The organism is Kribbella sp. WER1, assembly GCF_054189145.1.
On the sequence record NZ_CM135186.1, the window covers coordinates 2243238 to 2297913 of the forward strand.

Here is a 54676-nt window from a genome sequence, read left to right on the forward strand (position 1 = left end):
GGGGTAACTCATGCACCGCAGCCTAGTTGGGGTCGCGATTCATCGGCAGGACCACCCACTCAGCGTTACCGGGATGGAACGACATCCCTGTACTTCCCCACCGCGCCGCAACCGCCGCGATCGGGAACCCAGAGGCGGGATCGCCCAGGTATCTGAGAGACTCTTCCCTGCCGTACGCCCCCGTAGCTCAGCTGGATAGAGCGACAGACTTCTAATCTGTGGGTCGCAGGTTCGAATCCTGCCGGGGGCGCTGCCGGTCTCGCCGCGGTTGTGACTGCAATCACATGCTAGGGTCGAGGCGTGGAGATCGAGGTCGACAGAATCTAGCCGCCGGACTGCCGGTGGCCTGACCTCTCTCATTGGTCCGCCCTTTCGGGGGCGTCTGCCCGGGCATGTCCGGATCGTGCCGATCCGTCTCCCGGGTCGCCGTGCGCGACCCGATTCCCCGAAAGCAGACACACGTATGTCTTCCAAGACCGCAATCACCCTTCGCGACCTCACCTTCGAGTGGCCGGACGGCGCCGTCGCGCTGGCCGGTGTGAACGGCACCATCAACGCCGGGCGTACCGGTCTGATCGGCCGCAACGGTGCCGGCAAGTCGACGCTGCTGCGGCTGATCGCGGGCGTACTGCGGCCGACGGCCGGGCAGATCGACGCCGCCGGCGAGGTCGGGTACCTGCCGCAGACGCTGACGTTGCGCCGGGACGCCACGGTCGCCGAACTGCTCGGGATCGACGCGATCGTGGCGGCGATCCGCGCGATCGAGGCGGGCGACGCCGACGAGCGGCACTTCGACACGATCGGCGACGACTGGGACATCGAGGCCCGGGCCGGCGAGGCGCTGGACCAGCTCGGGTTCTCCGCCGCCGACCTGGACCGCCGGGTCGCGGAGGTGTCCGGCGGTGAGGCGATGCTGATCGCGATCACCGGGCTGCGTGTCCGCCGTACGCCGATCACGTTGCTCGACGAGCCAACCAACAACCTGGACCGGCCGACGCGCGCCAAGCTGGCCGAATTCGTGGACCAGTGGCCCGGGACGCTCGTTGTCGTCAGCCACGACCTGGAACTGCTGGAGCACATGGAGAACACCACCGAGCTGTACGGCGGGACTCTCGACACGTACGGCGGTCCGTACAGCGCCTGGCAGGAACACCGGGAGCAGCAGCAGGCCGCAGCGGTCCAGGCCGCCCGTACGGCGCAGCAGACGCTCAAGGTCGAGAAACGGCAGCGGGTCGAGGCAGAAACGAAGCTGGCCCGTCGCGAGCGCACCGCGAAGAAGACCCAGCAGCAGGGCGGTATCCCGAAGATCCTGGCAGGCAACCGTGCCAGCAAAGCGCAAGCATCAGCAGGTGCGATGCGCTCCACGCTCGACGACAAGGTGCAGGCCGCACAGGCAGCCGTCGACGCAGCAGACGCCCGCGTACGGCAGGAGGAGCACATCCACCTCGTGCTGCCGGATCCTGATGTACCGCGAGGCCGCCGGATCGCGGAGTTGCACGACGAGGACCGCACGATCGTGGTGCAAGGCCCCGAGCGGGTAGCACTCGTGGGAGCGAACGGCAGCGGCAAGTCGACGCTCATCGACCATCTGATGCGATCAACAACCGCGACGCCCAACCGACCGCACGGGCGGCTGTTGACCGACCTGGTCGGCTATCTCCCGCAACGGCTCGACGGGCTCGACGAGGACGCCAGTGCGATGGCCAACGTGCAAACGGTCGCTCCTGGCCTGCCAACAGGCACCATTCGCAACCAGCTGGCCCGGCTGCTCCTCCGAGGTGACAGCCCGGACCGGCCGGTGCACACGCTGTCCGGTGGCGAGCGCTTCCGCGTCTCACTGGCTCGGCTGCTGCTGGCTGAGCCTCCTGCGCAGCTACTGGTACTGGACGAGCCCACCAACAACCTGGACATCGCCAGCGTCGATCAGCTCGCGGAAGCCCTCGACGCGTACCGCGGTGCGCTACTGGTCGTCAGCCACGACTTCGCCTTCCTGCAACGCATTCGCGTGGACACGGTCCTGGAGCTCGACAGCGACGGGCGGATGCACCAGCGCCGAGACCTGCTCTCAGGGAGTTTCTAGCGACTTCTCAGCCCGTTCTCGGGTCAGAGCCGAGCCGTCGTTCGTCTTACCTGTACTCGCGGGAAGGACGGACACGTGCATTCAGGAATCATCGAAGGAGTACTCCGGGGCCGGGAGCTGCGCTACGCACTGGACGCGGTCGTCGTACTGGCGGGCATCCCGGGCGCCGGGAAGAGCACGTTCCTGCGCCGGGTGTTCGCCGACAGCCCCGTACGTGTGTACGACTCCGCGCACGTCCGTGAGCGCTGGATGCCCGTCCTCGGAGCACTCCCGTACGCGCTCTGGCGTCCCCTGGTGCACCTCATGTACTACGTGACGCTGATGGGCTCCCTGCGCCGCGGACAAGGGCCGATGGTGATCCACGACTGCGCGACCCGGCCGTGGGCGCGCCGCCTGATCGGGTGGCGCGCGCGGAGAGCGGGCGTGCCGTTGCACCTGATCCTGCTCGACGTACCGGGCGATGTGGCCCGCTCGGGGCAGTGGGCTCGCGGCCGCGTCGTACGGAGAACAAGTATGGACAAGCATTGCCGGCGCTGGCCGGGGCTGGTGGCGAAGGCGGTCGAGGACCCTGGGTACGTCGTCCCGGGGGCCGCGTCGGCCGTCGTGCTGAGCCGTGGTCAGGCGAACCGGATCGAGCGGATCTGCTTCGGCTGAAGAATTGTCGGTGCGGCCTGATTGGCTGGTTCCTCTCGATGGGGAGGAGCTGGGAATGAAGGTTCGGGTCGGGCGGGACGTGCTCGCCGAGGCGGTCGGCTGGGTGGCCCGTGGGCTGCCGAGCCGGCCGAGTGTGCCGATTCTGGCCGGGATGGTGGTGGACGCGGCCGACGGTCAGGTGACGTTGTCCGGGTTCGACTACGAGAGCTCGGCGCAGGTCAGCGTGCCGGCGGAGGTGGCCGACGAGGGGCGGGTGCTGGTGTCCGGGCGGTTGCTGTCGGACATCTGCCGGAGCATGCCGCGGGACATGGTGGAGCTGAGCGCGGAGAGCGCACGGGTCCACGTGAGCAGCGGCGCCGCCCGATTCGTCCTGCACACCCTGCCGCTGGACGAGTATCCGCCGTTGCCGGAGATCCCGGCGCCGAGCGGGGCGGTCGACGGTGACGTGTTCCAGCGCGCGGTGGCGCAGGTGATCAGTGCGGCCGGGCGTGACGACACGCTGCCGGTGTTCACCGGGATCCGGGTGGAGATCCGCGGTTCGACGATCTCACTGCTGGCGACGGACCGGTACCGGCTGGCCGTGCGTTCGTTCGAGTGGCAACCGGTCGACGCCGGTGTGGAGACGAACGCGCTGGTCCCGGCGAAGCTGCTGCTCGACGTCGCGAAGGCGATGGCGGGCCACGAGGTGACGCTCGCGCTCGGTTCGACCCGCACAGGGGACGGGTTGATCGGGTTCGAGGGCGGCGGCCGGCATGCGACCAGCCGGCTGATCGACGGCGAGTTCCCGAAGGTGCGCGGGCTGATTCCGGCTGCGAACGCGATCACGTCGACGGTCACCGTGCAGACGGCGGCGCTGGTCGAGGCGGTGAAACGGGTCGCGCTGGTGGCGGAGCGATCGGCGCCGGTCCGGCTCACGTTCGCGGACGGTCTCGCGACGCTCGACGCGGGCAACGGTGAGGAGGCGCAGGCGTCGGAGGCGGTCGAGGTCGCGCTCCGGGGCGAGCCGGTGGTGACCGGGTTCAACGCCGGCTACCTGCTCGACGGCCTGGCTTCCCTCGGGACGCCGGTCGCGCATTTCGCGTTCACCCAGCCGATCAAGCCGGCCAACCTGACCGGACTACAGTCAGCGGAGGACGCACCGACCGCGGACTCTGCCTACATCCTGATGCCGATGCGCCTGCCGACCTGATGTCAAACTGCCAGTGCCGGCTCCGACCAACGGTCATCGAGCCGAGGAGGAGCAGATGGAGTTCGAGCGGCACTGCGCACTGATCGTCGAGCAAGCCGAGTTGCTGGGCGCACAGCTGTCCACGGGCAAGGACCTCGGTCAGCCTGTCCCGTCGTGCCCCGGGTGGAACGTCGGTCAGCTGGTCCGTCACGTCGGCGGGGCGCACCGCGAGGCGACGGTGGTCGCGCGGACCGGCGTAGCGCCGCCGGACGACGAGTTCCGCGACCCGACGCACTGGTACGCCGACGCGGCCGACTGCACCGACGACGCGCTCGGCGAGCTGGCCGGCTGGATCGTCGACGGCGCACGCGAGCTGGCCGAGGCGCTCCGTACGGCCGGTCCCGACGTACCGATCGAGATGCCGGTCGACGATCCGACCACCCGGTTCACCGCGCGGCGGATGACGCACGAGACCGCGATGCACCGGGCCGACGCGACGCTCGCGCTCGGAAACCCGTACGAGCTGGAGCCCGACGTCGCGGTGGACGGGGTCGACGAATGGATGGAGCTCGGCGCGCTGCCGTTCCACTTCGAGGTGCATCCGTGGATGCGTGAACTGCTCGGCCCGGGGCGGACGCTGAAGTTCGCCGCGCCGGAGCAGGCGTGGGTAGTCGACCTGACCGGCGACGCGATCCGCTGGCGGCACAGTGACGAGCCGACCGCGGTCACAGTTCGCGGGACGGTCACGGACCTCCTGCTACACCTGTACAAGCGCAGTACCGACAAGACCGTGGCGGAGGGTGACCTCGCGCTGCTCGACTACTACCTGGAGCGCGTCAGCTTTGGATGAGGAAGTCATCGCGCGGTACCTCGCGCGCCGGGACCCGGTCGACACGCCGGATCTCGTGGTGCTGATGGGCTCTGCCATCCTGGAGTCGGTCGAGGTCGCGGCCGAGGCGGCCCGGCGGTACGACGTGCCGGTCCTGGTCAGCGGTGGGATCGGGCACTCGACGCGGTATCTCGACGAAGCGGTCCGCCGACGGGGGCTCGACGTCGCGACGGGACGGCCCGAGGCGCACGTGTTCCGTGATCTGCTGATCGAATCCGGCATCGAGCGGATCACCATCGAGGACCGCTCCACCAACTGCGGCGAGAACGCGGACTTCACCCGCCGCCTGCTCGGCACACCGCGGACCCTGCTCCTGATCCAGGACCCGACCATGCAACGCCGTACGCACGCCTGCTTCGAGCGCGCGTTCGCCGACCTCCCCGGTACGACGCTGGCGAGCCACGCCCCGCTCGTCCCGTGGATCGGCCCCGATCACGTCAGCGCGGGGCCGGGCGCCGCCGAGATCTGGTCGCGAGACCGTTTCCTGTCCCTGCTGCTCGGCGAGATCCACCGCCTCTCCCCCGACGGGTACGGACCGAACGGCCGGAACTTCATCGGCCACGTCGACATCCCGCCCGAAGTACTTGCCGCGTACAACCGTCTCCTCGACGGGAACGTCATCCGGAGGTAGCACGACCGGATCGTCCTCAGGGCTGACGATCGGCCGGCAGCGCGTCGGCAGACTACGGGCTGTGGATTCGAGAGCGGGCAGGTTGCACGAGGTCGATCTGTTGCGGATCTGCGCGGCGGTGGCGGTGATGGCGTACCACTACCTGTTCTCGGCGTACGCCGGTGGTCTCGGTGGGCTGCACTTCCCGCACGTCGATCTGGTCGCGCGGTACGGGTACCTCGGCGTGGACCTGTTCTTCACGATCAGCGGATTCGTCGTGCTGCTGAGCGCGTGGAACCGGAGCCCGCGGTCGTTCGTGGTGTCGCGCGCGGTCCGGCTGTACCCGGCGTACTGGGTCGCGGTCACGCTGACGACGCTGGTCTCGGTCGGCTTCAGCCAGGGGCGGTTCCCGGTGTCGCTGCCGCAGTACCTGGCGAATCTCACGATGTTCAACTCGCTGCCGAACATCCGGAACGTCGACGTCGTCTACTGGACGTTGTGGGCCGAGCTCCGGTTCTACGTGATGATCCTGGTACTGACCTGGATCGGGATCACCGCACGCCGGGTGACGATCTTCTGCTGGGCGTGGCTGGCCGCGATGTTCGTTTTCCAGGCCGGGCTGTTGCCGCATGCCACCGATCTGGTGCTGAACACGCAGTTCGCGCACTACTTCATCGCCGGGATGGCGCTCTGCCTGATCCACCGGTTCGGGCCGACGCCGCAGACGCTGGCGATCGTCGCGCTGTCGCTCGGGAACGCGATCTACCGCGGCATCGGCTTCGCGGACCGGGTCGGGATCCGCTACCACACCGAGATCCACCGCACGGTCGTGGTCGCAATCATCGTGGCGATCTTCGCGATCATGCTCGCGGTCGCGCTGAAGCTCACCCACCGCCTGGGCCAGCCGTGGTTCGCGGTACTGGGCGCGCTCACGTACCCGTTGTACCTGGTGCACGCGCACATCGGGTTCGTGATCTTCGAGCGGCTCGGCGACCAGGTGAACCACGTCCTCCTGGTCGCCGCCACGATGCTGCTCATGGTCGGTGTCGCGGCCGTCCTGCACTACGGGGTCGAGCGACCGTTGGCACCACGCCTCAAGCGTCTCCTGAGCAAACCGGATCAGGTACTCACGAAATAGTCCGCAAGTACGGCTGCCAGCGTCTCAGGAGCCAGCGTGTGGAACGTGCCGTCATGACCCTCGGCTGTGCCCTGAGGCAGCGCCGCGGCCGTCTCTCGCACAGATCGCTGCAACCACTCCGGGCTGGCGTTGCTGTAGAGCCCTAGCGTCGGTACCTCGATCGACGCGAGCAGTTCGACCGGTACGGCGCTGTCGCGCATCTGCAGCGCGTCGTACACCAGTGTGGGCGCCATGGCTTCCAGCCCGGCCCACATAGGTGTCTGGCGGATCTGTTCGACCATCTCGCGCGGCTGACCGACAGCCTCGACCATGAACAGCTCAGCCGCGCCGCCAGGATTCTCAGCGGACACGTACTCCTGCAGGCGCTCTACGTATCGCTCCGGCGCCGGCGGTGCGCCTTCGACGCGGAACGGCGGTTCCACGACCGCCTGCTTCTCGAACGGCAGCCCTGCCTGCAGCAGCACCATGCTCCCCGAAGAGAACGCGCATGCGTACTGGGCACCGGCGGCCAGCCGTACGGCGTCCAGGTCCTCCCACTCACACTCCACCGAGTACGGCGCGGTGTCACCGGAGTCACCGCGACCACGGCGGTCGTACGCGATCACCGTGAACGCCGAGGACAACGCCTGCGCGTACTCGGCGAAGTACGCGCGTCCCGTGAACGCACCGGCGACCAGCACCAGCCCGGGACCGCTACCGGTCACGTCGTACGCGATCTCGGTGCCGTCCTTCGAAACGACCTTTTCCATCAGCTAGCTCCTCTCTCTGACCATCCGTCGAACGAGGTGCCGCGAAGAAGACATACTGTGATCCAGTTCACACCATTGCCGGGATCATCGTGGCTCATTACAGTTGGATTATGTATACGGGCGACTGCACACCGCATTCGGAGCGCTGATGCTGCTCCGCCAGTTGGAGTACCTCGTCGCCCTCGCGCGGGAGAAGCACTTCGCGCGGGCCGCGGACGCCTGCTACGTCTCGCAGCCGTCACTGTCCGCCGCGATCCGCAAGCTCGAACAGGAGCTGGACGTCCCGATCGTCCGTCGCGGGCGCCGGTTCGAAGGGCTGACGCCGGAGGGCGAGCGGGTGCTGCTCTGGGCGCAGCGGATCCTCGCCGAGCAGGACGCGCTGCGCCACGAGCTGTCGATGCTGCGCGGCGGTCTGACCGGGACGCTCCGGCTCGGCGCGATCCCGACCGCGATGCCGGTCGTCTCGCTGCTCACCACCCCGTTCTGCGAGCGGCACCCGAACGCGCGGGTCACGCTGGAGTCGCTGTCGTCGCGCGACATCACCCACAAGCTCGCCGAGTTCGATCTCGACGTCGCGATGACGTACCTCGACGACGACACGCTCGGCCACGTTCGCAAGACACCGCTGTACGAGGAGCGGTACCTGCTGCTCACGCCGCAGCACACCGAGCTCGCCGACGAGCCGATCGCCGCTTGGGCGCAGGTCGCCGATTTGCCGCTGTGCCTGCTCTCCCCCGACATGCGCAACCGCCGGATCATGAACGGCTACTTCACCGACGACGGCGTCACCGCGAACCCGTCGATCGAGAGCGACACCGTATCCGGTCTTTACAGCCACCTGCACGGCAACCACTGGTCGACGGTGATCTCGCACGCGTGGCTGCACATGTTCGGCGTACCCGCCGGCATGCGGGTCGTACCGCTCAAGGGTCCGGCGAACGGCCCCCGGGTTGGGCTGGTGATCGCGGCGCGCAGCCCCGAGCCCGTCCAGGCCCGTGCGCTGCTCGACGTCGCGCGACAGGCCGGCGTACAGAAAGCGCTCGACGATCTGCTCGACGTACACCTGATGGGCTCCGGCTATCTCGCGATAGCGAGCAAGTCTTTGACCGCCGACGGCTGACCCGGAGATGGTGGAAATCCCTTCAGGACAAGGAGATTCCCACCATGGCGAAGATTGTGTGCGTGCTGTACGACGACCCCGCCGGCGGCTACCCGACGTCGTACCCGCGCGGCGGCATCCCCACGATCGAGCGGTACCCGAACGGCCAGACCACGCCGACGCCGAAGGCGATCGACTTCACGCCCGGCACGCTACTCGGGAGCGTGTCCGGCGAACTCGGGCTGCGGAGCTTCCTGGAGAGCCAGGGGCACACGCTGGTCGTCCTGTCCGACAAGGACGACGCGCTGGACCGCGAGCTGCCCGACACGGACGTGGTGATCTCGCAGCCGTTCTGGCCGGCGTACCTCACCGCGAAGCGGATCGCGAAGGCGCCGAAGCTCAAGCTCGCGATCACCGCCGGGATCGGGTCCGACCACGTCGACCTGGACGCGGCGATCGCGCACGGCGTGACGGTTGCCGAGGTCACCTATTCGAACAGCATCAGCGTCGCCGAACACGTGGTGATGATGATCCTCGGCCTGGTCCGCAACTACCTCCCGTCGCACCAGGTCGTCCTCGACGGCGGGTGGAAGGTCGCCGACTGCGCGGCGCGTTCGTACGACCTCGAAGGCATGCACGTCGGAACGGTCGCGGCCGGGCGGATCGGTACGGCGGTACTCCGGCGGCTCGCGCCGTTCGACGTACACCTGCACTACACCGACCGGCACCGGCTGCCGGAATCGGTCGAGCGGGAACTCGGGCTGACGTTCCACCCGAGCGCGGCCGAGATGGCGCCGTACTGCGACGTCGTCACGATCAACGCGCCACTGCATCCGGAGACCGAGGGGCTGTTCGGGGACGAGTTGCTCGCGAGGATGAAGCGCGGGACGTACCTGATCAACACCGCGCGGGCGAAGATCGCCGACCGGGACGCGATCGTGCGCGCGCTGGAGAGCGGACAGCTGGCCGGGTACGCCGGTGACGTCTGGTACCCGCAGCCGGCGCCCGCGGACCACCCGTGGCGGAGCATGCCGCACCACGGGATGACGCCGCACATCTCCGGGTCGACGCTGTCCGCGCAGGCCCGCTATGCGGCCGGGACCCGGGAGATCCTCGAGGCCTGGCTGAGCGGTACGCCGATCCGTGGCGACTATCTGATTGTCAACAATCGACAGCTGGCCGGCGCCGGGGCGCACTCGTACTCGGCGAGGGTGTAAGCGGGATCACGTGAGACCTGGGCATAACCGGTGAGTACGGCTGATTCAATGTATACAGAAGCCAGAATTCAAGGAGAGGTGGACATGATCTTCACGCGGAGGTTCGGTGCGCTGGCGGCGCGGCGGCGGTTCCCGGACGCGCCGGAACTGCAGGAGCTGAGCACGCCGGTGGACCTCGACGCGGAGCTCGCCGCACTCACCGGGGAGCCCACACACCCGGCTCACGACCGGGCCAACGACGACGACCGCCGGAGCGCCGGCGAATCGGCCGCCTGACCCGCCGGTCCGCGGACCGGCGGGAGCTGGCATGGCACTTGGTAGACTGTCTACCAAGTGCCATCACTGTAGGACCGGAAGGGACCTCATGACGACGATCAGTGCGGGGCCAGGGGCGGGCGCGGAACCGGCAGGCACACGGCACGTCAAGCGGCCGCAGCCGCTGCGCGAATCGGTGTACGAGGCCCTCACCGAGATGATCATCGACGGCACGCTGGAGCGCGGCCGGCACCTGGTCGAGGTCGAGCTCGCCGAGCTGCTCGGCGTGTCCCGGCAGCCGGTGCGCGAGGCCCTGCAGCGGCTGAACAACGAGGGCTGGGTGGACCTGCGGCCCGGGTTCGGCGCGATGGTGCACGTGCCCGCGGAGGACGAGGTCGACCAACTGCTGGCGGCCCGCGCCGCGCTGGAGTCCGAGTCCGCGCGGCTCGCGGCCCGGCACGCGTCGAAGGACGACGTCGCCAAGCTCCGGGAGCTGTGCAAGGTCGGCACGGCGTACCAGGAGGCCGGCGACATCGACGGCACCGTCCGCACCAACGGCGAGCTGCACAGCCTCATCACCGAGATGTCCGGCAACCGTTTCCTCGTCGACTTCGCCGCCCAGGTCGACCGCCGCGTCCGCTGGTACTACCCCCCCGTCGCCCCCGTCCGCGGCGCCGCCTCCTGGCGCGAGCACAACCGCCTCGTCAAGGCCATCAGCGAAGGCGACGAGGACAAGGCCGCCCAGATCATGCGCGAACACACCGAACACACCCGCAAGGCCTACCACGACCTCCAGGCAACCCAGCCCACCCCCGAACCCGCCGACCCAGCTCCGAAACGCCGCCGCCGCACTACCTGAGCCGCACCTCGTACCTCACCAGCCGCCCGGTGATCCGGAACCCGTGCCGGAGGTAGAGGTCCTGCGCTCCAGTCGGGCTCTCACCGTCGACGGTCAGGTGCAGCCGGACCCCGCGCAGGCGGACGAGCACTGTCGAGAGCAGCGCCGTACCCACACCTCGCCCACGCCACGCGGGCGCCGTGCCGATCGGCCCTAGCTCGACGCTGCCGTCCGCCTGGGAGAACCCGAGCACAAAGCTGGCTACTTCCCCGTCCGGTGTCACGGCCAGCGCGCCGCGGTCCGGCTCCCTGTCCCACGAGGTGTGCGGCTCGACCAGCCGCTGGTCGCGGTAGGCCAGCTCGTACGCCTGCTGGAACGGCGCATCGTCCGGCTCGCCGTACCTGAGCGGCGCTACCAGCTCCGGCACCTGCTCAGGCCAGCTGGCCCCGTCGTGCGCCATCGTCCACACCGGATAGGCACGCTCGAAGCGTTCGTCGTCGACGACCTCGTCGGCCGGCAGCCCGATCTGCAGTACGTCCGCAGTAGTCGCCGCGGCCAACCGCACCAGCTGGTCGGCCACCTCACCGACGCCCCACCAGGCGCCGTACGCTCGCCGGCCTCCGTCCGCCGGCGGCAAGACGGCGACCGCCGCGTTGGTCGACGGGCTGACCGCGACGCGCCAGCTCCGGAGGAAGTCCGTCACCGCAGCCGTGGTGACGCCGGCCAGCGCGGCGAGCGCGTCGGCATCTGCCGCGCTCGCTGGGCGCCAGCCGGTTGTCATACGTGCACCATCCCACAACCGCTCAGTGCTTCGGGGCGAGTTGCCGGTTGGCGTAGCGGTTGTGGTCGAGGATGTGGGGCCACCAGAAGCGGGCTATCTGGTCATGCATCCAGAGGAAGCCGATCGCGAAGCCCATGCTGATCAGGGCGCGGAACGCGAGGAACTTCCACGGGTCGAGAGGCAGGCCCGGTGTGCCGGTGACCAGCCACACCGTGGTGGTGGCGTGGACGAGGAGGGCCAGCGGGAAGGCGATCACCCAGTAGACCGCGGCAGGGGCGAACACCCCGGCCGGGACTTTGCCGAGGGCAACGAGTACGGCGTATCCGGAGCCGAACAGGATCAGTGGTACGCCGAGGCCGAGGCCGCTGAGGACCGACCAGCCGGCGGGCCGGCCGGCGAATGCGGCCAGTCCGCCGGCGACGAGTCCCGCGGCGGCGCCGACCGCGGCGGCCGGGACGCAGTACTCCGCAAGCTCCTTCGGTGCAGGCATGGTCAGCCCACCGCCACGCCGAAGCGGAACAGGCAGTAGAACAGCATGCCGAGGTAGAACACCGCGCCGAACCCGATGATCACGTTCCGCACCGGGCCGGGCCGGATCTTCTTCGGCAGCAGCCTGTTGTTGGTGAGCAGCAGTACGACGCAGTACGCGCCCATCGCGAACGTCGACAGGAACGCCAGCGTGTCCAGGATCCCCGCCGGACCGTCTGCCGGCCCGAACAGCAGGATCAGGATCCCGAACAGGATCACGCCCCACAGGAACCCGGCGTACAGCCGCGACATCGAGAACCGTTTCGCGCCGGGCACGAAGTAGTACGTCATGTCCGCCTGCCCGCGGGAGAACGAGTCGAACAGCCCGAGGGTCGCGTTCAGCCCGATCAGCGCGATGAACGCGAAGAACAGCGTGCCGAGGATCGGCGAACCGGCCGATGCGAACGAGTCCGACATCGCCTTCAGCGCCGCCTCCCGGTCACCGCCCTCGATCAGCGTGCCGACATTCGGGTTCTCCCGGGCCGCGGACATCGCCAGCACCGTGAACGAGACCGTGACCAGCATCGTGATCCCCCAGAACAGCAGGATCGCGTCGAACGTCACCCACTTGCGCCAGCCCTTCCACTTGGCCATCTCGGCCGGGTCCTCGGTGTCGAACATGAACCCGCGCGACGGCATCGACTCCGCCTCACCCGACGACCGCAGTCCGCGGATCTTCGGGATGTGCGCGCCCATGCCGGCGCCGCTGTCGCGCAGCTGCAGCGTGTACCACATCTGCTGCATCCCGGACGGCCCCGCGAACGCGATCGAGCCGACCACCACCGGGAACCAGGCCTTGGTCATCACGTCGCTCGGGAAGTACCCGAACGCGAACATCCCGCCGAGCGTCCGGCCGAGGTCGTCCCAGCTGCCGACGATCGCGGCGATCACCGACGTACCGACGACCAGCATCCCGATCAGCACGCCGAGCAGCTTCTCCAGGAAGTTGTAGATCACCGACAGCAGACTGAACAGCACACCCACGAACACCAGAGCCACGCACGCGGTGACCTGCCAGGGGATGCCGGTGATCTCCTCGAACGCGGCCGCGCCGGCCGACAGGTGGCCCGGCCACATGTAGATCAGGATCGCCGCCGCGTAGAAGAACCACATCAGCGGTTTGAAGATCCGGGCCGCGCCGAAGAAGATGCTCTCCCCGGTGGCCATCGCGTACCGCGCCATCTCCAGCAGCACGAACGCCTGCAGCGTGACGCCGACCATGAACAACCAGCGGATGTCCGGCCCGAACACCAGGACGAGCCGGGGCCACATGTACGACTCCCCCATCCCGACACCCAGCGCGACCAGGAAGACTGTCGGGCCGAGGATGTGCAGCGAGGGCGGCGCGTCCGGAAGTTTCCGGATCGGCATCGGTTCGAGTCGGCCAGCCTTCCAGACCTTCTCGGTGACGGCCGCCGGCTCTTCGGGTACTTCTGAGGTCTTGCTCGTGACGTCCAAGGCGGACTCCTTAGGTCGACGCCAACTAGCGGTTCGTTCCCCCGCGGACCGTTTCCTCCAATCAGCCTTTGCGATTCAGCCGAGCGGTCCGGCGTTGCGGGCCCAGCGGTACTTCGCACCGAGGACCTGGACCGGGGTCTCGGTGGTGTACGGGTACGCGACCACGCCGTGGTCGAACAGGTACTGCGCGGCCTCCTCGACCTCGACGTCGCCGGACAGCGAGGCGACCACGGGCTTGTCGATGCCCTGGGCCCGGAACTCCCCGACAACCTCGGCGACCAGCCGCGCGAACACCATCGGCGGCGTCACGATCGTGTGCCAGTAGCCCAGGATCAGGGCGTGGATGCGCTCGTCGGACAGCCCGAGCGCGATCGTGTTCCGGTACGTCGAGGGCGGTTCGCCGCCGGTGATGTCGACCGGGTTCCCGGCCGCGCCGAACGGCGGGATGAACCTCCGGAACGCCTGGTCCAGGTCGTCCGGGATGTCCATCAACGTCAGGCCGGCGTCCACGCAGGCGTCCGACAGCAGTACGCCGGAGCCGCCCGCGCCGGTGATGATCACGACGTTCTCGCCCTTCGGCGTCGGCAGCAGCGGGATGCCGCGCGCGTACTGCAGCATCTCGTTCAGCCCTGGCGCCCGGACGACTCCGCTCTGTTTGAGGATGTCGTCGTACACCTTGTCGTCGCCGGCCAGCGCGCCGGTGTGCGAGCTGGCGGCCCGCGCGCCCAGGGCGGTACGGCCGGCCTTCAGTACGACGACCGGCTTGCGCTTCGACACCCGGGCCGCCGTCTCGGCGAAGGCCCGGCCGTCCTTCAGGTCCTCAAGGTGCATGGCGATCAGGTTGGTGTTGTCGTCGCTCTCGAAGAACGTCAGGAGGTCATCCTCGTCGATATCGGCCTTGTTGCCTACCCCAACGATCGCGGAGACTCCCATCCGGCTGGACCGGCTGAACCCGAGGATCGCCATCCCGATCCCACCCGACTGCGACGAGAGCGCGACACTTCCCTGCACGTCGTACGGCGTGCAGAACGTCGCGCAGAGGTTCTCCGGCAGGTAGTAGTAGCCGTAGATGTTCGGCCCGAGGATCCGGACGTTGTGCTTGCGGGCGATCGCGACGACCTCGTCCTGCAGCTCCTGTTCGCCGGTCTCGGCGAACCCGGACGGGATCAGGATCGCGCCCGCGACGCCCTTCTGCCCGCACTGCTCGAGCGCCGCCCCGACGAACTTGGCCGGCACGGCGAACACCGCGACGTCGACGTCGCCCGGTACGTCCAGGATCGACGGGAACGCCTTCCGCCCGAGCACCTCCCCGCCGCGCGGGTTGACCGGGTAGATGTCGCCGGCGTACCCGCCGTTGACCAGGTTCTTCATCACCGAGTTGCCGATCTTTCCGTCCTCGGTGGACGCGCCGATCACCGCGACCGCGCTCGGGCGCATGATCCGGGTCATCGCGGTCAGGATCTGCTCGGAGCTGTACCGCTCGACCGGCGTGCCGGCCTCGGCGTCGACGATGATCCGGACGTCGACCGCGGTGGCGCCGTCCGGCCCGGCGAGCACCGGGTTCAGGTCGACCTCGGCGAACTGCGGGAAGTCCGTGACCAGGTCGGAGAGCCGCTTGATCAGATTGCCGACAATCTGCTTGTCGACAGGCCGGGCGCCGCGGACGCCCTCGAGCATCTCGTGCGCCTCGATCCCGTCGACCATCGCCCGGGCCTCGTCGCCGGTCAGCGGCGCCAGCCGGAACGTGACGTCCTTCAGCACCTCGACGAGTACGCCGCCGAGCCCGAACGCGACCACCTTGCCGAACGTCGGATCGGTGACCGCGCCGACGATCACCTCCTGCACGTCACCGCCGGCGGCCAGCATCTGCTGCACCTGGACGCCGACGATCTCCACGCCCGGTTTGTAGGCATTCGCATTGTCGACAATCTGACGGAATGCCTGGCGTGCGGCGTCCTCGGAGTCGACCCCGATCACGACCCCGCCGGCCTCGGTCTTGTGCAGGATGTCCGGCGACACGATCTTCAGCACGACCGGGAACCCGATCTCGGCGGCCAGCGCGGCGGCGCCGTCGGCCGTGGTGGCGAGTCCCTCGCCCGGCGTCGGGATGCCGTACGCGTCGGCGACCAGCTTCGCCTCGGGCGCGCTCAGCGACGTACGGCCGTCGGCCACTGCGCGGTCGAGGACTGCCTGGACTGCTGCCTTGTCGTATGTCATCTGCTCTCCCACGTCAGATCACGCCCGCGGTCTTGAGGTCGTCGAGCTCGCCGGCCGAGATCCCGAGCGAGCCGTAGATGGCGGAGTTGTGTTCGCCGAGCCCGGGCGAGGTCTGGACCTCGACCGGTGAGTCGGACAGCTTGATCGGGCAGCCGACGGTCTTGAACGTGCCGCGCTGCGGGTGTTCGACCTCGACCACCGCGCCGAGGTCGGCGAGTGTCTCGTCGGCGATCAGTTCGGCGGTGGACATGATCGGCCCGCACGGGACGTTCAGCGCGTTGAGCTTGTCCATGACCTCGAACTTCGAGTGCTGCTCGGTCCACTGCTCGATCAGCGCGAACATCTTGTCGAGCTTGTCGAGCCGCGCGGCCGGCGTCGCCCAGTCCAGGTCCTCGGCCAGCTCCGGCTTCCCGATCAACTGAGCGATCGGCGCCCACCCGGGCGGCTGGACGATGACGTAGATGTAGTCGTTCGGCCCGCCCGGCGCGCATCGCAACGCCCAGCCCGGCTGGCCGCCGCCGGAGGCGTTCCCGGACCGCGGCACCTCGGTCCCGAAGTTGTCGTTCGGGTACTCGCGCAGCGGCCCGTGCGTCAGCCGTTGCTGATCACGGAGCTTGACCCGGGTCAGGTTCAGGACGGCCTCCTGCATCGCCACCGTGACGCGCTGCCCCTTGCCGGTACCGGTCCGCTGGAACAGCGCGGCGAGAATGCCCGCCACCAGGTGGATCCCGGTCCCGGAGTCGCCGATCTGCGCGCCGGTCGCGGTCGGCGGCCCGTCCTCGAACCCCGTCGTACTCATCGCACCGCCCATCGCCTGGGCGACCACCTCGTACGCCTTGAAGTTCTCGTACCGCCCCGGGCCGAAGCCCTTGATCGAGGCGAAGATCAGGCCGGGGTTGAGTTCCTGCAGGCGCTCCCAGGTGAAACCCATCCGGTCGATCGCGCCGGGCGCGAAGTTCTCCACGAGGACGTCGGAGTTCTTCACGAGGTCGGTGAAGATCTCCTTGCCGCGGTCGGACTTCAGGTTCAGCGTGATGCTGCGCTTGTTGCAGTTCAGCATCGTGAAGTAGAGGCTGTCGACGTCCGGCAGGTCGCGCAGCTGCTGGCGGGTGATGTCGCCGGTCGGTGCCTCGAGCTTGATCACGTCGGCGCCGAGCCAGGCGAGGATCTGGGTGCAGGACGGGCCGGACTGCACATGGGTCATGTCGAGGACGCGGACACCGTCGAGGGCTTTACTCATGGCGGGTCTCCCCTACTTGTACATGGTCTGGTTCATCGTTCCGGGGGCGTACGCGTCCGGGTCGACCCAGACGTTGATCAGCGACGGCAGCCCGGACTCGCGGGCCCGGAGCAGCGCCGGCCCGATGCCGGACGGGTCGCGGACCTCCTCGCCGTACCCGCCGAGCATCCGGGCGAACTCGTCGTACTTCACGTCGCCGAGCGTGTTGCCGACCCGGCCGCGGTCCTTGCCGTACTTCGCCTCCTGGCCGTAGCGGATCTGGTTCATCGACGAGTTGTTGCCGACGACACCGACGAACGGCAGGTTGTACCGGACCAGCGTCTCGAAGTCCCACCCGGTCAGCGAGAACGCCCCGTCGCCGAACAGCGCGACCACTTCCTTGTCCGGTCGCGCGTACTTCGCCGCGAGCACGAATGGGATGCCGACGCCGAGCGTGCCGAGCGGTCCCGGGTCCATCCAGTGCCCGGGCGACTTCGGCTGCACGACGCCGCCGGAGAACGTGACGATGTCGCCGCCGTCGCCGATGTAGATCGAGTCCTCGGTGAGGAACTCGTTGATCTCGTGCGCCAGCCGCAGCGGGTGGATCGGGTTCGCGTCGGACAGCTGCCGCGGGAGCCGCTTGCGGTACGCCGCGTCCTCCTCGGCGCGGAGCTCCGCGAACCAGGCCTTGCGGTCGGTCTTCCGGATCCGGCCCGACGCCGCCTGGGTGACCGCTGCCAGGATCGCGCCCGGGTCGCCGACCAGGCCGAGGTCGATGTCGCGGTTCTTCCCGACGGTGCGGTAGTCGAGGTCGATCTGGACGACCGTGGCGCTCTGTGGGAGCCGGCGCCCGTACCCCATCCGGAAGTCGAACGGCGTACCGACGATCAGGATCAGGTCGGCGTTGTTGAACCCGTACCGCCGCGAGAGGTGGAAGTGGTGCGGGTCGCCGGGCGGCAGCGTGCCGCGGGCCGAGCCGTTCATGAACGTGGGGATGTCGAGCGTCCGGACGAAGTCGACGGCCGCCGCGCTGCCGCGCGACGTCCACACCTGCGAGCCGAGCAGTACGACGGGTTTCTCGGCGCGGGCCAGCAGATCCGCCAGCGCCTCGACGCTCGCCGGGTCGCCGATGCTCTTCGTCGACGCGCGGTAGTGACCGGCCTCGGGCACCGTCGCGGACTCGACCGGGACCGAGTTGTCCAGGATGTCGCGCGGGATCTCCAGGAACGACGGGCCGGGCGCGCCGTTGTAGCACTCGCGGAACGCCATCGACACCATGTCGGCGGCGCGCGCGGTGTGCGGGACGGTCGCGGCGAACTTCGTGATCGGCGTCATCATGTCGACGTGCGGCAGGTCCTGCAGGGACCCCATCTTGTGCTGGTTCAGTGCGCCCTGGCCGCCGATCAGCAGCATCGGGCTCTCGGCGCGGAACGCGTTCGCGACGCCGGTGACCGCGTCCGTCGTCCCGGGCCCGGCGGTCACGACGGCGCAGCCGGGCTTGCCGGTGACCCGGGCGTACCCGTCGGCGGCGTGCGCGGCGACCTGCTCGTGCCGGACGTCGACGACCGCGATGCCCTCGTCCACGCAGCCGTCGTAGATATCGATGATGTGACCGCCGCAGAGCGTGAAGATCACGTCGATTCCCTCGGCCTTCAAGGCCTTCGCGACGAGATGCCCACCTGAGATCGTCGCCGGCTCCTCGACCTCTGCGACGGGTTGGGTCTCCGACACTGTCTGCGCCATCTGCAGTCAACTCCTCGGAAGGGCTGTGGTCAGCCTTGCTGTAGATTGCATACCGTATGGTGTAGTCGTAGTCTTAACCCAGGCGACAGCAGTTGTCCAGAGCTCGGGGCCAGGAGGCTGTGATGACGATTTCCGACGAACTCGACCGCACCCGGGCCGCGCTGGTCGCGCTGGAGAAATCCCTTGTGGCGTTGCGGAATCGCGTCGGGTCGCATGTCGATCTGCTGCGATTGCTGGACGATCTCGAGCGCTGCACGGTGGATCTCCGTCGGCTGGAGCAGCAGGTGGGCGGACGTCGGCGGTCGCATGAACTGGTGGCGATTCCGGACGACGACTACGACCGCGACTTCTGGGCGGAGGCGGAGCAGGAAGGTCTCGGGTGAATCGCCAGGCACTGCTTGAGCAGCCGTCGTAAGCGGCGATCGCTGTCGGGCATTCGTGCGGTGAGCGCGACTGCTTCCGCGACCTGTTCGGGCGCCACGAACGTGCGGTAGAACGGCTCCCAACTGAGCCACCACCGCACCCTGGGGCCGTCTCTGGAACCGAGCAGATACAGGGCGGTCTCCTGGGCGGCCGTCATCCGCCGGCGCTCGTCTGCACTTGCCGGCGTCTCTGCTGCCAGGGCAGTGGAGGCACAGAGGGCCGCCAGGCGGGCAGCCGGCTCGAGGCCGGGGGCATTGGTGTCGAGGAAGTGCGGAGCGAGTGGGAGCAGGGCGCGGCGGCCCGGTGGGGAGGTGTGGTCGTGGACAGCTCGGGCTGCGGCGCTCAGCGTCGGGTGGACGGTGGTGGGGCGGTCGGTCCAGGGTTCGCGGGCCAGGCGGGAGACCAGCTCCATGAGGCACGGGTCCGGGCGTGGGATCTTGGCGTAGCCGTTCATTCGCCGGTCACCGGGGTGCCCAGCTGGGGGCGGACAGGCAGCGCAGGTCTGCCGGGTTGCTTGAGGAACCGCACGCTGAGCGCAGTCAGTACGCCGAGGAGACCCGCGACGAGGAACAGCGGGCGGTAGCCGATCGCTGTCACGACGGACGCGGCGGCGCCGATGCCCAACAGTCCGCCGGCGGCCTTCGCGGAGTACAGGATCGCCTGGTTCTGCAGCAGGCTGTTCTCGCCGAAGAACTCCAGGACGAGGTTCGCCATGATCGCGTAGAACGCCCCGCCGCCCAGCCCGGCGAACATCGCGCAGATGACGAACGCCGGCGCCGCATCGGCCAGCACCAGCCCGATGTGCGCGAACCCTTCGATCATCAGCACGGCCGCCAGTACGCGGCGACGCCCGAAGCGGTCGGACAAACTGCCGGCCGTCGACCGGCCGAGACCGTTGACAGCAGCAAGCATCCCTGCGGCGGCCGCGGCCGTCCCGAGCGCATGCCCGCCGTCGACCGCATAACCCACCACGAAGGCGATACCGAACAGCGACAACGCCGTACTGATCGCCAGCAGCAACCACATCAGCGGCAGCGCACCGGTCCGCAACGCCTCGCCGGGACGGTACTGGCGGACGGCCGGCGCATTGTGCGGGATGCTGCGGTTCAGCTTCCGGTCGATCGCCCACGCCTGGGCGTCGAGCTCCGCCGGCCACCAGTGCCGCGGCGGGTCCTTCAGCAGCCCGCTCGCGATCAGCACCACCAGCAGCGCCACACCGGCTGTCAGATCGTAGACAATCCTCTCGTCGACAATCGCCAGCAGCACGATGCTCGGCACCGCGCCGACCGCGAACCCGCCGGTGACGAAGCCGATCGTCGCCGTCCGCCGCTCCGGGAACCAGCGCGCCGACGTCGTGATGCACGCGGCGTACACGATCCCCGCGCCGGTGCCGCCGACGAGCGAGTACCCGACCAGAACGGCGGCGTAGCTGTGGACATGGGCGAGCGCGACGAGCCCGATCACCGCGAGGACCCCGCCGGTGAGGACGAGCCGCCCCGGCGTCAGGCGGCGTACCCGATGCAGCCAGGCGGCCGGTACGGCGACCAGCGCCTGGCAGGCGACGAAGATCGCGAGCAGCCAGAGCGTTCGCGCCGTACCCCAGCCGCGGTCCGACGCGAGGCCGAGCGCTGCGGTGCCGAACGAGTACTGCAGCGGGCTGATCGCGACCATGCAGGCCCAGGCGGCCCAGAGTTGCCAGCGGCGCGGGTGCCCGGTCAGCTCACGGGCATCCTCACCGATCCGGTACCGCCGGCCGTAGACGTCACGCACATCCCGGGGCGTGGAAATCATGTCGCCTCCTGACTACTGCATACCGTATTAGATCTACATGCAGTCTGTGGTACCCCTCCGGCTGCGGCCTGTCCAGACCTGGAGACTCTTGTGGCAAGATTGCATACCGCATACAGTCGTCACTAGACGGACCGAGGGAGGCTGACGTGGACCTGATGGAGTACCAGGCCAAGGAACTGTTCGCCCGGCACGGCGTCCCGGTGACGCCCGGCCGGGTGGTCGACGAACCGGCCGCCGCCGCGGAGGCCGCCCGCTCGCTCGGCGGGCGCGTGGTCGTGAAGGCGCAGGTGAAGGCCGGCGGCCGCGGCAAGGCAGGCGGGGTCAAGCTCGCCACCACTCCCGAGGAGGCACAGACGTGGGCCGCCCGCATCCTCGGGATGGGCATCAAGGGCCACACCGTACGGCGCGTCCTGCTCGCTCCGGCCGCGGACATCGCCGAGGAGTACTACCTGTCGTTCCTGGTCGACCGGGCGAACCGCGAGTACCTCTGTATCGCCAGCACCGAAGGCGGTGTGGAGATCGAAGAGGTCGCGCACACGAACCCGGACGCGATCGCGAAGGTACCGATCGATCCGGCGGTCGGCGTCGACGACGCCAAGGCCGCCGAGATCGTCGCCGCAGCGGGGTTCCCCGTGGACGCCGTGGGAGTCGTGCGGAGTCTGTGGGACGTCTTCGTCGCCGAGGATGCGTCACTCGTCGAGGTGAATCCGCTGGTGAAGCTGGCCGACGGCTCGCTGGAGGCCCTCGACGGCAAGGTCACCCTGGACGAGAACGCGGCGTACCGGCACCCGGATCATGCGCCGTACGACGACAAGGCGGCGGCCGATCCGCTGGAGGCCACGGCACACGCGAAGGGCCTGAACTACGTGAAGCTCGACGGCTCGGTCGGCATCATCGGCAACGGCGCCGGCCTGGTCATGTCGACCCTCGACGTCGTGGCGTACGCCGGTGAACGGGACGGCGTACGACCGGCCAACTTCCTCGACATCGGCGGTGGCGCGAGCGCCGAGGTGATGGCGAACGGCCTCGGGATCATCCTGTCCGACCAGCAGGTGAAGAGCGTCTTCGTGAACGTCTTCGGCGGCATCACCGCCTGTGACGCGGTCGCGAACGGCATCGTGCAGGCGCTGGCCGCGCTCGGCGACCGGGCCGACAAACCGCTGGTCGTCCGGCTGGACGGCAACAACGTCGACGAGGGCCGCAAGATCCTTGCCCAGGCCAACCATCCGCTGGTCACCGTGGTCCGCACCATGGACGGCGCCGCCGAACTCGCCGCCCGGAAAGGAGCGTAGTGCGATGGCGATCTTCCTGACCGAGAAGAGCCGGGTCCTGGTCCAGGGGATGACCGGGGCCGAGGGCAAGAAACACACCAGCCGAATGCTTGCCGCCGGCACCACTGTGGTCGGCGGTGTGACACCGGGCAAGGGCGGCCAGTCCGTCGACTTCGCGAAGTGCTCGGTCCCTGTGTACGGGTCGTGCGCGGACGCGGTCCGGGCGGCGAACGCCGACGTGTCGGTGGTGTTCGTCCCGCCGCGCTTCACCAAAGGCGCGGTGATCGAGGCGGTCGACGCGGGCATCCCTCTCGTCGTGGTGATCACCGAGGGGGTGCCGGTGCACGACACCGCCGCGTTCTTCGCGTATGCACAGGCGAACGGGACCCGGGTGATCGGCCCGAACTGCCCCGGCATCATCACCCCGGGCGAGTCGAACGCCGGCATCATCCCGGCCGACATCGCCGGCCAGGGCCGGATCGGCCTGGTCTCGAAGTCCGGGACGCTGACGTACCAGATGATGTACGAGCTGCGGGACTTCGGGTTCTCGACCGCGATCGGGATCGGCGGCGACCCGATCATCGGGACCACCCACATCGACGCGCTGCAGGCGTTCCAGGACGACCCGGACACCGACGCGATCGTGATGATCGGTGAGATCGGCGGCGACGCCGAGGAGCGGGCGGCCGCGTTCATCAAGGAGAACGTGACCAAGCCGGTCGTCGGGTACGTCGCGGGCTTCACCGCGCCGGAGGGCAAGACCATGGGTCACGCCGGCGCGATCGTCTCCGGCTCGTCCGGTACGGCGGCCGCGAAGCAGGAGGCCCTCGAAGCGGCGGGCGTCCGCGTCGGCAAGACGCCTACCGAGACAGCCGACCTGATGCGCGCCGTACTGAGCTGATCAGCGCGGGCTCGCCGTGCTGCTGCGCAGGATCAGCGCGGTGGGCACGGCGAACGGCGCGTGCCGGGCGGTGGAGTGGATCTCGGCGAGCAGGGTGTCGACGCTGCGGCGGCCGATGTCGGTGAACGTCTGACGGATCGTGGTGAGCGGCGGCCAGAACTGGGCCGCTTCCTCCATGTCGTCGAACCCGACCACGCTGACGTCGTCCGGCACGGACCGCCCGCGCGTGTGCAGCGCCCGCAGTACGCCGAGCGCCATCTGGTCGTTGGCGACGAAGATCGCCGTCACGTCCGGATCCGCGGCGAGCCGGCAACCGGCGTCGTACCCGGAAGCCGACGACCAGTCCCCGAACAGCACCGGCGGTACGTCGCAGCCGCGGTCGCGGAGCGTCTGCTCCCAGGACCGGCGCCGCTGGTCGGCCGCGTACGACGAGGACGGCCCGGCGATGTGCCACACCGTCCGGTGCCCCAGCTCCAGTAGGTGCTCCGTCGCGAGCCGCGCGCCTTGCGTCTGGTCGGTGTCGACGACCGGGTGGTCGTAGTGCGCGCCGGCATGCACGACCACGACCGGCAGCCCGACGGGCGGCCGTACTTCCTCCAGGACGTGCGCCTCGATCATCATGATGACGCCGTCGACGGCCTGCTCCCCCAGCCGGGTGAACGCGTCCGCGACCGCCTGGCGGCTGACGGAGAGCACCGGCATCAGGTTGACGGAGTACCCGCGCGCCGTGGCGGCGGTGGCGATCGCGTCGAGCGTCCGCGTCGTACCGAAGGTGGACAGCTCGAAGACGATCACGCCGATGCTGCGGAACTCGCCGCTGCGCAGCGCCCGTGCGGCGCCGTTCGGGCGGTAGCCGAGCTGGCGCATCGCATCCTGCACCCGGGCGCGGGTGAGCGCGTCGACGTTCTGCCGGCCGTTCGCGACCCGCGACACCGTCTGCCCGGATACCCCGGCCAGCTGCGCGACGTCGGCCATCGACGGACCCCGCCGCCGTCTTCCTACCGTTCCCTCCACCCGGCACCTCCCGTGTGGCAGGAGTCTAGACATGTTTGCGTCAACATGACGGGCGCACGGCGAGCCGGGCGGGTCAGGCGCCGACCTTGCTCGCCAGCAGGTCGGTGACGGCGTGCACAGCGCGCAGCGTGGGCGCCGGTACGCCGGTGAGGTCCGCGAGTTCGACGACCGCCGCGAGGATCACGTCGAGCTCGAGCGGCTTGTCCTTCTCCAGGTCCTGCAGCATCGACGTCTTGTGCTCGCCGACCCGCTCGGCGCCGTCGATCCGCTTGTCCACCGAGATGTCCGGGTGACAGCCGAGCGCGGCCGCGATCGCCAGCGACTCCTCCATCATCAGCCGGACCATCTGCCGGGTCCCCTGATGCGTCGCGATCTCCACCATCGTCGCCCGGGCGAGCGCGCTGATCGGGTTGAACGCCGCGTTCCCGAGCAGCTTGATCCAGATGTCGTTGCGGATGTCGGCCTCGACCGGGCACTTCAGCCCGCCCGCGACCATCGCCGTACTGAAGCGTCCGCACCGGTCCGACGGGCCGCCCGCGGGTTCGCCGATCGAGAAGCGGGTGCCTTCCAGGTGCCGTACGACGCCCGGCGCCTCGAGCTCGGTGGAGCAGTAGACGACGCAGCCGATCGCGCGGTCGAGGTCGAGCACGCGGGTGACGGCGCCGTCCGGGTCGACCGACTCGATCCGGCGGCCTTCGTACGGGCCCCTCAGTCCGTGGAAGTACCACCAGGGGATGCCGTTCTGGGCGGCGACCACGACGGTCCGGTCGTGCAGCAGCGGGGCGAGGAGCGGCCCGGCGCTCGCGTACGAGTTCGCCTTGAGGCCGAGGAAGACGTAGTCGACCGGGCCGATCTCGGCCGGGTCGTCGGTGGCCGGGGTCCGGGCTGTGAAGTCGCCGCGGGGACTGCGCACGACGACGCCGCCGGACCGGATCGCCGCCAGGTGCGCGCCACGGGCGACCAGGTGCACCTCGGTCCCGCCGCGGTGCAGCGCCGCGCCGACGTACGCACCGATCGCGCCGGCGCCGAGGACCGCAACTCTCATCTTGGATTGCATACAGAATACGGTAGGCGAGGCTTGGAATGAGGTCAAGGTCACATTTCTGTCCGACCGATGATTCGGCGGCACTCCGGCGGTATGTACCGGCGTGAAGCACTCGACCGAAGGAGCAGGAGCCATGGGACACGTCATCGTCACCGGATTCGTCAGCATGGACGGCGTCATCACCGACCCCGACGGTTCGGGCGGTACGCCGTTCGGCGGCTGGGCGTTCCGGCACGGACCCGAAACCGTCGGCGGGGACAAGTTCCGCCTCGGCGACCTGATGGACACCGGCGTACTGCTGCTCGGCCGGAACACCTGGGAGCTGTTCAGCAGGCTCTGGCCGAACCGGACCGACGACTTCTCCGCCAAGATGAACAAGATGGCCAAGGTGGTCGCGTCACACACGCTGACAGACCTCTCGGCCTTCCCCAACTCCACACTGATGCAGGGCTCGCTGGCCGAGTACGTACGGTCGGAGCCGCGGACCATCGCGGTCACCGGGAGCGTCAGCGTGATCCGTGCACTGCAGGCGGCCGATTTGGTCGACGAGTACCGGCTGATGACGATGCCGTCGATCGTCGGCGCCGGGGAGCGGATCTTCGGCCCGTTGGACCAGCCGCAGCACCTGAAGCTCGCCTCGGTCGTACCGGCCGGTGCGGCGTCGCTGGCGACGTACGTGCGGCCGTAGCAGGATGAGGCCGGTGACTTGGCCGGCAATGGTGTGGATCGGTGGGGCCCCGGGCGCGGGGAAGTCGACGATTGCCCGGGAACTCGCCCGCCGCGGCGACCTGCCGCTGCATCCGATCGACCTGTGGACGTACGCGCATCTGGACCGGCTGCCACCGCTGCGGCCGTTGGCGGACGATCTGGCCGCGGGGCCGTCGTACGCGGCCGATGCGTTCGTGGAGGTCGCTCGGCTGCGTCTTGAGCTGGTCGCGGGGGACGTGCTGGAGCGAGAGCTTGGCGGCGTACCTGCGGTGGTGGAGGGACCACAGCTCTTCCCGTCGATGGCTGACGGTGTTCCGGCGGCAGTGTGGTTGGTGCCGGATACAGAACAGACCAGACGGGCCCGGGAGCAGCGGCCGGGAGACCGTGAGCGGTTGGCGGGGCTGCTGGCACGGGACGCGCTCCTGGCCGATCGGGTACGACAAGAGGCCGCCGAACGCGGGCGGGTCGTTATCGAGGTGCCGGCGGACCCGGACTGGGCTCTTGTCGCTCAGGGCGTGGCTGACGCGTTAGGGCCGCTCCCACGGTTGCGGGGCGGTGAGGAGCTCAGCAGACAGCGGCAGTACGAGAACCTCGCGGCCTGCCGGCAAGGGCGGCTGTGGCAGGCGGACAGCGGGCCGGCCGAGTTGCCGCCGTACCCGTTCGCCTGCGAGTGCGGTACGCCGGGATGCGCGGCCACGTGGGCGGGAACTCCGGACGAGTACGACGCACGGCGTGGCGAGGGGTGGCTGACCGCTCATCCAGCGTGCTAGGGTTTTGCACCGTTGCAGTTTTGCAGTTCCACGTTCGTGTCGAAGCGCCCGCGGATTTGTAATCCGCCGGGCGTTTTGTCGTATCAGGAGAAAATCATGGCTTTGGGAACAGTGAAGTGGTTCAACGGCGAGAAGGGCTTCGGCTTCATCTCCCAGGAGGACGGCGGCGCCGACGTGTTCGTGCACTACTCGGCGATCCAGACCCAGGGCTTCCGCTCCCTGGACGAGAACCAGCGCGTCGAGTTCGAGATCGCCCAGGGCCCGAAGGGCTTGCAGGCGGAGAACGTTCGCCCGCTCTGATCTCGGCCGTCCTTCCAGACGGTTGTTCTTGACGGCAGGCCCGGCTCACGCCGGGTCTGCCGTGCTCCACAGGTCCTCGCCGTCCTCGTGTACGTCGGTGCGCGCGAGACCGATCGCGGCTGCCACAGCGGCCGACGCGGTGTGTTCCGGATGAATGTGCGCAAGGATCCGGTAGGCCTTTCCGGCCCGTAGCCAGGTGAACAGTCCCTGTGCTGCTTCTTTCGCGAATCCGCGACCCTGCCAGGCGGTGCCGATCACCCAGGCGATTTCCGCCGTACGTCCGGTGATCGTGGCCTGCACGTAGCCGATCAGCCGGTCGTCGTACCGGACGACCCAGTTCAGCCATTGTTCGTCATCCCGGTCCGGGCCGGCGAGTTGCCGGCGGTACCGGGCCTCGAGCTCCGCCACGGTCGGTGGTTCCCCGCCGGTGAACGCGTAGAGCGCCGGGTCGGACAGCACGTCTGCCATCGGTACGGCGTACTCGACCTGTAGCGGCAGCAGCGTCAGGCGCTGGGTGGTAATCACGCGCGCCACGGTAGCCGCGGTACAGACTGGTCGGCATGATCGAGATCGACTGGGCAGGAGAGGCCGGGCGGCTGCGGGCGTCCGCGGAGGGCGAGGCCGGCTGGAACGCTGCCGTCGCCGGCACGCTCGTCCGTGACAGTGACCAGGTACTCGCGGACGTCGGCTGCGGCGGAGGCGGGATGGCGAAAGCGCTCGCCGAGGCGCGGCCCGGGGCGACGGTGGTGGCGATCGACGCGGATCCCGACGTACTGGAGCAGGCGCGCGAGCACACCGGCGGGCTCGTCCGCTGCGAACTCGCGTCGATGGACGACGGCGCGGAACCGTTGCGGCGGGCAATCGGTGCGCCCGCGGACCTGATCTGGGCGTCGGCCTCGGTCCATCACGCCGCCGACCAGCAGGCGGCCGTGGATGCGTTGGCGGGGCTGCTCGCGCCCGGCGGACGGCTGGCCCTGGCCGAGGGCGGGCTGCCGTCGCGGCAGTTGCCGTGGGACCTCGGGATCGGCGAGCCCGGACTCGAGTTGCGGCTGGACGTGGCGCAGGACCGGTGGTTCAAGGTGATGCGGGACTCACTGCCCGGATCGGTGCCGATGCCGTACGGGTGGACCTCGGCGCTGAACCGGGCTGGGCTGGTCGACGTGACGACACGGAGCGTGTTGAGCGAGACGCCTGCGCCGTTGCCGCCTGCCCGCACGGAAGGTGTGGTGCACGGATTCCGGGCGCGGATCGAGCGGCTGACCGGGGGCGGGCATGAGCACGGTCACGGTCACGGGCATGTGGTGCCTGATGAGAACTGGCTGAGCGTGGAGGACGTCGACGTCTGGCGGCAGTTGCTGGACCCCGACGGGCCGTATTTCCTCGGACACCGCACGGACCTCGCCGTACTGTCCGTCCGGAGCGTCCACATCGGGCACGCGCCGCGCTGACCGGGTACGCGGTCGCAGTACTGTCGGCCCGTCGCCGTAAGGTGGGTGCCCATGGACGACCGGCTGGTGTGGATCGATTGCGAGATGACCGGCCTCGATCTGGAGAACGACGCCCTGATCGAGGTCGCGGTGCTGGTCACCGACTACGAACTGAACGTGCTCGGTGACGGGATCGACCTGGTGATCGCGCCGCCCCCCGGCGCGCTCGAGCAGATGGGTGACTTCGTCCGCGACATGCACACCGCGTCCGGGCTGCTCGACGAGCTCGCCGGCGGCATCCCGCTCGCCGACGCCGAGCAGCAGGTGCTCGACTTCATCAAGACCTACGTCAAAGAGCCCCGCAAGGCCGCCCTCGCCGGCAACTCCGTCGGCACCGACCGCACCTTCCTCGTCCGCGACATGCCGCTCGTCGAATCCCACCTGCACTACCGCAACGTCGACGTCAGCTCCATCAAGGAACTCGTCCGCCGCTGGTATCCGCGGGTCTACTACGCGACCCCCGCCAAGAACGGCAACCACCGCGCGCTCGCCGACATCACCGAAAGCATCGACGAACTGCGGTACTACCGGGAAACCGTCTTCGTGCCGCAACCCGGCCCCGACTCCAGCACCGCCCGGGCCGCCGCCAGCCTCATCACCACCCCCGCCGAGGACCGCCCCACCGCCTCCTGACCTGCCGATTTTTTGTCCTGGCACTTCATCGCTATGATTGCTCAGCCGTCGCAGTTCGGGCGGCAATGGTGGGTGTAGCTCAGCTGGTAGAGCACCTGGTTGTGGTCCAGGTGGTCGCGGGTTCAAGTCCCGTCACTCACCCGATGGCCGGCCATGCCTGCGGATTGCGCAGGCTTGGTCGGCTTCGTCATTTGTGCGGCTGCGCTCCGCTTGCCGCGGGCGGGGGCTCCGCCACCCGCACCCCCTTGCGCCTTCGCTTCGCTCGGCTCCTGTGGTCACCTTCGTCGGTGGTGCCTTGCGCCTTCGCTTCGCTCGGCTCCTGTGGTCACCTTCGTCGGTGGCCTCGGCTCCTGTGGTCGCCTTTGTCGGATGCGCTCGGCTCCTGTGGTCGCCTTTGTCGGTGGCCTCGGCTCCTGTGGTCACCGTCGTCGGATGCGCTCGGCTCCTGTGGTCGGGGTTGGCTTGTCGGGGAGGCTGCTGAGACTCATACGAGGAACGCTATGGTCTGCGAGGTACTGCTCTGGCCGGTTGAAGGGAACGGCGGATGAAATGGTTGCGAGGTCGTCAGGCGGGGCTGATGCCGCTGGCGGACGCGCTCGAGGCTGTGGGCGACGAGGGCGCGATGGGGACCTACGACGACGAGGTACCGCTGCATCAGGTCGTCGGGTCGGTGTCGCGGTCCGACGACTTCGACCATGAGTTCCGGCCCCGGCGGCGGACCGCGCGGTACGACGCCGTGCTGGCTCGGTTCCAAGCGGGCGAGCAGCCGCCGGCGGTGAGCGCCGTACGGCTCGGTGAGCTGTACTTCGTCTCTGACGGCCACCATCGAGTCGCGGCCGCGCGGCAGCTCAACTGGACCCACCTCCCGGCGCGCGTTCGACGGATCTGCTCCGTGGCGTACACCTGCAGCTGTCTCACCGCCGCCGACCTGCCGGCCAAGGCCGCGGAGCGGCGCTTCCTCGAAGAGGTGCCGTTACCGGACGACACCCGACGCGCGCTCTGGCTGGACCGGCCCGCCGACTGGGCGAGGCTCGCCGACTCCGCCCTGGCCTGGGGCTTTCGACGGCAGCGCGACGGGCGGACAACGCGTGCCGACGTCGACGCGCACAGCCTGGCGAGTACCTGGTGGATCGAGGAGGTCGTCCCGACAGTGGCCAGGCTCCGCGGGAACGCCCCCACCGATCTGGTCGACATTCAGATCTACCTCACCGAGCTCGCGCGGCGTGACGGCGTCGCCGATCTCGCCTGGCCGCCCGTCCACTGCTGCCCGGACCACCGCCCCGCTGACTGATGCCGCCGCTTTGGTCCGTGCAAGGATGCTCTGGTGAAGTTGAGTGGGAGTGCCTGGTTCGGGTATGGCGTGGTTGTGGTGGTGACCTTCGTCGTGGGGTTCTTGGCGTTTGCTGTGTGGGTTCTTTCGCTCGTGTTCTGAGGTTCGTGTGACCTGACGCGCTCGTGGATGCGTCTCTTCAGGCAGAGGCATCTACAGGAGGTGTGGATGGGTACGGGCGAAGACTTCGAGGAGTTCGCGCGGGTGCAGATACCGCGGTTGTACCGGACTGCCTGGTTGTTGTGTGGGGATCGGCATCATGCCGAGGACCTGGTGCAGGAGACGCTGGCCAAGATGATGTCGGCGTGGGGGCGGATCGACGCGCCGGGGGCTTATGCGCGGACGGCGTTGGTGCGGACGTTCGTGTCGCAGCGGCGGCGCAAGAGCTGGGGTGAGCGGCCTACCGAGGTTCTGCCCGAGGTGGCGGAGCGGGTGGGTGACGTGGAGTTGCGGGTCGCTCTGCAGAGCGCGTTGGGGGAGCTCGCACCGCTGGATCGAGCGGTGCTGGTGCTGCGGTTCTTCGAAGATCGCAGCGTCGAGCAAGTGGCGCTCGATCTTGGCAAGAAGACCAGTGCGATCACGACACGCACCTCCCGAGCCTTGGAACGCTTACGGGCGGTTCTTGGTGACGGTGCAGACCAGTTGATCGCCCTCTGAGCTCAGGAGAACCCATGAAGAACCTCACCGACATGATGGAGCGGGCCACCGAGAACCTCGAGCCCGTCTCCGCCGACCTGCTCGAACGCACCGTCGTCCGCGGCACCCGGCTGCGCCGCCGGCGTACGACGCTGCTCGCCGCCGGCGGCACCGGCGCCGTACTCGCCACCGTCGGCTTGATCGCGGGCGGCATCCACGCCCTCAACTCCCCCACCGACACCGCAGCCGCCGGCACACCGATCGCACTGACCAAACCGTCGGTGTCGCCCACACCGATCACATCCAGCAAACCCGCCGTCAACAACGCGAAGACCCTCAGCACCCTGAAGGCACTCGTGGCCGCTCCGGGTCGCACCTTCTCCAACCCGAAGGCCTGGGGCGACGGCAGCTTCACCGCGGCGACGTACGTCGTCAACGACGGCCACGGCGCGTCCCGGGTGGACGTCCTGCTCTCCGGCGGCGGCGAGCAGCCCCGGTGTGTACCGGTCCACGAGGGCTGCAGCACCCTGCCGGACGGCTCCGTCCTCTTCGTGGAGAAGGAGGCGCCCGAGTACACCGACAGCCGCCAGGCGGAGTTCGGTGTCGTCAACAACTACGTCGTACTGCAACGCCCTGACGGCCGCAGCATCAGCCTGACCAGCTACAACGCACCGGCCGAGAAGGGCGCGAAGCACACCCGTGCCACGCCGCTGCTGTCCGTCAAGGACCTCACCGCGCTCGCCCAGAGCAAGGCGTGGAAACTCCCGCCCGTCTCGAAGTCCGGCAAGTAGCAGAACCGGCCCGGCGTCCAGGTGGGCGCCGGGCCTTACTTTGCCGCGAGTACGCCGTGCGTGACCAGCTCGACGCCGATCGCGAGCGTGAGGAAGCCGATGATCCGGCTGAGCGCGCCGAGCCCGGTCGGGCCGAGCTTGTCGACGAGCGGCGTACCGAACCGCAGAAGCACCGCGACCAGCGCCGCGATCACGGCCACGCCGACGATCACGCCGAGGCGGTTGACGATCCCAGGGTGCCGGGCGGTCAGCGCGATCACGACGCCGATCGCGCCGGGGCCGGCGACCAGCGGCAGCGCCATCGGTGAGAACGACACGTCCGGCTTCGCGACGCCGTGCGTCTTCTCGTCGTCGGTCAGCGTCTGCCGGGACACGATCATCCCGAAGCCGGAGTGTGCGACCACCAGACCGCCGGCGATCTGCAGCGCCGGCAGGCCGATCCCGAGGCCCTCGAGCACCAGCGTGCCGAGCAGCGCGAACACGGTCAGGATGCCGAGCACGTAGACGCCTGTCATCACCGCCTGGCGCCGCATCGCGGCCCGATCGGCGCCGTCCGTCAGGCCTGCGAACGTGGCCAGCGCACCGACCGGATTGGTGATCGGCAACAATGCTGCCAAGGCCGAAACCGCCACGTGTACGGGCTCCACGGTCGGGAAGCGTACACCTCGTGGAAGGACAGTTCGCCGTGCGACATGAAGTGACCCCCGACGACACCGCGATCGCCGTCGGCAGCGGAGACGTGGAGGTGCTCGCCACGCCCCGGCTGATCACCTGGCTCGAGTTCGCCACCATCCAGCTCGCCCAGCCGCTGCTGGCCGCCGGCCAGACCTCGGTCGGCACGTCGGTCCGCATCCGCCACCGGATGCCGACCCGCGTCGGCGACACCGTCGACATCGCGTCCGACGCGCCCGACGTCGACGGCAACCACCTGCGCTTCCAGGTCCGCGCGACCAACTCCGCGGGCCAGCTGATCGCGGACGGCGAACTCGTCCGGGTCGTCGTCGACCGCGAACGCTTCCTCGCGAACGTGCCCTAAGGCCGCGGCTCGACGTACCAGCGTGGCAGCTCGCCCGGCTGCAGGCTGGTCGCGTCGCCGGGCCGGGACAGCGTCAGGATCGCCTGCTGGATCTCCGGGCGCGCGTTCAGCGCGTCCTCGATCGCGTACAGCCGGGCCGCCACCTCGGACTCGACGTCGTTGCCGGTGACATCGACCGCCGCGACCAGGAAGATCCGGTCGGCGCCGACCCACTCCATGTGCAGGAACGTCACGCGCTCAATGTCCTCGTGCGCGAGCAGCGCCCGGAGCACGCGGTTCCGGGCGAGCGGGGTAACGGCCTCGCCGGTCAGGAAATCCATGTTCCGGCTGATCAGGAACAGCGCCACCACGCCGAGCAGGGCACCGACCACGATCGACCCCACCGCGTCCCACGCCGCGTTGCCGGTGAGCTGGTGCATCAGGATCGCGAGCGCCGCGATCAGGATCCCGATCAACGCCGAGAAGTCCTCGACGAACACCGCCCGCAGCACCGGGTTCGACGTGATCCGGACGTATCGCCACGGGCGCAGCATCCGCTCCAGCGCACCGGCCTTCGTCTGCCGCAGCGCCTGCGTGAACGAGATCCCCTCGAGCACGAACGAGACGGCGAGCACGGCATACGCCCACCCGTACGACGTGGCCTCGGCCTCGCCGTGCTGCAGCGACTGGATCCCGTGCCACACCGACACCGCCGCACCGACCGTGAACAGGCCGAACGCCGCGAACATCGACCAGATGTACCCGACCCGGCCGTAGCCGAGCGGATGCGTCCGGTCGGCCGGCTTCCGGGCCCGGCGTTCGCCGACCAGCAGGAAGATCTCGTTGCCGGTGTCGGCCCAGGAGTGCGCCGACTCGGCCGCCATCGACGCCGATCCGGTGATCACCGCGACGACCGTCTTGGCGACTGCGATCAACAGGTTCGCGGTGAGCGCGACCAGCACTGTCAGGAGGCTCTCGCCACCGCCCTCGTCGTCCTCGGAGCTGCTCACCCTCAGACCATACTCAGCTGACCGCCCGGATGATGCGTTGCTCGATCGCGCGCGCCACGGCGGCCGCGCGCGTCTCCACCTCCAGCTTCGTGTAGATGTGCTGCAGGTGCGACTTCACCGTCGCCTCGCTGACGTACAACTTCTTGGCCATCTCGCGATTCGACTTGCCGGTGGCGAGCAGGCCGAGGATCTCCACCTCGCGCTCGGTCAGCGTCGGTCCGGTCCGCCGGAGCAGCCGGGCCGCGACCGCGGGCGCCAGCACCGTCTCCCCGCGCGCGGTGCCGCGGATCGCCCGGAACAGGTCCTCCGGCGGCGCGTCCTTCAGCAGATACCCGGAGGCGCCCGCGTCGATCGCGCCCATGATGTCGGCCTCGGTGTCGTACGTCGTCAGGATCAGCACGTACGGCGGATCCGCCAGGGCTCGCAGCCTCGCGGTCACCTCCGCGCCGCCCACGCCCGGCCCCAGGTTCAGGTCCATCAGCACCACGTCGGGACGGACCGCCGCGACCAGCTGCTCGGCGCTGTGCGCGTCCGGCGCCTCGCCGACGACGGTGAGATCGTCCTGGCCGTCGACCAGCGCGCGGACGCCCGCCCGCACCACCGGATGGTCGTCGACCAAAGCCACCCGGATCATCCGTCCTCCGGGATCTTCTGCGGGGCCTTCAGGGGGATCGCGGCGGCCAACGCCGTACCGTCCCCCGGTTCACTCTCCAGCACGAGCGTTCCTCCCAGTTGTCTCAGCCGTTCCCGGATTCCGGCCAGTCCGTGGCCGCGGTCGGAATCGATCTTGACATGAGATCGCGGAAGGCCCCGGCCGTTATCCACAACGTCGAGGACCACCGCGTCCGGGTGGTAGGTGAGGGTCACGAACGCCGCGTCGGCGTGCGCGTGTTCGAGCACGTTCGCGACCGCGCCGCGGGCCGTGCGGAGCAGTGCGGTCTCAACCTCCGAGTCCAGCGTCACCGGCGTACCGTGCACCTGAACGTGGAGCTTGAGGTCGCTGTGGGCGGTCAAACGCTCGCAGGACTTGCGAAGTGCTTCCGGCAGGCCGGCAGCCAGCTCTGCGGGGGCCAGGTCGCGTACGACTCTCCTGGCTTCGTCCAGACCATCGCGGGCCGTGGCTGCTGCCTGGGCTGCGTGCTGACGTGCGACAGCAGGCTTTTGGTCCCATTCGCGTTCTGCGGCCTGTAGCAGCAGGTTGATGCTGGACAGGCCCTGCGCCACGCTGTCATGGATCTCTCGCGACAGCCGCGCCCGCTCTGCTATCACTCCGGCCTGGTGCTGGGCGTCGGCCAGATCGCCCTGCGCCGCGTGCAGCTCGTCCAGCAACGCCTGTCTGGCCAGAGCGTCCCGCTCCAGCGCCCGATAGGCGCCTACGGCAAGCACTGCGATGCACACCGGCCCCAGCACGATCGTCGGGTCCAACCGGTCGGTCATCCGGGTCCATTGCACCACGGTGACCACCACCATGCCGGCCACCACCAGACAGGCCGGCCGGAACGACAGGATGCGCAACGCAACGAACGACAGCGGCACCGCACACCAGGCGAACGAGGGCGCCAACAGCACCAGCCCGAGCCACTCCAGCACCAGCAACGCCAGCCAGACCCGGCTGGGCAGCAGTCTGTACGCCCCGTACGTCGCAAGCAGCACCACCGCGCCAACCAGAACCCACGGGCCGCGGTCGTTGAAGCCATGGCCGGTCAGGTACCGCACGGCGGACGCCAGCACGAGCACCACCAGCGCAGCGTGCAGCGCGGCCACCAGGCGAGTCGCGTGGCTCAGGATCGACGGTGTGTGCGCAGTAGACATGTTCAACCGATCGTAGGCGGCCTGGAGCCGGTTCCGAATCATCCGTTCGGCTATCCGTTGATGGCCGAACATCCGTCGTGCGCAGGGGTGCCGGCGACGGAGGCTTGAGGCAGCTCGAAGTCCACCGACCGTTTGAGAGGTTCCGATGTCCGTCCGTTCGCTGTCCGCCACCCTCGCCCTGTCCGCCACCCTGCTCGGCGTCGGCGCCTCGACGGCGTTCGCGGCCCGCCCGACCACCTACGAGCTCCCCGGCGACCCCGGCGGCTCCAAGTTCGAGGGCATCGGGTACGACGCCCGCACCAAGAACTACTACGTCTCCGAGACCACCGGCGGCGAGATCCACCGTGGCCAGGTCAACTCCCCGGCCGCGATCGAGTGGCTCAAGGGCGACGGCACCGACGGCCGCTGGACCGCCCGCGGCGTGAACGTCGACTCCCAGGGCCGGGTGTACGTCGCCGGCGGGCCGAACGGGATCGACCACCCGGACGCGCCGGACCTCTGGGTCTACGGCCGCGACGGCAAACTGCTCGCCGCCCTCCGCACCGGCGTGCCGAGCTCGTTCCTCAACGACATCGTGATCGGCCCGGACGGCGCCGCCTACTTCACGAACTCGAACGCCCCGCAGATCTTCCGGGTTGCCGAGCGGCACGGCCACTGGACCGTCAACACCTGGGCTGACGCGACCGGGACCATCGAGACCGCGGACGGCTTCAACCTCGGCGGCATCGTGCTCTCCCCGGACCGCAAGGCGCTGGTCGTGGCCCAGGGCAACGTCGGCAAGCTCTGGCGGTTCGACCTGCGGACCACGAAGGCGACCGCTGTCGACACCGCCGGTGCCGATCTGGTGAACGCCGACGGCCTGGTCCAGCAGGGCAACACCCTCTGGGTCGTGCGGAACTTCTCCAAGGTGCTGAGCACGCTCCGGCTGTCGTCCGACGGCTCCACCGCGCGGCTACAGTCCGCCAGGCCGACCGACCCCGACCGGGTCCTCACCACCGCGAAGCTGGCCCAGGGCCGGCTGCTGGTGGTCGACAGCAAGTTCGACGAGGCGACCGCCGTCCCGCCGTACCAGGTCATCACGCTCGACCCGCGCCGATGAAACGCCGCCCGATCGCGGTGGTCGCCGTCCTGCTGATGGCGGCGACCACCGCGTGCTCCGCCGAAACCACCAGCACTCCCCAGCCGGCACCGGCTCCGACCCTGAGTCCGACTGCGAGTCCATCTCCGACGCCTTCGAGGAGCGCCGCCGTGCCGTCCACCCTCGACGCCCAACTGATCGCCGCGGCGTGGAAGAACGACGTGCCCACGGCCAAGCGCCTGATCGAGGCCGGTGCCGACGTCAACGCGCTCGACAACACCGTCCAGAGCGCATTCCTGATCGCCGCCAGCGAGGGCTACCTCGACCTGCTGAACCTGACACTCGCCCACGGCGCCGACGTCCGCAGTCTCGACAGCTACCACGGCACGGCGCTCATCCGAGCCGCCGAACGCGGCCACGCCGCCGTCGTCGGCCGCCTGCTCCGGGCCGGCGTCGCCGTCAACCACGTCAACAACCTCGGCTGGACCGCCCTGCACGAAGCAGTCATCCTCGGCAAGGGCACCCCCGAGTATGTCGACACCGTCCGACTGCTGATCGCCGGCGGCGCCGACCGCGACAAGCCTGCTGTCAGCGGGGGCACCACCCCGGTCCAGGCCGCGAAGGACCGCGGTCAGCAGGCCGTCAGCGCAGTGCTGAACACCCAAGCAACCGCGGGCGACCTCTTGGCTGCCGCGACTGCTGGCGACACCAACAAAGCCGCCGCAGCACTGGCGGCCGGTGCCAAGCTCGAGTCCCGCGACGACCACCGCCGCACGCCGCTGCTGCTCGCCTCACTCAACGACCAGGTAGACGTCGCCCGGCTACTGGTCAACCTGGGCGCAGACCCCGACGCCCAAGACGACCGCCAAGACTCCGCCTGGCTGGTCACCGGCGTCACCGGCAGCGTCGCGATGCTCGAGACCCTCCTCCCCGCGAACCCGGACCTCACGCTGCGGAACCGCTTCGGCGGTACGTCGCTGATCCCGGCGAGCGAACGCGGTCATGTCGACTACGTCCGGCGGGCGGTCAAGACCAAGGTCGACGTCAACCACGTCAACGACCTCGGCTGGACCGCGCTGCTCGAGGCGATCATCCTCGGCAAGGGCACGAAGCCGTGGCAGGACATCGTGCGGATCCTCGTCGATGCCGGCGCCGACCCGAACCTCGCCGACAAGGCCGGCGTCACGCCACTCCAGCACGCCCGCTCCCGCGGCTACACCCAACTAGCCGCCATCCTCCAATCCGCCGGAGCCCACTAACCCACCGGGCACCAACCCACCCTCACTCCGCCCGCCCGCCCGCCCGCCCGAGCCCACCCACCAAACCCGCGCACCGTGGGCACCTCCGCGCAGCACCAAACCCTTCAGCCGCTCCACGCACCAGCCCCGCCCTCATGCGACGGCACCTCGCGCGGGCCGAGGCGTGCGGGTCGAACGCCAGCGCAGCTGGAGTGGGGTCAGTCGCGGGTTAGGCAGCGGGACGGCAGTTCGAACCAGCGGAGGTGGTCGAAGCCGGTGCTTACCTGGCCGTCGGGGTCGGGGTTGGCGGCGCAGGTGGACAGCAGGTCGCGGGCTTCGGCGAGGTAGTCGTCGAGGGCGGACTCGGGCGCGGTGTGATCGTGCCGCGGATACCTGAGCTTGCCGTCCGCGTCGTACCCGACCTGCGACAACCGCATCGGCGGCTCGACCGGACCACGGTGATGCCGCCACAGACCGTTGGCCGGATCGAACCGGTAGTCGCCCAGCAACCGCCACCCATCCCGCGCCACCAGCTTGACTGCCTCGACGACGTACGAGAACACCGCCTCGGAGATGAAGTAGTTGAAGTTCACCCGCACCCACCCCGGCTTGATCCCCTCGCAGCCGTGCAGGATCTCCTCCTCGAACTCATGCGACCGCGCCAGATCAATCCCCAACAGCGCATGCCCGTACGGCCCAGCACACGAGCAGCCGCCGCGCGACTGGATACCAAACAGGTCGTTCAGCAACGCGACCACGAAGTTGTGATGCAAGTACCGCCCCGACGGCCCCTTCACCACGAACGACACGATCGACAACCGCTCGGCGTCCAGGTTCCCGAGGATCTGCAGATTCGGCTCGGCCGTCCAGGCCGCGACCGCGCGCCGCAGGTACGCGTCCTCGTGCGCGCGGATCACGTCGATCCCGACCGCCTGCTTCAACTGGAACGCCAACCCGGCCCGGATCGACCCGATGATCGCCGGCGTCCCCCCTTCCTCCCGATGCACCGGGTCGTCCAGGTACCGGTGCTCGAGCGGATTCACATACGCCACCGTGCCCCCACCAGGTACGTCGGGAACCCGATTGCGAAGCAGTTCCCGCCGCGCCACCAGCACGCCAGGCGTCCCCGGACCGCCGATCAGCTTGTGCGGACTGAGGAAGATCGCGTCCTTGTACGACAACGGATCCCGGTCGCGCCCGCCGTACATGTCGATCTCGACGTACGGCGCCGCCGCGGCGCAGTCCCAGAACGACAGCGCGCCGTACCGGTGCAGCAGCGCGGACACCCGCTGCGTGTTGCTGACGATCCCGGTGACGTTGCTCGCCGCGGAGAACGAGCCGATCTTCAGCGGACGGTCGGCGTACTCCTGCAGCCGCGACTCGAGCTGGTCGATGTCGATGTGGCCGTCCGCGTCCTGGCTGATCATGACGACGTCCGCGATCGACTCTCGCCAGGGCAGCTCGTTCGAATGGTGTTCGTACGGCCCGATGAAGACGACCGGTCGCCGGTCCGGCGGGATCTGGTCGGTCAGGTGGTAGGTGTCGTCGAGCTCGGCCGGGATCCGCAGGCCCATGATCCCGATCAGCTTGTCGATCGCCCCGGTGGCGCCAGAGCCGCAGAAGATCAGCGCGGTCTCGTCGTCGCCGCCGACGCCGGTGTGGATGATCCGCCGGGCGTCTTCCCGCAGCCGGGTGGTCTGCAGACCGGTCCCGCTGGACTCGGTGTGCGTGTTCGCGTACCGCGGCAGGACCTCCTCGCGGATGAAGTCCTCGAGGAACGTGAGCGCGCGGCCGGACGCGGTGTAGTCGGCGTACGTCACCCGCCGTGGACCGTACGGCCCCGGCATCACCTGGTCGTCCCCGATCACCGACGCACGGATCTGCCGCAGCAACGGCGTCTCCGGCGGCATCCCCGCGAGTGCACTCATGCTTCAGGGTAGGTCGCCGGAGTGACCTGCGTCTCGTGATCCGCGCGCGCCCTGTGGATAAGGTCGGAGCCAGTCGACGGCGAGGAGTGGGGATGACGTTTTCCAGCGAGCTGTGGGACCGCGGTGCCGCCTCCATGTACGAGCAGATCGTCCGGCACCCGTTCATCACCGGCCTGACCGACGGGACCCTGGACCACGACGCGTTCCGGTACTTCATCACGCAGGACAGCCATTACCTCCGCGCGTACTCCCGGGCGCTCAGCCTGGTCGCGGGGCGGGCGCCGGACGAGGACGCGGTCAGCATGTTCGCGCTACACGCCGCTAACGCGATCGCGGTCGAGCGTGAGCTGCACACGTCGCTGCTGGAGTCTCTCGGCCTCACCGCGGCCGATGTGGACGCGGCTGGTTCCGGGCCGACCACAACGGCGTACATGTCCTATCTGACGGCCGTGTGCGCCACGGGCACGTACGCCGAGGCCGTGGCCGCCGTACTGCCCTGCTATTGGATCTACCGGGACGTAGGCCGCGAACTGCTCAAACGGTCGTCGCCCGACCCGCTGTACGCACAGTGGATCGCGACGTACGGCTCGGAGGAGTTCGACGCTGTGGTCGAACAGGTGCTTGCGGTGACAGACACACTGGACGTCGGCGCTGCGGAGCGGGAACGTTGTCACCAGCACTTCGCCACGACGTGCCGCTACGAATGGATGTTCTGGGACGCCGCTTATCACAAGCTCGATTGGCCGGTGGGATGAAGGACTTCTACGACGTCGTCATAGTCGGCGGTGGCCACAACGGCCTCGTCGCCGCCACGTACCTGGCTCAGTCCGGGCTCTCCACGCTCATCCTGGAGCAGCAGGCGCACACCGGCGGCGCGGCGGTCAGCGAGCGGGTGTTCCCAGGCGTCGACGCACGACTGTCGCGCTACTCGTACCTGGTCAGCCTGCTGCCCGACAAGATCGTCGCGGACCTAGGGCTCGGCCTGGACCTCCGTTCACGCGCCGTCGCGTCGTACACGCCCGTACGTCGCGGTGGACGCGACCTCGGCCTGCTGGTGGAGCGGCCGGAAGGCCCTGGCACCAGGGACTCGTTCCGGGCGCTCACGGGCAGCGACACGGAGTACGAGGCCTGGACCGACTTCTACGGAGCTGTCGGCTCCCTGGCAGCAGCCGTGGCACCAACGCTGCTCGAGCCGCTCCGGCCGGCGGCTGAGATCCGCTCACGCGTCGACAGCGCGCTCTGGGACGAACTGGTCGAACGACCGCTCGGCGAGACCGTAGAGCGCCGTTTCGCCGACGACACTGTCCGGGGCGTCGTCGCGACCGATTCCGTGATCGGTACCTTCGCAGGGCTGCATGACGAGTCACTGATCCAGAACAGGTGCTTCCTGTACCACCTGATCGGCAACGGCACCGGCGAGTGGCGGGTACCGGTAGGCGGCATGGGAGCCGTCACCGACGCCCTGGCCGCAGCCGCACGACGCGCAGGCGCCGCTTTGGTCACCAACGCCGAGGTCACCTCCGTAGAGGTCGACGGGACGCGCGGCTCGGTCACCTGGCTCGGCGGCGACGGCGAGCGCTCCGTTGACTGCACCTGGGTGCTGTCGAACGTCGCACCGTCGACCCTGGCTGCGCTGCGTGGCCAGGGCGGTGTGGAGAAGCCGGAGGGCTCGCAGCTGAAGATCAACCTGCTGTTACGCCACCTGCCGGCGCTCAAGTCGGGCGACGTGCCGGCGCGCGCGTTCGCCGGCACGTTCCACATCGACGAGGACTACAGCCAGCTCGAGTCGGCGTACCGCGCCGCGGCCGGCGGCGAGCTGCCCGCTGTACCGCCGTCCGAGGTGTACTGCCACTCGCTCACCGACCCCTCGATCCTGTCCCCCGAGCTGGTTGCCGCGGGCTACCACACGCTGACCGTCTTCGGCGTCCACTTCCCCGCCCGATTGTTTGCCTCCGACAACGACTCCGCCCGCACCGAGGCCACCCGCCGGATCCTGGCCGGCCTCGAGTCGTACCTCGCCGAACCCCTCGCGGACTGCATCGCCCGCGACACCGATGGCAACCTCTGCATCGAGGCCAAGACGCCGTACGACATCGAGCAGTCCGTCGGCATGCCCGGCGGCCACATCTTCCACGGCGACCTCCAGTGGCCCTGGGCCACCACCCCCGCCGACACCGGCCGCTGGGGCACCGAAACCGACACCCCCAACCTCCTCATCTGCGGCTCCGGCGCCCGCCGCGGCGGCGCCGTCTCCGGCCTCGGCGGCCACAACGCCGCCATGACCGTCCTCACCCACTAACCGATTTCGCATCTCCCCGATCCCCCTGCTACGATCCTCTTCGTTCGCAAGCAAGCGCGAATGCACAACCGGCGCCGCTAGCTCAATTGGCAGAGCAGCTGACTCTTAATCAGCGGGTTCGGGGTTCGAGTCCCTGGCGGCGCACAAAAGCCCTGGTCAGAGCACTGACCAGGGCTTTCGCGTATCCGGGACCCATGCTTTATCCCATGCTTTTGTGTCCTACGCCACGTCGGACCCGTAGGTGTCCTTCGCTTCGGTCGGGTCAGCGTGTCCCAGTCGGTCGGCGACGTCGGGTGACCTGTTGAGAGCGGTCTCCAGTGCGGCCGCCGCGTCAGGGTTCTTCGCCCGCCGTGCCATGTAGACATCCTGGGTCAGCGACGGCCGGGCGTGACCGAGCTGGTCAGCGATCTGCCGGGCGCTCTGCCCAGCGTCGTCCAGGATGGTCGCGGTCGTCTTCCGGAACGAGTGCGACGTGATCCACGCGAGCGCGTCAGCTTGGCTCCCCTCAGCCGCTTCGGTCGCGAGTGCCAGCAGGTCCATCCGGCCGCCGCCGCGCACTCCGAACAGGTCGACCAGGCTCTCAGCGTCGGCCACCTCCAGCCGGACCCGTGCGGTCTCGATCAGGCTCACACGGGACTGAGGCCAGTCGAGCCGGGCCGCAGTGTCGGCCTGAGTCAGTCCTGCCGCCCGCCGCGCGCTTCGGAGCCGCTTCCCGAGATCGCGCCGCGACTCGCTACCGATCGGTGACCGCGCCTCCCGCAGGTCCCGCCGTACGTTCGTCGGGTCGCGGTAGTCGCCATCGCGGTTGGCAAAGATCGGCTGATCCAACCGGCCGCCCTCCATCAGGCGTCGGCGGAGCATCGCCAGGCCCCACGCTGGCACCTTCAACACGCGCTCCCCCGCCCGTGACTTCGTCCTGATCCGCACGAGTCCTTCGCCCTTCACTCGAATGATCTGGTGCGTGATCTCCACCTCGCTCGCAGCGAAGTTGACCTGCTGTCCGAGGACTGCCAACGACTCCCCGATCCGTACACCGGTCGCGAGCATGAACGTCGACAGGTCAGGCAGATCGGCCGCGACCGCGCCCCGATCGGCACGTAGCTGCTCGAACCACGCGTCTCGCTCCTCATCGGTGAGTGCCCGCGCCTTGCGCTTCGATTCGCTCTCGATCGTGTCCACGTCCCTGATCGGGTTGAAGTCGAGCGCGCCATATCGCGCGGCCAGCCCGAGCGTGCCGGAGACGACACTCCGGCACGTCTTCGCAGTCGGCGGACCAACCTCGGACTTGATCTTGCCAATCACCTTGTCGAGCAGCGGCGTCGTTAGCTCCCCGAGGCGCACCTCTCCAAGCGCCGGGATCACGTGATTGTCGAGCTGACGCCTGTAGGTGTCCACGGTGCCCGGCGATCTCTTCCCGTCCCGCACCTTCTCTTCCAGCTTCTCGAACCACATCTCAGCGGCTTTGGAGAATCGGTCCATCGCGTCGAGGCCGATGCCCTGGTTCGGACGGCGCCGATTCTTCAACTTCTCCAACAGGTTGTCCTCGGCAACCGTCTTGGTACGGCCGTTTGCCTCTAGCTGTCGCACCTTCCCATCGAAGTCGCGGTAGTTGGCGACCGACCGGTACGACGTGACCTTGCCTTTGTCGTTCGTCACCGCAGGATAGGTGCGAATCTTTCCCCAGCTACCCAATGCGAGCGGCTTGCGTGCCATTGTCAGGATTCCTCTCAGGCTGCGTTCTTCTGGGATTCAAACCAGGCCACGACGTCGGCCGGGTCGTAGCGCAGGTGCTTGCCGATCCGGGCGCCGACCGGGCCGTCTCCGGTCAACCGCCACTTGTAGATCGTCTTCACGGAGACCCGCAGATACTCGGCTACGTCGTCCACCGTCCAACGGGCGGCGTGCTCACCGATCTGGGTCAGGTTCAGTTCCACGATTCCCTGAGTCACTTGAGATACCTCTCGGTCAGGCGCTGTTGGCGTGGGACATCTGGGACAGGTTGAGTAGGTGGGTGTCCCAGGTGTTTGTGCAGGTCAGATGAGGGTTGGGGACTCTGGGACACCTGGGACAGTCCCGGTGTCGGGTGGGAAGTACCGGCCGCCGTCGCGGCGGCGTAGTTGCCCGTCGTCGGCCATTCGGGAGCAGGTTCGCCGGACGGTGTCGCGGTCTTCCCCGAGGGCGTCAGAGATGGCTTTCGGGGTGGCTCCTGGCGACTGACGCAGGTACGCCAGGATCGCGGCTCGGGTGCGGTGCAGTGTGTGGTCGATCGCTGCTCCGGCCAGCAGCTCCCAGGTGCCGGTTTCGGGGTCGAACCGCATCGCGCGTTCGGCTTCGTCCACGTCGCGGCCGGTGATGTGGAGCACGCCGTCCGCCTCACCGCGTGGTCGTTTGAGCGCCATGATCGTGTCGGCCGCGCCGACGATTCCGTTCGTGCCGGACAGTTCGGCGGTGAAGTCGTCGGCGGCCATCTTGCGCAGGTGGTGCACGAGCACGACCGCGATGCCGTAGGTGTCCGCGATGCGCTTCGCGCGGCCCATCGCGAGGTAATCGGCGTCGTACGGCGACATGCCGGACGGAGTGGTGCCGCGCATCTTGGCGAACACGTCGATCACGACCATGCGCGCGTTCGGCCGGGTGTCGAGCCATCCGCAGATCGCATCCGCGCCCCCGTCAGGCAGGGTCGGGAACTCGGTCAGCAGGGTCAGCCCGGCCGGTGCCGGTTCGCTGCCGAGAATCTTGCCCATACGGCTTTGCAACCGTCGCGGGGTGTCCTCCAACGCGAGATAGAGCACGTCGCCGGGGTCCACGGTCACCTCTCCGAGCACGGGCGCACCGGCGGCGATGCCGAGCGCGAGATTGAGCGACAGCCACGACTTCCCGGCCTTCGGGGCACCGGCCAGCAGCGACAGCCCTTCAGGGATGAGACCGGGCACAGCCCAGCGCGGCGGCGCGAACTCCTCAGCCATCAGCCGATCTGCCGTCCACGCGTTCGCGAACGGATCGACCTTCGGCGGCCGGGCCGGTTCGGGCTCGGTCCGTTCCTCCAGCGGCGGCTGCCAATCGGGATAGATCACCTCAGCCATCCGGTAGGTTTCCTCCGGATCGGGCTCCCAAGCGGAGTCCCAGATCGGCTCGCTCACGCCGCGTCCCCGCTTCCGAAATCGAAGGTGGGTTGCCCGTTGGTCTCGATCGGGCGGTTCTCGGCAGCGGCTAGGACGCGGCCGAATACGCCTGTTCCGGGGTAGAGGTCGTCCAGTTGGTCGCCGGGCTTCCAGCCGAGTAGGTCCATGACGTGACGACAGACCTTCTCGGGTTTGGCTCCGGTGAAGCCCTTGCGCATCGTGATCGGTTCGGCGATGTGGTCGCGGCCGACCGGTGCGCCGTGCTTGGACGACAGGCGGCCGCCGCGCCAGATGATCGGCTCCCAGGTGTAGGCGATGCGCACGTTGCGCTTGAACGCGGCGAACGGCTTTGTCCACGCCGCCACCCGGTGATCGGCGGGCACGAGCGGCAGCAGCGCCCGCAGAGATGTGCTGGTCAGCGACATCGCCCACCCGTCGGGGTAGTCGTCGCACAGCCGCTCGATCAGTGCGCGGTGGGTGTCTAGGTCGTCCCAGCAGCGGCCGTCGGGGTGGTAGTGGCCGTACAGCTGGCAGCAGCCGAGATAGGGCGGATCGGCATACGCGAAACGCATCGGCTCGGTAGTCATGCGGCCACCTGACGCGGGCGCTTCGCTCCGGCCCGCAGCCCGGACGAGATCGTCTTGTCCGCCTCCCACGCCGTGTACGCCCCGGCCTCGACCTGTACCGACGCGGCATCGGTGAGGACCGTACGTACGTCGAGTTCCGCAATGGAGCCACCGGCAACCAACTGCCCGAGAGCGACAGCGGCCGTGTAGAGCACGTGGTTCCGCTGGCCCTCAGCAGCAGCCCGGACGCGGTCGGTCTCGGCCCGGATCGCTGCCTCCAGATAGCTCGCCCGACGACCGGCCCCGAGCTGGACAGGGGCGACCTGCTGAACGGGCACGGGTGCGGGCTTGAGCGCCTCTGTGAGCCATCCCGGAAGGGGTGCCGGGGCGATGTCGTACACGGTGCGGTAGCGGCGTCCTGAGGCCACCGAGACGGCACCGACGACGTACCCGCCGTGGGCGCGGGTGTCGATCAGCCAGCCGAGCCGAGCTTGAGTGTTGCGCAGCTCGATCCCAGCCGGTGCAGAGAAGTACAGGTGTTCGCCGCCCCTGCCGGTCAGCACGGTGTGGGTGTTCCAGGGGTACGCCTCCCCCGCCGCGTCCGCACGATCGGCCAGCACGTCAGCCCCGCAGGTGATCCCGGGCTTGCACCACTCCTCCGGCGCCGTCTGGCCCGGCTTGGGCTGGTCCAGGTCGATCACGATCAGACCGGACGGTCCGCAGGCGATGCCGACGCCGTACGGTCCAGCCGCCCAGCACCGCTTGATCCGGGCCGGGTCGGTGGTGGCGCGGTACTCCCAGTCTTCGACGGCCGGACGCTTGGCGTCTGGGACGAGCGGGAACACGTGCCAGCCTTGCGCAGCGGCGGTGAGGGCGGCGGTCAGCAGGTCGTTCATCGGTGGTTCCTCCTCCGAGATGGGTCAAGCGGCGTGCGGGCAGCTGGCGGCGTCGACGCCGTCGGTCTGAGGGGCGTTCACTGGCTGCCCCACTGGTCGCCGACCTTGACGTGCTTCCACTTGGAGCGCGAGGTGCAGTCGGTGTGCGTCTTGCCCTCGCTGTCGCGGAACTTGACCCAGAAGCAGGGCGTGTAGGTGGGTTTGCCGTTGTTCATGTGCTGGTCGATCCGGTAGCCCTTGTCCACCACGGTTCCGGTGGCACAGCCGGTGGTCAGGCAGAGCAGCACGGCCGCAACCACGGCGGTAATGAGTCGCTTCATCGGGTGATCCCCTCCACTCGGGTACGGATGGCGTTGTCGGTGAGTCGTTCGCCGCTGTCCCAGCTCGCGGCGCTGGCGACCCGAACCGGCTCGTAGCGGCCTTCTCGGTGCGGCTGTTCGGTGACCAGAGCGCGGTAGGCATTCGCCCAGCGATTGCGGTAGGCCGCACGGGCCTTGATCTCCTGCAGCTCGCGCAGTGCTGTCGTCAGCTCGTCCATCGGATGCGCTCCTCTCGGGTGGGGTCAGGCGGCGGTGACGTGCTCGTACGCGTACATGCACGCGTCGCACAGCGGGTCGTGCGTCGGCACGCAATAGGTCTCGACGTGTCCGCACTTGCGGCAGGTCCGGCGTGCCTGCATGGCCTTGTCCAGGGCGTTGAGCTGCAACGGCGACGGCGTCCGGGAGGGCCGGGCGAGGTCGAGCCGGTACAGCCACGCCCAGCGCTTGCCGTTGCGCCACACGAGCAGCGCATACGGCTCGTGGCCTCCGGGTGACATGCGCATCGCGCGGAGCTGGCGGCGGGTGGCCAGTCCTGCGGGTGCCCACCGGAACTTGAAGACCGGGGTGCCGTAGTAGTCCCAGCCGAGCGCCTGCTGTCCGTTCCACAGCTCCACCCAGCACGACTTGGCCGGGTGGAGGCTGAGTCCTGCCAGCGCGGCGCACATCACTTGTCGCCCTTGCTGGTGGAGTTCTGGCCCGCGCCCCGGACGGCGCGCATGTGGTTGATGACGTGGCGTCCGAGCCGGATTCGCAGGCCGGACCCGTCGCACTTGCCGCAGTGCCGGTAGGCACGGCCGAACGGGGATTTGAACTTGCCGACGCCCTTGCAGCGGCGGCACTTGCCGAACGGCCAGACCAGGCAGGTGAACAGGTAGAACGCGACGGCGGCGGTCACGATCAGTAGGACCGTGGCGACCTGTCCAGCGGTGTGGATGGTGGCGGCGAGGGTAGCGGCAGCATCAGCGCTGTCGCTACCGTGGGTAGCGGCGGTCAGGGTGGCGGTAGCGGCGCGGGACAGCATGGGAAGCCTCCAACAGGCTGTTTTTAGGCGTGAGGGACCGTGGCCGCGACCCGCTACCTGCGGATATACGGCCTGGTGGTGGTTAGGTTGCGGGGTAGCGGGACGGGTAGCGCGAGCGCTACCGGTAGCGTCGGGGCCGCTACTTCATCCGTCCCGCACCCTCAGTGCAGTTGATTACTCTCTGTAGATGTTCTCTGGATTGGTGGGTGGTTAGTTGGTCTTGTCGCGGCGGGCCATCGCGGCGCGGATGTCGGCGGCCTTGACGCCCTTGCGGGTCACGCCGTCGCGCTTCACGTTCACGCTCGGGACACCGAGCGCTCGGGCCTGCGCGGAGATCGCCTCCGGCGTCGTGCCGTCGTACTGCTCGCCCATCTGGTTCGCGAGGCGCCCGGCAACGGTGTCCCAGTGCGCGGCGTTGTCGGCGCCGATCACGGTCAGCAGGTCGGCCAGCACGTCGCGAGTGGCGCGCTCGATCTCCTCCCCGGCCGCCTCACCGGTCAACGTGCCCTGCTGTTCGCGGTACTTGCGCGCGGCGGTCAGGATCTTGTCCGCGTCGGCCGCGTCCGCGAGGAACGACCGCACGGTAGGCGTGTTGTCGGTGACCCCGTACAGGTAGCCAACGCCCCGGTACTCATCGCCCACCGGCAGTGTGGACGCGTCGAACCCTTCCTGATAGGCGTCACCGCCCAGGATGGCCTCCGATACGGTGCGGTTGCCGCACTTCAGTGCGAACCGTGCCGAGTGGTTGTCGCGGTAGCGGTTGAACAACCTGGACACGTCGCCCGCGCCGACACCAGACGGCTTCTGCGATGACGAGATCAGCACGACACCGGCCGAGGGCCCTACGGCCTGGATGCGGGAGAGCTTGGCGGCGATCTCCTTGTTGACGTTCTGGTCTTCGGTCTCGAAGTAGACCTGGAACTCCTCCATCACCATCACCAGGACCCGCAGATCGGGGTAGCGCGGGTCGCGGGCGAGTTCCTTGGTCAGCTTGCCGTCCGGGCACATCGTGACCGGCAGCGTGGTCAGGATGCTGTTCACCCGGTCGATGTGGGCCAGCACCTCATCCAGGATCGCCTGGAGACGCTCCACGGGGTTGTCATCGTTCGGGTTCGGGTGGGTCCCGAACACAGTCCGATGGGCGACCTTCTTGAAGCCCAGCCAGTCCGGGGAGTTCTTGCCGTCAGCAACGATGAGCTTCACGAACGGGTCCAGCGCGGCCCACAGCGCCACCAGCCGGGCGAAGAACGTCTTCCCCTTGCGCGGCTGTGCGCCGACCAGCAGCGAGTTCCACATCAGCAGCAGCGTGACCAGGCTGTCGCGCTCGTCCTTGCCCAGCTTGACCGGGTCCCAGATCGACCGGGGCTTGCAGTCCAGCATCTCCGTGCGGCCCACCGCGACGGCCAGCGGGTCACGGTCGGACACGAACAGCGTGTGCCGCCGCGAGCTGGTCTTGTCCGGGGTCAGGAACACCTGGTTCAGGTGCACATCCAGACCGGACGCGATCTTCTCGCGGACCCCGACGACGTCGGACCAGCTCTTGCCGTACGGGAGATCCACCACGACCTGTGAACCGGTGTTGCGGGCGTCGCGGGACATGGGCGACCCGAACCGGACTTCCTGGTCGGTCTTGTCGGGCTTGCCGAGACCGGCCGCGTAGTACGCGCGGAGCACGATGTCGGAGTTGAGCTTGCGGTATCGGGGTGCGACGACAGCGGTACCGAGGACGGTCTGACCTGCGGGTCTTCCGTAGTGCGCCAGTCCGGCGACCGCCGCCGCACCCGCGACCGCGAGACCAGCGGCCGGGGCCGCGTTCCACGCGATCGGCAACCCGATCAGCAGACCCAGGTTCTGTGCCGCGAGGACCAGACCGCGCCACATCCGGGTGGCCTTGAGCTGACGGTGGATCTTCTCCCACTCCTTCAACTCCCCGGCGTCGGCAGCCTTCTGCTCCAGCACCACCGAGTTCGGCACCCACCACCACCGCATCTGCCGACCGATGAGCCGCGACAACCCACGTGCGGCGAACCAGCCAAACTTCGTTGCATACCAAGGGGATCGGACCGCGTGGAACGCCGTCACATGCCCGGACCGGGCCAGAGCGCGGGTGGTGGTGGCGCGCAGGTTCTCCCTGCGCAGGTGGGTCGGGATGATCGGCAGACGGTGCCCGTCCGCGACCGGGACCGGCAGGCCGGGGGTGTCCACGGGCACGATGACCTTGCCGGTGGCCGGGTCGTCGTCGGTGTCGTCCAACGCGATCTCGTAGGCGGTGTCCATCGACTCCACCTCGCCAGCCGACAGCGGCACCAGCACACCGGCCGTTTCCTCGGGGGCCTGTGCGGATTCGGGTACGTCGTCGCGGCGGGCGCGGTGGGCGTCGAGGTCGATCGGGTCGGGCAGGTTGTTCATGGGTTCGGTCATGTCACTGCTCCTGGTTCTGGGTGGGGCGGGTGTGGATCAGGTGGGCCAGCGCGGCACCCATGCCGAGCACGGCGACGGGCAGGCAGGCAACGGCGGTGGTGATCAGCCAGGGGGCGCGGGAGACGCCAGCGGCCTCTAGGAGGTGGTAGGCGACCTGTCCGAGCGCGCCCAGCGCGAGGGCGGCCAGGGCGGACCGCTTGGCGAACCGGCGCGCCTTGGCCGGGACGCGGCCGGACAGCCACACTCGCAGCGCGAACGCGGCGTAGGTCTCGACACCGATCGGAAGGGTGATCGCAGAGTTCAGGGTGAAGCCGTCCGCGATGCCGGGCAGCGGGTGCACGACACCGAAGCCGGTCAGCTCACCCAGCCCAACCCAGCCGGACCAGACCGCGACGAACGCGGGCAACGCCAGCAGCAGCACCGGCCACGACCTGATGGGGCGCATCTCGTCCCCGGACTCAGCATCGGTCTCAGCCTCGGTCTCCTGCGTCGCCTCGGAAGCCGGAGACATGCCCTCCGCGTCATCCGGGTAGGCAGCCGCGGGAACCAGTTCGGCCGGGAACACCTCGGCGTCTGAAACCGGGTTTGTCTGCTCCGTGACCTGCGGAAACTCGTCCGCGGCGTCGTCGGCGGTCGTGTCGGCGGGCGCGGGGCCGGTGGTGGCCTGGTCCGGGTCCGGCACCGAGTGAAGCCGGGTCTCCGGGCGGTCCGTGATGCGGTCCTCCGTCAGGGCGGTGTGTACCGCTTTGGCCTTGTCCTTGCCGATCCGCAGGTGCTTCATGAGCCGGTTCTGCGAGGGGATCTCGCCCAGCTCGACGGCGAGGCGGCGTGCGGCCGGGATCAGGTCCTCTACCGGGACCGGGTACGACGTACGAAGCGGAGTGCTCATCGCGCCTGACCTCCCGTCAGGTGGTTAGCGACCCAACCGCCCGCGTGGGGCAGCGTGTCGGTGGTGTGCAAGACGTGGTCGCCGTGCCAGACGATCCACGCCGTTCCCAGCGCCGTACGGGGCGAGACGACCTGGACCAGGTCGTAGCCCGCGAGCTTCCACCAGCCCAGATCAACCTGGACAAGCTCCGTGACCGGCAGCTCCGCAACGGGCTCGGTCAGTAGCGCGGTCATCGGGCACCCCCGGCGATGAGCAGGGTCCAGCCGATGAGGTTGGTACCGGCGATCGTGGCCCACATGGACACCTGCAACAGCCGGTGCTTCAGCCAGCTCAACCGGCTCAGCACGACCGCTTGAGCACAGACGGTGTGCGCGGTGTCCTCGCTGTCGATCCGCGCCAGCAGATCGGCCGCCGTGTGGTTGCGGACGGTGCCGAAGTACAGGTAGTTCCCGCTGGTGTGCTTGGACTTCCGCGCCCGCAGGATCGGCAGCACGACCGCGACCGCGAACATGAGCGCGATCACCAGTGCCACCGAGCCGACAGTGACGAACACACGGGCGGCGGTGCCGAGCCCGTCGAAGTGGGTCAGGGTGAACACCCCGGCCAGTACGGCGGTGTTCAGGGTGGCGACGAACCCGGCTTTGGTGTCGGCCTTGCCGATCGATCCGGCGATCTCGCCCAGCACCCGCCAGGACAGCTCAAGCTGTCCGGCGTCGGCGGCGTTGCCGTCGTGGCTGTCGATCTGTGCCAGTGTCGCCTCTACCTGCGCTCGGCGCAGGCGGGCCGTTTCGGTCTCGTTCGTTAGCGCCCGCTCGGCAGCGTCGAGGCTGTCTAACGCGGCGTCGTACTGGTTGCCCTTGTTGTCCGTCGCGTCGGTCATGCCACGACCTCCGTCTCCGGGGTGTGGTCGGCCAGCAGGCGGGCGGCCTCGATCACGCGGTGGGCGGCGCGGCGCACGCGGCGGCCGTCCAGCGCCGACGCGTTCGGACCCGCGTTGACGAACGCGATCTCGGCGTTCAACAGGTCCAGCTCGGCCGCGATCAAGGGCCACTCGTGCTCAATGGCGGTCAGCTCGGCGGCGGTCGGTTCCTCGCTACTGACGGCGGACAGGTGGATGATGGTCATTGGGTTGTGCTCCTTCTCAACGGACTAGTGCGACCCAGACGCCTCGGCGGTTGCACCCGCCGGGGCGTCGCTATGTTCGAAACCTGTCTTTCCTGTTCCAACAAATCTGTACCAACAGGTGGCACTGGGTAACCGTCACATGACCGGACACCGCAAGTCAAGGCTTTTGGGTAGAGTTGTTGGTACAGATCTGTTGGTACTGATCAGAGGAGCAGTCAGGTGACGACCGATGGACCAGCGCGAACCGCAGCCGGTGTGCATCTGCATGAGGCGATGGCGGGTGACCTGAGGAGAGCTATCGAGACTGGCGAGCTCCCGCCCGGCGCAGCTCTGCCGAGTGAGGCAGAACTGATGCAGCGCTACAACGTGTCCAGGAACACGGTTCGTGGCGCGTTGCGAACCCTGGAGAACGCCGGGCTTGTCACGAGCGTCAAGGGACGCGGACGACACGTCAGTCGGCGGGAACCCGTGTGGATCTACGCATCACGCTCGGAGAGTCGAGCGCGCAGGAAGCCAACGGGCGTGGACTCCTGGGTTGACGACGTAGAGGCACAAGGCCGTCGTGCGAGGACCGATATTCGGGTCGCTGTGGTGCAACCGCCGTCCGACGTCGCCGAGCGACTACAGCTCGCACCTGGTGGTCTGGCCGCCGTCCGACAGCGTGTACGCCTCGTCGACGATCAGCCTTGGAACATCAACGATTCGTACTACCCAATGGAGCTTGCCCAGGAAGTTCCGGCGATCCTCGATCCGGCCGACGTCGTCACGGGCCTAACTGTGCACCTCGCTGACCGTGGTCATATTCAGGTGGCCTACCTTGACGAAGTTACAAGCCGGATGCCCACGCCGGACGAGGCAAAGATTCTCGAAATAGGCCCAGGAGTTCCGGTGACAATCCAAACTCGGACTGGTACCGCGAAAGACGGAACTCCGATCAGGTGCACTGTCAGCGTACTGCCCGGCGATAGGCACCGACTGCTGTACGAGGTTCCGGCGTGACGAGAATTAGGCGTGCCGAGCCGTCCGACCTGGAGACTTTTCTCGACGTGCTGTCTGCTGCTACCAAACGCCTGCATTCGCGCGGCATCAGTCAGTGGCCGCCCCGGTTTGCGGAGAGCAAAGTTGTTCCCGATATTGAGGCCGGTCACGCCTACATCGTCTGGGACGGCTCAGATGCCATTGCCACGACAATCCTCAACACGAATGGCGATAGGGATTTCTGGACGCCCGACGAATTGACCGACTCCGCGTATTACGTCAGCAAGATTTCGACTGTTAGCGGATACGCCGGACTCGGGTCAGCAATACTCGACTGGTGCGGCCGACAGACTGCACGACTAGGCGGGGACCTATTGCGCCTCGATGCCTGGCGCACGAACTTCGATTTGCAGAAGTACTATCTCTCGCAGGGATTCCGTCACGTGCGAACCGTCGAGCTGGCGCATCGGAACTCGGGTGCGTTATTCGAGCGCGCGGCACGTGACGTCGTCACAGGAGCCATGCTCAAGTACGAACTCAACAGCTAGCCCGCGCTCCCTGCCGGAGGACTGTCCCAGGTGTCCCACTGTCCCAGAGTGCGCCCTGACCTGCGCGAACACCTGGGACAGCGCACGTTGACCGGTGTCCCAGGTGTCCCACCGGGATTGGGCCGCTGCGAACCAGCCCGGGTCACCAGCCCCCTATGTTCCAGCAGAAGGGCGGCTGAAACATAGGGGGCGTGGTGACCCGGAGGTGGGTCGTCGTAGCCCATGGTTTATCCCACAGGAATCAACGAGCAGGAACGGGTGGCCACCGGCCCTCTGTGTGGGCCAGCACAAGGCATTTCCCCAGGTCAGGGCTTGCAGTTGAGCACTAACGAGCACTACACGAACGCCTCATGTGGGAATCAGCGGGTTCGGGGTTCGAGTCCCTGGCGGCGCACAAGCAGCCCAGGTCACGCGAGTGACCTGGGCTTTTTCGTGCGTCTGGGCATCCGGTGATCGTGACTGTGTGTCACATCACATCGGTCGGGTGGAGGTGTCTACGATTGGTGGGGCCGATTGGGGAGGTTGGGATGCGGGGTGCTTGGGCGGTTGGGGTTGTTGTGGTGGTGGGGGCCTTGGTGAGTGGGTGTCAGGGTGGGACGGGGAAGGCTGCCAGTGCGGGTGGGACTGCTGCTGTGCCGAGTGGTGGGGTGAGCAGTGCGGTGGGGCC

60 protein-coding genes and 3 tRNA genes (2 of these 63 only partly in view) are annotated in these 54676 nt (G+C 68.7%); 32 read left to right on the forward strand and 31 right to left on the reverse strand.

Features of this window, described 5'->3' with window-relative positions; genetic code table 11:
* Nucleotides 1-12, reverse strand: the 5' end (the start) of a protein-coding gene (locus ACXJJ3_RS10995; protein ID WP_458169872.1) for a PrsW family intramembrane metalloprotease. 1896 nt of this gene lie to the left of the window's left edge; the window shows 12 of its 1908 coding nt (coding positions 1-12); its start codon is at nt 10-12; its stop codon lies off the left edge, out of view.
* 164 nt (nt 13-176) lie between these two features.
* Here ACXJJ3_RS10995 and ACXJJ3_RS11000 point away from each other — a divergent pair.
* From ACXJJ3_RS11000 to ACXJJ3_RS11030, 7 genes are all read left to right on the forward strand, one after another.
* Nucleotides 177-250: transfer RNA gene (locus ACXJJ3_RS11000), tRNA-Arg, on the forward strand.
* A gap of 213 nt (nt 251-463) precedes the next feature.
* Nucleotides 464-2080 carry an ABC-F family ATP-binding cassette domain-containing protein gene (locus ACXJJ3_RS11005; protein ID WP_458169873.1) on the forward strand — a complete coding sequence of 539 codons (1617 nt, stop codon included), beginning with the start codon at nt 464-466 and terminating at the stop codon, nt 2078-2080.
* A gap of 75 nt (nt 2081-2155) precedes the next feature.
* A complete protein-coding gene (locus ACXJJ3_RS11010; protein WP_458169874.1) occupies nt 2156-2734 on the forward strand; it encodes an AAA family ATPase in 579 nt (192 codons plus the stop codon).
* A gap of 55 nt (nt 2735-2789) precedes the next feature.
* Nucleotides 2790-3923, forward strand: a complete 1134-nt coding sequence (dnaN, locus tag ACXJJ3_RS11015; protein WP_458169876.1) for a DNA polymerase III subunit beta — start codon at nt 2790-2792, stop codon at nt 3921-3923.
* Nucleotides 3924-3978: 55 nt separating this feature from the next.
* Nucleotides 3979-4752, forward strand: a complete 774-nt coding sequence (locus ACXJJ3_RS11020; RefSeq protein WP_458169877.1) for a maleylpyruvate isomerase family mycothiol-dependent enzyme — start codon at nt 3979-3981, stop codon at nt 4750-4752.
* Complete coding sequence (locus ACXJJ3_RS11025) at nt 4745-5422, forward strand: YdcF family protein (protein ID WP_458169878.1); 678 nt, start codon at nt 4745-4747, stop codon at nt 5420-5422. Before ACXJJ3_RS11020 ends, ACXJJ3_RS11025 begins: the two co-directional genes overlap by 8 nt.
* Nucleotides 5423-5483: 61 nt before the next feature.
* The gene (locus ACXJJ3_RS11030) at nt 5484-6539 is read left to right on the forward strand and encodes an acyltransferase family protein (RefSeq protein WP_458169879.1); all 1056 of its coding nucleotides are present in this window, start codon (nt 5484-5486) and stop codon (nt 6537-6539) included.
* On the opposite strand, the gene ACXJJ3_RS11035 is transcribed toward ACXJJ3_RS11030, so the two are convergent.
* Complete coding sequence (locus ACXJJ3_RS11035; protein WP_458169880.1) at nt 6521-7288, reverse strand: alpha/beta fold hydrolase; 768 nt, start codon at nt 7286-7288, stop codon at nt 6521-6523. The genes ACXJJ3_RS11030 and ACXJJ3_RS11035 overlap by 19 nt on opposite strands.
* 148 nt (nt 7289-7436) lie before the next feature.
* Between ACXJJ3_RS11035 and ACXJJ3_RS11040 the strand changes: the two genes are divergently transcribed.
* The 4 genes from ACXJJ3_RS11040 to ACXJJ3_RS11055 all read left to right on the forward strand — a co-directional run bounded on the left by ACXJJ3_RS11040 (nt 7437) and on the right by ACXJJ3_RS11055 (nt 10718).
* Nucleotides 7437-8408 carry a LysR family transcriptional regulator gene (locus ACXJJ3_RS11040; protein ID WP_458169881.1) on the forward strand — a complete coding sequence of 324 codons (972 nt, stop codon included), beginning with the start codon at nt 7437-7439 and terminating at the stop codon, nt 8406-8408.
* 44 nt (nt 8409-8452) lie between these two features.
* Nucleotides 8453-9604, forward strand: a complete 1152-nt coding sequence (locus ACXJJ3_RS11045; protein WP_458169882.1) for an NAD-dependent formate dehydrogenase — start codon at nt 8453-8455, stop codon at nt 9602-9604.
* 84 nt (nt 9605-9688) lie between these two features.
* Nucleotides 9689-9880: a hypothetical protein gene (locus ACXJJ3_RS11050; protein ID WP_458169883.1), complete on the forward strand. Its 192-nt coding sequence runs from the start codon at nt 9689-9691 to the stop codon at nt 9878-9880.
* 88 nt (nt 9881-9968) lie between these two features.
* Complete coding sequence (locus tag ACXJJ3_RS11055) at nt 9969-10718, forward strand: GntR family transcriptional regulator (protein ID WP_458169884.1); 750 nt, start codon at nt 9969-9971, stop codon at nt 10716-10718.
* On the opposite strand, the gene ACXJJ3_RS11060 is transcribed toward ACXJJ3_RS11055, so the two are convergent.
* The 6 genes from ACXJJ3_RS11060 to ACXJJ3_RS11085 form a co-directional block, all read right to left on the reverse strand.
* A complete protein-coding gene (locus ACXJJ3_RS11060) occupies nt 10711-11478 on the reverse strand; it encodes a GNAT family N-acetyltransferase (protein ID WP_458169886.1) in 768 nt (255 codons plus the stop codon). The two genes, ACXJJ3_RS11055 and ACXJJ3_RS11060, sit on opposite strands and share 8 nt — an antisense overlap.
* A gap of 22 nt (nt 11479-11500) precedes the next feature.
* Nucleotides 11501-11968: a hypothetical protein gene (locus ACXJJ3_RS11065; RefSeq protein WP_458169887.1), complete on the reverse strand. Its 468-nt coding sequence runs from the start codon at nt 11966-11968 to the stop codon at nt 11501-11503.
* A gap of 2 nt (nt 11969-11970) precedes the next feature.
* On the reverse strand, nt 11971-13464 hold the full coding sequence (locus ACXJJ3_RS11070) for an Nramp family divalent metal transporter (RefSeq protein WP_458169888.1): 1494 nt from the start codon (nt 13462-13464) through the stop codon (nt 11971-11973).
* Nucleotides 13465-13539: 75 nt separating this feature from the next.
* Complete coding sequence (locus ACXJJ3_RS11075; protein ID WP_458169889.1) at nt 13540-15681, reverse strand: acetate--CoA ligase family protein; 2142 nt, start codon at nt 15679-15681, stop codon at nt 13540-13542.
* A 13-nt stretch (nt 15682-15694) separates the two neighbouring features.
* Nucleotides 15695-16921: a formyl-CoA transferase gene (gene frc, locus ACXJJ3_RS11080; protein ID WP_458169890.1), complete on the reverse strand. Its 1227-nt coding sequence runs from the start codon at nt 16919-16921 to the stop codon at nt 15695-15697.
* 12 nt (nt 16922-16933) lie between these two features.
* Entirely contained in the window at nt 16934-18643 is a 1710-nt protein-coding gene (locus tag ACXJJ3_RS11085) for a thiamine pyrophosphate-binding protein (RefSeq protein WP_458169891.1), read from the reverse strand.
* Between the two features lie 122 nt (nt 18644-18765).
* On the opposite strand from ACXJJ3_RS11085, the gene ACXJJ3_RS11090 reads away from it, so the two are divergent.
* Entirely contained in the window at nt 18766-19026 is a 261-nt protein-coding gene (locus ACXJJ3_RS11090; RefSeq protein WP_458169892.1) for a hypothetical protein, read from the forward strand.
* Nucleotides 19027-19516: 490 nt separating this feature from the next.
* On the opposite strand, the gene ACXJJ3_RS11095 is transcribed toward ACXJJ3_RS11090, so the two are convergent.
* Entirely contained in the window at nt 19517-20857 is a 1341-nt protein-coding gene (locus ACXJJ3_RS11095) for an OFA family MFS transporter (RefSeq protein ID WP_458169893.1), read from the reverse strand.
* A gap of 146 nt (nt 20858-21003) precedes the next feature.
* Here ACXJJ3_RS11095 and sucC point away from each other — a divergent pair, with 146 nt between their 5' ends.
* On the forward strand, nt 21004-22149 hold the full coding sequence (sucC, locus tag ACXJJ3_RS11100) for an ADP-forming succinate--CoA ligase subunit beta (protein ID WP_458169895.1): 1146 nt from the start codon (nt 21004-21006) through the stop codon (nt 22147-22149).
* A gap of 4 nt (nt 22150-22153) precedes the next feature.
* Nucleotides 22154-23029, forward strand: coding sequence for a succinate--CoA ligase subunit alpha (gene sucD / locus ACXJJ3_RS11105; RefSeq protein WP_458169896.1), 876 nt, complete (start codon nt 22154-22156; stop codon nt 23027-23029).
* Here the strand turns inward: sucD and ACXJJ3_RS11110 are convergent, their stop codons facing one another.
* Both ACXJJ3_RS11110 and ACXJJ3_RS11115 read right to left on the reverse strand, forming a co-directional pair.
* Nucleotides 23030-24004 carry a LacI family DNA-binding transcriptional regulator gene (locus ACXJJ3_RS11110; RefSeq protein WP_458169898.1) on the reverse strand — a complete coding sequence of 325 codons (975 nt, stop codon included), beginning with the start codon at nt 24002-24004 and terminating at the stop codon, nt 23030-23032.
* A 112-nt stretch (nt 24005-24116) separates the two neighbouring features.
* Complete coding sequence (locus ACXJJ3_RS11115) at nt 24117-25100, reverse strand: 2-dehydropantoate 2-reductase (RefSeq protein WP_458169900.1); 984 nt, start codon at nt 25098-25100, stop codon at nt 24117-24119.
* Nucleotides 25101-25221: 121 nt separating this feature from the next.
* On the opposite strand from ACXJJ3_RS11115, the gene ACXJJ3_RS11120 reads away from it, so the two are divergent.
* The 3 genes from ACXJJ3_RS11120 (at nt 25222) to ACXJJ3_RS11130 (ending at nt 26866) form a co-directional block, all read left to right on the forward strand.
* Nucleotides 25222-25776 carry a dihydrofolate reductase family protein gene (locus ACXJJ3_RS11120; RefSeq protein WP_458169901.1) on the forward strand — a complete coding sequence of 185 codons (555 nt, stop codon included), beginning with the start codon at nt 25222-25224 and terminating at the stop codon, nt 25774-25776.
* Between the two features lie 13 nt (nt 25777-25789).
* Nucleotides 25790-26566 carry a hypothetical protein gene (locus tag ACXJJ3_RS11125; protein WP_458169902.1) on the forward strand — a complete coding sequence of 259 codons (777 nt, stop codon included), beginning with the start codon at nt 25790-25792 and terminating at the stop codon, nt 26564-26566.
* A 96-nt stretch (nt 26567-26662) separates the two neighbouring features.
* Nucleotides 26663-26866, forward strand: coding sequence for a cold-shock protein (locus tag ACXJJ3_RS11130; RefSeq protein WP_184835013.1), 204 nt, complete (start codon nt 26663-26665; stop codon nt 26864-26866).
* 45 nt (nt 26867-26911) lie between these two features.
* Here ACXJJ3_RS11130 and ACXJJ3_RS11135 read toward each other — a convergent pair whose 3' ends face one another.
* Nucleotides 26912-27391, reverse strand: coding sequence for a GNAT family N-acetyltransferase (locus tag ACXJJ3_RS11135; RefSeq protein ID WP_458169903.1), 480 nt, complete (start codon nt 27389-27391; stop codon nt 26912-26914).
* Between the two features lie 35 nt (nt 27392-27426).
* Here ACXJJ3_RS11135 and ACXJJ3_RS11140 point away from each other — a divergent pair, with 35 nt between their 5' ends.
* The 6 genes from ACXJJ3_RS11140 to ACXJJ3_RS11165 all read left to right on the forward strand — a co-directional run bounded on the left by ACXJJ3_RS11140 (nt 27427) and on the right by ACXJJ3_RS11165 (nt 31743).
* The gene (locus ACXJJ3_RS11140) at nt 27427-28314 is read left to right on the forward strand and encodes a class I SAM-dependent methyltransferase (protein WP_458169904.1); all 888 of its coding nucleotides are present in this window, start codon (nt 27427-27429) and stop codon (nt 28312-28314) included.
* A 51-nt stretch (nt 28315-28365) separates the two neighbouring features.
* Nucleotides 28366-28986: an oligoribonuclease gene (orn, locus tag ACXJJ3_RS11145; protein ID WP_458169905.1), complete on the forward strand. Its 621-nt coding sequence runs from the start codon at nt 28366-28368 to the stop codon at nt 28984-28986.
* Nucleotides 28987-29054: 68 nt separating this feature from the next.
* Nucleotides 29055-29127, forward strand: a tRNA-His gene (locus ACXJJ3_RS11150).
* Nucleotides 29128-29530: 403 nt separating this feature from the next.
* Nucleotides 29531-30277, forward strand: a complete 747-nt coding sequence (locus ACXJJ3_RS11155) for a hypothetical protein (RefSeq protein ID WP_458169906.1) — start codon at nt 29531-29533, stop codon at nt 30275-30277.
* Nucleotides 30278-30484: 207 nt separating this feature from the next.
* Nucleotides 30485-30973 (forward strand): SigE family RNA polymerase sigma factor, encoded by a 489-nt coding sequence (locus ACXJJ3_RS11160; RefSeq protein ID WP_458169907.1) that lies wholly within the window; start codon nt 30485-30487, stop codon nt 30971-30973.
* Between the two features lie 14 nt (nt 30974-30987).
* Nucleotides 30988-31743 (forward strand): hypothetical protein, encoded by a 756-nt coding sequence (locus ACXJJ3_RS11165; protein WP_458169908.1) that lies wholly within the window; start codon nt 30988-30990, stop codon nt 31741-31743.
* Nucleotides 31744-31778: 35 nt separating this feature from the next.
* On the opposite strand, the gene ACXJJ3_RS11170 is transcribed toward ACXJJ3_RS11165, so the two are convergent.
* Nucleotides 31779-32390: a MarC family protein gene (locus ACXJJ3_RS11170; protein WP_458169909.1), complete on the reverse strand. Its 612-nt coding sequence runs from the start codon at nt 32388-32390 to the stop codon at nt 31779-31781.
* 38 nt (nt 32391-32428) lie between these two features.
* On the opposite strand from ACXJJ3_RS11170, the gene ACXJJ3_RS11175 reads away from it, so the two are divergent.
* Nucleotides 32429-32779 (forward strand): thioesterase family protein, encoded by a 351-nt coding sequence (locus ACXJJ3_RS11175; RefSeq protein WP_458169910.1) that lies wholly within the window; start codon nt 32429-32431, stop codon nt 32777-32779.
* On the opposite strand, the gene ACXJJ3_RS11180 is transcribed toward ACXJJ3_RS11175, so the two are convergent.
* The 3 genes from ACXJJ3_RS11180 to ACXJJ3_RS11190 are packed head-to-tail and all read right to left on the reverse strand — an operon-like array spanning nt 32776 to nt 35622.
* Nucleotides 32776-33768 carry a cation diffusion facilitator family transporter gene (locus ACXJJ3_RS11180; RefSeq protein WP_458169911.1) on the reverse strand — a complete coding sequence of 331 codons (993 nt, stop codon included), beginning with the start codon at nt 33766-33768 and terminating at the stop codon, nt 32776-32778. The two genes, ACXJJ3_RS11175 and ACXJJ3_RS11180, sit on opposite strands and share 4 nt — an antisense overlap.
* A 13-nt stretch (nt 33769-33781) precedes the next feature.
* Nucleotides 33782-34402: a response regulator gene (locus tag ACXJJ3_RS11185; RefSeq protein ID WP_458169912.1), complete on the reverse strand. Its 621-nt coding sequence runs from the start codon at nt 34400-34402 to the stop codon at nt 33782-33784.
* Complete coding sequence (locus ACXJJ3_RS11190) at nt 34399-35622, reverse strand: sensor histidine kinase (RefSeq protein WP_458169913.1); 1224 nt, start codon at nt 35620-35622, stop codon at nt 34399-34401. The genes ACXJJ3_RS11185 and ACXJJ3_RS11190 overlap by 4 nt, the downstream gene beginning before the upstream one ends.
* Before the next feature lie 103 nt (nt 35623-35725).
* Between ACXJJ3_RS11190 and ACXJJ3_RS11195 the strand changes: the two genes are divergently transcribed.
* Together ACXJJ3_RS11195 and ACXJJ3_RS11200 are read left to right on the forward strand one after the other, a co-directional pair.
* Nucleotides 35726-36679 carry an SMP-30/gluconolactonase/LRE family protein gene (locus ACXJJ3_RS11195; RefSeq protein WP_458169914.1) on the forward strand — a complete coding sequence of 318 codons (954 nt, stop codon included), beginning with the start codon at nt 35726-35728 and terminating at the stop codon, nt 36677-36679.
* Nucleotides 36680-36828: 149 nt separating this feature from the next.
* Entirely contained in the window at nt 36829-37917 is a 1089-nt protein-coding gene (locus tag ACXJJ3_RS11200; RefSeq protein ID WP_458169915.1) for an ankyrin repeat domain-containing protein, read from the forward strand.
* 197 nt (nt 37918-38114) lie between these two features.
* Here ACXJJ3_RS11200 and ACXJJ3_RS11205 read toward each other — a convergent pair whose 3' ends face one another.
* Nucleotides 38115-39824: an aminotransferase class V-fold PLP-dependent enzyme gene (locus ACXJJ3_RS11205; protein ID WP_458169916.1), complete on the reverse strand. Its 1710-nt coding sequence runs from the start codon at nt 39822-39824 to the stop codon at nt 38115-38117.
* A 92-nt stretch (nt 39825-39916) separates the two neighbouring features.
* Here ACXJJ3_RS11205 and tenA point away from each other — a divergent pair, with 92 nt between their 5' ends.
* The 3 genes from tenA (at nt 39917) to ACXJJ3_RS11220 (ending at nt 42267) form a co-directional block, all read left to right on the forward strand.
* Nucleotides 39917-40579: a thiaminase II gene (tenA, locus tag ACXJJ3_RS11210; protein ID WP_458169917.1), complete on the forward strand. Its 663-nt coding sequence runs from the start codon at nt 39917-39919 to the stop codon at nt 40577-40579.
* Nucleotides 40576-42123 (forward strand): phytoene desaturase family protein, encoded by a 1548-nt coding sequence (locus ACXJJ3_RS11215; protein ID WP_458169918.1) that lies wholly within the window; start codon nt 40576-40578, stop codon nt 42121-42123. The genes tenA and ACXJJ3_RS11215 overlap by 4 nt, the downstream gene beginning before the upstream one ends.
* A 71-nt stretch (nt 42124-42194) precedes the next feature.
* Nucleotides 42195-42267, forward strand: a tRNA-Lys gene (locus tag ACXJJ3_RS11220).
* A 75-nt stretch (nt 42268-42342) separates the two neighbouring features.
* On the opposite strand, the gene ACXJJ3_RS11225 is transcribed toward ACXJJ3_RS11220, so the two are convergent.
* From ACXJJ3_RS11225 to ACXJJ3_RS11290, 14 genes are all read right to left on the reverse strand, one after another.
* Nucleotides 42343-43836, reverse strand: a complete 1494-nt coding sequence (locus ACXJJ3_RS11225) for a helix-turn-helix domain-containing protein (protein ID WP_458169919.1) — start codon at nt 43834-43836, stop codon at nt 42343-42345.
* 14 nt (nt 43837-43850) lie between these two features.
* The gene (locus tag ACXJJ3_RS11230; protein WP_458169920.1) at nt 43851-44072 is read right to left on the reverse strand and encodes a helix-turn-helix domain-containing protein; all 222 of its coding nucleotides are present in this window, start codon (nt 44070-44072) and stop codon (nt 43851-43853) included.
* Between the two features lie 84 nt (nt 44073-44156).
* The gene (locus tag ACXJJ3_RS11235) at nt 44157-45263 is read right to left on the reverse strand and encodes an AAA family ATPase (protein ID WP_458169921.1); all 1107 of its coding nucleotides are present in this window, start codon (nt 45261-45263) and stop codon (nt 44157-44159) included.
* Nucleotides 45260-45832 (reverse strand): hypothetical protein, encoded by a 573-nt coding sequence (locus ACXJJ3_RS11240; protein ID WP_458169922.1) that lies wholly within the window; start codon nt 45830-45832, stop codon nt 45260-45262. The genes ACXJJ3_RS11235 and ACXJJ3_RS11240 overlap by 4 nt, the downstream gene beginning before the upstream one ends.
* Complete coding sequence (locus ACXJJ3_RS11245) at nt 45829-46707, reverse strand: bifunctional DNA primase/polymerase (protein WP_458169923.1); 879 nt, start codon at nt 46705-46707, stop codon at nt 45829-45831. The genes ACXJJ3_RS11240 and ACXJJ3_RS11245 overlap by 4 nt, the downstream gene beginning before the upstream one ends.
* A 77-nt stretch (nt 46708-46784) precedes the next feature.
* Entirely contained in the window at nt 46785-47027 is a 243-nt protein-coding gene (locus tag ACXJJ3_RS11250) for a hypothetical protein (protein WP_458169924.1), read from the reverse strand.
* The gene (locus ACXJJ3_RS11255; protein WP_458169925.1) at nt 47024-47245 is read right to left on the reverse strand and encodes a hypothetical protein; all 222 of its coding nucleotides are present in this window, start codon (nt 47243-47245) and stop codon (nt 47024-47026) included. Before ACXJJ3_RS11255 ends, ACXJJ3_RS11250 begins: the two co-directional genes overlap by 4 nt.
* Nucleotides 47246-47269: 24 nt before the next feature.
* Entirely contained in the window at nt 47270-47692 is a 423-nt protein-coding gene (locus ACXJJ3_RS11260; protein WP_458169926.1) for an RRQRL motif-containing zinc-binding protein, read from the reverse strand.
* On the reverse strand, nt 47692-48048 hold the full coding sequence (locus tag ACXJJ3_RS11265) for a hypothetical protein (protein WP_458169927.1): 357 nt from the start codon (nt 48046-48048) through the stop codon (nt 47692-47694). The genes ACXJJ3_RS11260 and ACXJJ3_RS11265 overlap by 1 nt, the downstream gene beginning before the upstream one ends.
* A 210-nt stretch (nt 48049-48258) precedes the next feature.
* Nucleotides 48259-50469, reverse strand: a complete 2211-nt coding sequence (locus ACXJJ3_RS11270; RefSeq protein WP_458169928.1) for a cell division protein FtsK — start codon at nt 50467-50469, stop codon at nt 48259-48261.
* 1 nt (nt 50470) lies between these two features.
* Nucleotides 50471-51358, reverse strand: coding sequence for an ABC transporter permease (locus tag ACXJJ3_RS11275; protein ID WP_458169929.1), 888 nt, complete (start codon nt 51356-51358; stop codon nt 50471-50473).
* The gene (locus ACXJJ3_RS11280) at nt 51355-51591 is read right to left on the reverse strand and encodes a hypothetical protein (protein WP_458169930.1); all 237 of its coding nucleotides are present in this window, start codon (nt 51589-51591) and stop codon (nt 51355-51357) included. The genes ACXJJ3_RS11275 and ACXJJ3_RS11280 overlap by 4 nt, the downstream gene beginning before the upstream one ends.
* Complete coding sequence (locus ACXJJ3_RS11285) at nt 51588-52238, reverse strand: Pycsar system effector family protein (protein ID WP_458169931.1); 651 nt, start codon at nt 52236-52238, stop codon at nt 51588-51590. The genes ACXJJ3_RS11280 and ACXJJ3_RS11285 overlap by 4 nt, the downstream gene beginning before the upstream one ends.
* The gene (locus ACXJJ3_RS11290; protein WP_458169932.1) at nt 52235-52483 is read right to left on the reverse strand and encodes a DUF6284 family protein; all 249 of its coding nucleotides are present in this window, start codon (nt 52481-52483) and stop codon (nt 52235-52237) included. The genes ACXJJ3_RS11285 and ACXJJ3_RS11290 overlap by 4 nt, the downstream gene beginning before the upstream one ends.
* A 219-nt stretch (nt 52484-52702) precedes the next feature.
* Here ACXJJ3_RS11290 and ACXJJ3_RS11295 point away from each other — a divergent pair, with 219 nt between their 5' ends.
* The 3 genes from ACXJJ3_RS11295 to ACXJJ3_RS11305 form a co-directional block, all read left to right on the forward strand.
* A complete protein-coding gene (locus tag ACXJJ3_RS11295) occupies nt 52703-53482 on the forward strand; it encodes a GntR family transcriptional regulator (RefSeq protein ID WP_458169933.1) in 780 nt (259 codons plus the stop codon).
* Nucleotides 53479-54009 (forward strand): hypothetical protein, encoded by a 531-nt coding sequence (locus tag ACXJJ3_RS11300; RefSeq protein WP_458169934.1) that lies wholly within the window; start codon nt 53479-53481, stop codon nt 54007-54009. The genes ACXJJ3_RS11295 and ACXJJ3_RS11300 overlap by 4 nt, the downstream gene beginning before the upstream one ends.
* Before the next feature lie 647 nt (nt 54010-54656).
* A protein-coding gene (locus ACXJJ3_RS11305) for a N,N-dimethylformamidase beta subunit family domain-containing protein (RefSeq protein ID WP_458169935.1) crosses the window boundary here: on the forward strand, nt 54657-54676 show its 5' end (the start). It continues 1426 nt past the right edge of the window; only the first 20 of its 1446 coding nucleotides appear in the window; the start codon lies at nt 54657-54659; its stop codon lies beyond the right edge, outside the window.

What these genes read in the sequence shown, in the direction of transcription:
- ACXJJ3_RS11005 (WP_458169873.1), top strand. Translation starts at nt 464, where the DNA reads ATGTCTTCCAAGACCGCAATCACCCTTCGCGACCTCACCTTCGAGTGG.
- dnaN (WP_458169876.1), top strand. Translation starts at nt 2,790, where the DNA reads ATGAAGGTTCGGGTCGGGCGGGACGTGCTCGCCGAGGCGGTCGGCTGG.
- ACXJJ3_RS11020 (WP_458169877.1), top strand. Translation starts at nt 3,979, where the DNA reads ATGGAGTTCGAGCGGCACTGCGCACTGATCGTCGAGCAAGCCGAGTTG.
- ACXJJ3_RS11035 (WP_458169880.1), bottom strand. Translation starts at nt 7,288, where the DNA reads ATGGAAAAGGTCGTTTCGAAGGACGGCACCGAGATCGCGTACGACGTG.
- ACXJJ3_RS11040 (WP_458169881.1), top strand. Translation starts at nt 7,437, where the DNA reads ATGCTGCTCCGCCAGTTGGAGTACCTCGTCGCCCTCGCGCGGGAGAAG.
- ACXJJ3_RS11045 (WP_458169882.1), top strand. Translation starts at nt 8,453, where the DNA reads ATGGCGAAGATTGTGTGCGTGCTGTACGACGACCCCGCCGGCGGCTAC.
- ACXJJ3_RS11050 (WP_458169883.1), top strand. Translation starts at nt 9,689, where the DNA reads ATGATCTTCACGCGGAGGTTCGGTGCGCTGGCGGCGCGGCGGCGGTTC.
- ACXJJ3_RS11055 (WP_458169884.1), top strand. Translation starts at nt 9,969, where the DNA reads ATGACGACGATCAGTGCGGGGCCAGGGGCGGGCGCGGAACCGGCAGGC.
- ACXJJ3_RS11060 (WP_458169886.1), bottom strand. Translation starts at nt 11,478, where the DNA reads ATGACAACCGGCTGGCGCCCAGCGAGCGCGGCAGATGCCGACGCGCTC.
- ACXJJ3_RS11065 (WP_458169887.1), bottom strand. Translation starts at nt 11,968, where the DNA reads ATGCCTGCACCGAAGGAGCTTGCGGAGTACTGCGTCCCGGCCGCCGCG.
- ACXJJ3_RS11075 (WP_458169889.1), bottom strand. Translation starts at nt 15,681, where the DNA reads ATGACATACGACAAGGCAGCAGTCCAGGCAGTCCTCGACCGCGCAGTG.
- frc (WP_458169890.1), bottom strand. Translation starts at nt 16,921, where the DNA reads ATGAGTAAAGCCCTCGACGGTGTCCGCGTCCTCGACATGACCCATGTG.
- ACXJJ3_RS11085 (WP_458169891.1), bottom strand. Translation starts at nt 18,643, where the DNA reads ATGGCGCAGACAGTGTCGGAGACCCAACCCGTCGCAGAGGTCGAGGAG.
- ACXJJ3_RS11090 (WP_458169892.1), top strand. Translation starts at nt 18,766, where the DNA reads ATGACGATTTCCGACGAACTCGACCGCACCCGGGCCGCGCTGGTCGCG.
- ACXJJ3_RS11095 (WP_458169893.1), bottom strand. Translation starts at nt 20,857, where the DNA reads ATGATTTCCACGCCCCGGGATGTGCGTGACGTCTACGGCCGGCGGTAC.
- sucD (WP_458169896.1), top strand. Translation starts at nt 22,154, where the DNA reads ATGGCGATCTTCCTGACCGAGAAGAGCCGGGTCCTGGTCCAGGGGATG.
- ACXJJ3_RS11110 (WP_458169898.1), bottom strand. Translation starts at nt 24,004, where the DNA reads ATGGCCGACGTCGCGCAGCTGGCCGGGGTATCCGGGCAGACGGTGTCG.
- ACXJJ3_RS11115 (WP_458169900.1), bottom strand. Translation starts at nt 25,100, where the DNA reads ATGCAATCCAAGATGAGAGTTGCGGTCCTCGGCGCCGGCGCGATCGGT.
- ACXJJ3_RS11120 (WP_458169901.1), top strand. Translation starts at nt 25,222, where the DNA reads ATGGGACACGTCATCGTCACCGGATTCGTCAGCATGGACGGCGTCATC.
- ACXJJ3_RS11130 (WP_184835013.1), top strand. Translation starts at nt 26,663, where the DNA reads ATGGCTTTGGGAACAGTGAAGTGGTTCAACGGCGAGAAGGGCTTCGGC.
- ACXJJ3_RS11140 (WP_458169904.1), top strand. Translation starts at nt 27,427, where the DNA reads ATGATCGAGATCGACTGGGCAGGAGAGGCCGGGCGGCTGCGGGCGTCC.
- orn (WP_458169905.1), top strand. Translation starts at nt 28,366, where the DNA reads ATGGACGACCGGCTGGTGTGGATCGATTGCGAGATGACCGGCCTCGAT.
- ACXJJ3_RS11155 (WP_458169906.1), top strand. Translation starts at nt 29,531, where the DNA reads ATGAAATGGTTGCGAGGTCGTCAGGCGGGGCTGATGCCGCTGGCGGAC.
- ACXJJ3_RS11160 (WP_458169907.1), top strand. Translation starts at nt 30,485, where the DNA reads ATGGGTACGGGCGAAGACTTCGAGGAGTTCGCGCGGGTGCAGATACCG.
- ACXJJ3_RS11165 (WP_458169908.1), top strand. Translation starts at nt 30,988, where the DNA reads ATGAAGAACCTCACCGACATGATGGAGCGGGCCACCGAGAACCTCGAG.
- ACXJJ3_RS11185 (WP_458169912.1), bottom strand. Translation starts at nt 34,402, where the DNA reads ATGATCCGGGTGGCTTTGGTCGACGACCATCCGGTGGTGCGGGCGGGC.
- ACXJJ3_RS11190 (WP_458169913.1), bottom strand. Translation starts at nt 35,622, where the DNA reads ATGATTCGGAACCGGCTCCAGGCCGCCTACGATCGGTTGAACATGTCT.
- ACXJJ3_RS11195 (WP_458169914.1), top strand. Translation starts at nt 35,726, where the DNA reads ATGTCCGTCCGTTCGCTGTCCGCCACCCTCGCCCTGTCCGCCACCCTG.
- ACXJJ3_RS11205 (WP_458169916.1), bottom strand. Translation starts at nt 39,824, where the DNA reads ATGAGTGCACTCGCGGGGATGCCGCCGGAGACGCCGTTGCTGCGGCAG.
- tenA (WP_458169917.1), top strand. Translation starts at nt 39,917, where the DNA reads ATGACGTTTTCCAGCGAGCTGTGGGACCGCGGTGCCGCCTCCATGTAC.
- ACXJJ3_RS11215 (WP_458169918.1), top strand. Translation starts at nt 40,576, where the DNA reads ATGAAGGACTTCTACGACGTCGTCATAGTCGGCGGTGGCCACAACGGC.
- ACXJJ3_RS11225 (WP_458169919.1), bottom strand. Translation starts at nt 43,836, where the DNA reads ATGGCACGCAAGCCGCTCGCATTGGGTAGCTGGGGAAAGATTCGCACC.
- ACXJJ3_RS11240 (WP_458169922.1), bottom strand. Translation starts at nt 45,832, where the DNA reads ATGACTACCGAGCCGATGCGTTTCGCGTATGCCGATCCGCCCTATCTC.
- ACXJJ3_RS11245 (WP_458169923.1), bottom strand. Translation starts at nt 46,707, where the DNA reads ATGAACGACCTGCTGACCGCCGCCCTCACCGCCGCTGCGCAAGGCTGG.
- ACXJJ3_RS11250 (WP_458169924.1), bottom strand. Translation starts at nt 47,027, where the DNA reads ATGAAGCGACTCATTACCGCCGTGGTTGCGGCCGTGCTGCTCTGCCTG.
- ACXJJ3_RS11255 (WP_458169925.1), bottom strand. Translation starts at nt 47,245, where the DNA reads ATGGACGAGCTGACGACAGCACTGCGCGAGCTGCAGGAGATCAAGGCC.
- ACXJJ3_RS11260 (WP_458169926.1), bottom strand. Translation starts at nt 47,692, where the DNA reads ATGTGCGCCGCGCTGGCAGGACTCAGCCTCCACCCGGCCAAGTCGTGC.
- ACXJJ3_RS11265 (WP_458169927.1), bottom strand. Translation starts at nt 48,048, where the DNA reads ATGCTGTCCCGCGCCGCTACCGCCACCCTGACCGCCGCTACCCACGGT.
- ACXJJ3_RS11270 (WP_458169928.1), bottom strand. Translation starts at nt 50,469, where the DNA reads ATGACCGAACCCATGAACAACCTGCCCGACCCGATCGACCTCGACGCC.
- ACXJJ3_RS11275 (WP_458169929.1), bottom strand. Translation starts at nt 51,358, where the DNA reads ATGAGCACTCCGCTTCGTACGTCGTACCCGGTCCCGGTAGAGGACCTG.
- ACXJJ3_RS11280 (WP_458169930.1), bottom strand. Translation starts at nt 51,591, where the DNA reads ATGACCGCGCTACTGACCGAGCCCGTTGCGGAGCTGCCGGTCACGGAG.
- ACXJJ3_RS11285 (WP_458169931.1), bottom strand. Translation starts at nt 52,238, where the DNA reads ATGACCGACGCGACGGACAACAAGGGCAACCAGTACGACGCCGCGTTA.
- ACXJJ3_RS11290 (WP_458169932.1), bottom strand. Translation starts at nt 52,483, where the DNA reads ATGACCATCATCCACCTGTCCGCCGTCAGTAGCGAGGAACCGACCGCC.